The organism is Hydrocarboniphaga effusa AP103, assembly GCF_000271305.1.
Lineage (GTDB): Bacteria > Pseudomonadota > Gammaproteobacteria > Nevskiales > Nevskiaceae > Hydrocarboniphaga > Hydrocarboniphaga effusa.
On the sequence record NZ_AKGD01000002.1, the window covers coordinates 743,081 to 798,368 of the forward strand.

The 55,288-nt window shown below is 65.0% G+C and carries 57 protein-coding genes and 1 tRNA gene (1 of these 58 only partly in view); 34 read left to right on the forward strand and 24 right to left on the reverse strand.

The genetic code is table 11. The features are described from left to right. The first annotated feature begins 669 nt into the window (after nt 1-669). Complete coding sequence (locus WQQ_RS14625) at nt 670-903, forward strand: DUF2188 domain-containing protein (RefSeq protein ID WP_007185989.1); 234 nt, start codon at nt 670-672, stop codon at nt 901-903. Nucleotides 904-1,244: 341 nt separating this feature from the next. Here the strand turns inward: WQQ_RS14625 and WQQ_RS14630 are convergent. Both WQQ_RS14630 and WQQ_RS23795 read right to left on the reverse strand, forming a co-directional pair. Then, nucleotides 1,245-2,365, reverse strand: a protein-coding gene (locus tag WQQ_RS14630; protein ID WP_157534484.1) for an IS3 family transposase whose coding sequence is annotated in 2 segments (ribosomal slippage) — nt 1,245-2,107 and nt 2,107-2,365 — 1,122 coding nt in all. Because the reading frame shifts where the segments join, the coding sequence is not laid out codon by codon here. 44 nt (nt 2,366-2,409) lie between these two features. After that, nucleotides 2,410-2,655: a hypothetical protein gene (locus WQQ_RS23795; protein ID WP_192812980.1), complete on the reverse strand. Its 246-nt coding sequence runs from the start codon at nt 2,653-2,655 to the stop codon at nt 2,410-2,412. A gap of 519 nt (nt 2,656-3,174) precedes the next feature. On the opposite strand from WQQ_RS23795, the gene WQQ_RS23800 reads away from it, so the two are divergent. Next, nucleotides 3,175-3,333: a DUF3309 family protein gene (locus WQQ_RS23800; protein ID WP_007185990.1), complete on the forward strand. Its 159-nt coding sequence runs from the start codon at nt 3,175-3,177 to the stop codon at nt 3,331-3,333. A gap of 4 nt (nt 3,334-3,337) precedes the next feature. After that, nucleotides 3,338-3,568: a MoaD/ThiS family protein gene (locus WQQ_RS14640; RefSeq protein ID WP_040454184.1), complete on the forward strand. Its 231-nt coding sequence runs from the start codon at nt 3,338-3,340 to the stop codon at nt 3,566-3,568. A 24-nt stretch (nt 3,569-3,592) separates the two neighbouring features. Here the strand turns inward: WQQ_RS14640 and WQQ_RS14645 are convergent, their stop codons facing one another. From WQQ_RS14645 to ahpC, 4 genes are all read right to left on the reverse strand, one after another. Further along, a complete protein-coding gene (locus tag WQQ_RS14645) occupies nt 3,593-4,084 on the reverse strand; it encodes a hypothetical protein (RefSeq protein ID WP_157534700.1) in 492 nt (163 codons plus the stop codon). A gap of 651 nt (nt 4,085-4,735) precedes the next feature. After that, the gene (locus WQQ_RS14650) at nt 4,736-4,939 is read right to left on the reverse strand and encodes a DUF3565 domain-containing protein (protein ID WP_007185993.1); all 204 of its coding nucleotides are present in this window, start codon (nt 4,937-4,939) and stop codon (nt 4,736-4,738) included. A 103-nt stretch (nt 4,940-5,042) separates the two neighbouring features. Then, nucleotides 5,043-6,614 (reverse strand): alkyl hydroperoxide reductase subunit F, encoded by a 1,572-nt coding sequence (gene ahpF, locus WQQ_RS14655; protein WP_007185994.1) that lies wholly within the window; start codon nt 6,612-6,614, stop codon nt 5,043-5,045. Between the two features lie 203 nt (nt 6,615-6,817). Continuing rightward, the gene (gene ahpC, locus WQQ_RS14660; RefSeq protein ID WP_007185995.1) at nt 6,818-7,381 is read right to left on the reverse strand and encodes an alkyl hydroperoxide reductase subunit C; all 564 of its coding nucleotides are present in this window, start codon (nt 7,379-7,381) and stop codon (nt 6,818-6,820) included. A 265-nt stretch (nt 7,382-7,646) separates the two neighbouring features. On the opposite strand from ahpC, the gene nadA reads away from it, so the two are divergent. From nadA to WQQ_RS23135, 15 genes are all read left to right on the forward strand, one after another. Further along, nucleotides 7,647-8,744 carry a quinolinate synthase NadA gene (nadA, locus tag WQQ_RS14665; protein ID WP_007185996.1) on the forward strand — a complete coding sequence of 366 codons (1,098 nt, stop codon included), beginning with the start codon at nt 7,647-7,649 and terminating at the stop codon, nt 8,742-8,744. Nucleotides 8,745-8,899: 155 nt separating this feature from the next. Next, nucleotides 8,900-10,174, forward strand: a complete 1,275-nt coding sequence (gene glyA, locus WQQ_RS14670; RefSeq protein ID WP_007185997.1) for a serine hydroxymethyltransferase — start codon at nt 8,900-8,902, stop codon at nt 10,172-10,174. Between the two features lie 113 nt (nt 10,175-10,287). Then, nucleotides 10,288-10,815, forward strand: a complete 528-nt coding sequence (nrdR, locus tag WQQ_RS14675) for a transcriptional regulator NrdR (RefSeq protein ID WP_040454185.1) — start codon at nt 10,288-10,290, stop codon at nt 10,813-10,815. Nucleotides 10,816-10,869: 54 nt separating this feature from the next. Next, complete coding sequence (gene ribD / locus WQQ_RS14680) at nt 10,870-12,078, forward strand: bifunctional diaminohydroxyphosphoribosylaminopyrimidine deaminase/5-amino-6-(5-phosphoribosylamino)uracil reductase RibD (protein ID WP_007185999.1); 1,209 nt, start codon at nt 10,870-10,872, stop codon at nt 12,076-12,078. 4 nt (nt 12,079-12,082) lie between these two features. Further along, on the forward strand, nt 12,083-12,691 hold the full coding sequence (locus tag WQQ_RS14685; RefSeq protein WP_007186000.1) for a riboflavin synthase: 609 nt from the start codon (nt 12,083-12,085) through the stop codon (nt 12,689-12,691). Nucleotides 12,692-12,694: 3 nt separating this feature from the next. Then, entirely contained in the window at nt 12,695-13,855 is a 1,161-nt protein-coding gene (gene ribBA / locus WQQ_RS14690) for a bifunctional 3,4-dihydroxy-2-butanone-4-phosphate synthase/GTP cyclohydrolase II (protein ID WP_007186001.1), read from the forward strand. Beyond that, on the forward strand, nt 13,855-14,352 hold the full coding sequence (gene ribH / locus WQQ_RS14695; protein WP_007186002.1) for a 6,7-dimethyl-8-ribityllumazine synthase: 498 nt from the start codon (nt 13,855-13,857) through the stop codon (nt 14,350-14,352). The genes ribBA and ribH overlap by 1 nt, the downstream gene beginning before the upstream one ends. Continuing rightward, nucleotides 14,349-14,789, forward strand: coding sequence for a transcription antitermination factor NusB (gene nusB / locus WQQ_RS14700; RefSeq protein ID WP_007186003.1), 441 nt, complete (start codon nt 14,349-14,351; stop codon nt 14,787-14,789). Before ribH ends, nusB begins: the two co-directional genes overlap by 4 nt. Before the next feature lie 29 nt (nt 14,790-14,818). After that, nucleotides 14,819-14,903 (forward strand) — tRNA-Leu (locus WQQ_RS14705). Between the two features lie 97 nt (nt 14,904-15,000). Continuing rightward, nucleotides 15,001-15,945, forward strand: coding sequence for a thiamine-phosphate kinase (gene thiL, locus WQQ_RS14710; RefSeq protein WP_007186004.1), 945 nt, complete (start codon nt 15,001-15,003; stop codon nt 15,943-15,945). An 8-nt stretch (nt 15,946-15,953) separates the two neighbouring features. Further along, entirely contained in the window at nt 15,954-16,526 is a 573-nt protein-coding gene (locus WQQ_RS14715; protein WP_007186005.1) for a phosphatidylglycerophosphatase A family protein, read from the forward strand. A 179-nt stretch (nt 16,527-16,705) separates the two neighbouring features. Then, nucleotides 16,706-18,379, forward strand: a complete 1,674-nt coding sequence (locus WQQ_RS14720; protein WP_040454189.1) for an electron transfer flavoprotein-ubiquinone oxidoreductase — start codon at nt 16,706-16,708, stop codon at nt 18,377-18,379. A 131-nt stretch (nt 18,380-18,510) separates the two neighbouring features. Beyond that, nucleotides 18,511-19,257, forward strand: a complete 747-nt coding sequence (locus WQQ_RS14725) for an electron transfer flavoprotein subunit beta/FixA family protein (protein ID WP_040454190.1) — start codon at nt 18,511-18,513, stop codon at nt 19,255-19,257. A gap of 161 nt (nt 19,258-19,418) precedes the next feature. After that, on the forward strand, nt 19,419-20,354 hold the full coding sequence (locus tag WQQ_RS14730; protein WP_007186008.1) for an electron transfer flavoprotein subunit alpha/FixB family protein: 936 nt from the start codon (nt 19,419-19,421) through the stop codon (nt 20,352-20,354). A gap of 435 nt (nt 20,355-20,789) precedes the next feature. After that, the gene (locus WQQ_RS23135) at nt 20,790-21,164 is read left to right on the forward strand and encodes a C40 family peptidase (RefSeq protein WP_157534701.1); all 375 of its coding nucleotides are present in this window, start codon (nt 20,790-20,792) and stop codon (nt 21,162-21,164) included. Between the two features lie 15 nt (nt 21,165-21,179). On the opposite strand, the gene WQQ_RS14740 is transcribed toward WQQ_RS23135, so the two are convergent. The 7 genes from WQQ_RS14740 to atzF form a co-directional block, all read right to left on the reverse strand. Further along, nucleotides 21,180-21,848 (reverse strand): glutathione S-transferase family protein, encoded by a 669-nt coding sequence (locus WQQ_RS14740; protein ID WP_007186010.1) that lies wholly within the window; start codon nt 21,846-21,848, stop codon nt 21,180-21,182. Nucleotides 21,849-21,929: 81 nt separating this feature from the next. Further along, nucleotides 21,930-22,295, reverse strand: a complete 366-nt coding sequence (locus WQQ_RS14745) for a cupin domain-containing protein (protein ID WP_007186011.1) — start codon at nt 22,293-22,295, stop codon at nt 21,930-21,932. A 70-nt stretch (nt 22,296-22,365) separates the two neighbouring features. Continuing rightward, a complete protein-coding gene (biuH, locus tag WQQ_RS14750; protein WP_040454192.1) occupies nt 22,366-23,049 on the reverse strand; it encodes a biuret amidohydrolase in 684 nt (227 codons plus the stop codon). A gap of 46 nt (nt 23,050-23,095) precedes the next feature. Beyond that, nucleotides 23,096-23,911, reverse strand: coding sequence for an outer membrane protein OmpK (locus WQQ_RS14755; RefSeq protein ID WP_007186013.1), 816 nt, complete (start codon nt 23,909-23,911; stop codon nt 23,096-23,098). Nucleotides 23,912-24,018: 107 nt separating this feature from the next. Continuing rightward, entirely contained in the window at nt 24,019-25,611 is a 1,593-nt protein-coding gene (locus WQQ_RS14760; protein ID WP_007186014.1) for a hypothetical protein, read from the reverse strand. Between the two features lie 59 nt (nt 25,612-25,670). Next, entirely contained in the window at nt 25,671-26,360 is a 690-nt protein-coding gene (locus tag WQQ_RS14765) for a cysteine hydrolase family protein (protein WP_007186015.1), read from the reverse strand. A 123-nt stretch (nt 26,361-26,483) separates the two neighbouring features. Continuing rightward, nucleotides 26,484-28,274, reverse strand: a complete 1,791-nt coding sequence (gene atzF / locus WQQ_RS14770; RefSeq protein ID WP_007186016.1) for an allophanate hydrolase — start codon at nt 28,272-28,274, stop codon at nt 26,484-26,486. 130 nt (nt 28,275-28,404) lie between these two features. On the opposite strand from atzF, the gene WQQ_RS14775 reads away from it, so the two are divergent. The 3 genes from WQQ_RS14775 to WQQ_RS14785 all read left to right on the forward strand — a co-directional run bounded on the left by WQQ_RS14775 (nt 28,405) and on the right by WQQ_RS14785 (nt 32,118). Beyond that, complete coding sequence (locus WQQ_RS14775) at nt 28,405-29,118, forward strand: GntR family transcriptional regulator (protein WP_007186017.1); 714 nt, start codon at nt 28,405-28,407, stop codon at nt 29,116-29,118. A gap of 147 nt (nt 29,119-29,265) precedes the next feature. Continuing rightward, entirely contained in the window at nt 29,266-30,165 is a 900-nt protein-coding gene (locus WQQ_RS23140) for an energy transducer TonB (protein ID WP_007186018.1), read from the forward strand. Between the two features lie 21 nt (nt 30,166-30,186). Beyond that, nucleotides 30,187-32,118 (forward strand): B12-binding domain-containing radical SAM protein, encoded by a 1,932-nt coding sequence (locus tag WQQ_RS14785; RefSeq protein ID WP_007186019.1) that lies wholly within the window; start codon nt 30,187-30,189, stop codon nt 32,116-32,118. Between the two features lie 12 nt (nt 32,119-32,130). Here WQQ_RS14785 and WQQ_RS14790 read toward each other — a convergent pair whose 3' ends face one another. Next, nucleotides 32,131-33,759 carry an ABC-F family ATP-binding cassette domain-containing protein gene (locus tag WQQ_RS14790; RefSeq protein ID WP_007186021.1) on the reverse strand — a complete coding sequence of 543 codons (1,629 nt, stop codon included), beginning with the start codon at nt 33,757-33,759 and terminating at the stop codon, nt 32,131-32,133. Nucleotides 33,760-33,974: 215 nt separating this feature from the next. On the opposite strand from WQQ_RS14790, the gene WQQ_RS14795 reads away from it, so the two are divergent. Together WQQ_RS14795 and WQQ_RS14800 are read left to right on the forward strand one after the other, a co-directional pair. Next, nucleotides 33,975-34,613 (forward strand): hypothetical protein, encoded by a 639-nt coding sequence (locus tag WQQ_RS14795; RefSeq protein ID WP_007186022.1) that lies wholly within the window; start codon nt 33,975-33,977, stop codon nt 34,611-34,613. A 101-nt stretch (nt 34,614-34,714) separates the two neighbouring features. Then, nucleotides 34,715-35,584: a dienelactone hydrolase family protein gene (locus WQQ_RS14800; RefSeq protein ID WP_040454193.1), complete on the forward strand. Its 870-nt coding sequence runs from the start codon at nt 34,715-34,717 to the stop codon at nt 35,582-35,584. Between the two features lie 9 nt (nt 35,585-35,593). Here WQQ_RS14800 and WQQ_RS14805 read toward each other — a convergent pair whose 3' ends face one another. After that, the gene (locus WQQ_RS14805) at nt 35,594-36,370 is read right to left on the reverse strand and encodes an NAD(P)H-dependent oxidoreductase (RefSeq protein ID WP_007186024.1); all 777 of its coding nucleotides are present in this window, start codon (nt 36,368-36,370) and stop codon (nt 35,594-35,596) included. 102 nt (nt 36,371-36,472) lie between these two features. Between WQQ_RS14805 and WQQ_RS14810 the strand changes: the two genes are divergently transcribed. Both WQQ_RS14810 and WQQ_RS14815 read left to right on the forward strand, forming a co-directional pair. Next, nucleotides 36,473-37,366, forward strand: a complete 894-nt coding sequence (locus WQQ_RS14810; RefSeq protein WP_007186025.1) for a LysR family transcriptional regulator — start codon at nt 36,473-36,475, stop codon at nt 37,364-37,366. Between the two features lie 161 nt (nt 37,367-37,527). Next, nucleotides 37,528-37,818 (forward strand): hypothetical protein, encoded by a 291-nt coding sequence (locus WQQ_RS14815; protein WP_007186026.1) that lies wholly within the window; start codon nt 37,528-37,530, stop codon nt 37,816-37,818. Between the two features lie 73 nt (nt 37,819-37,891). Here WQQ_RS14815 and WQQ_RS14820 read toward each other — a convergent pair whose 3' ends face one another. Further along, complete coding sequence (locus WQQ_RS14820; RefSeq protein ID WP_040454579.1) at nt 37,892-38,707, reverse strand: methyltransferase; 816 nt, start codon at nt 38,705-38,707, stop codon at nt 37,892-37,894. Nucleotides 38,708-38,861: 154 nt separating this feature from the next. Continuing rightward, nucleotides 38,862-39,407 carry a hypothetical protein gene (locus tag WQQ_RS14825; protein ID WP_007186028.1) on the reverse strand — a complete coding sequence of 182 codons (546 nt, stop codon included), beginning with the start codon at nt 39,405-39,407 and terminating at the stop codon, nt 38,862-38,864. 297 nt (nt 39,408-39,704) lie between these two features. Here WQQ_RS14825 and glk point away from each other — a divergent pair, with 297 nt between their 5' ends. From glk to WQQ_RS14845, 4 genes are read left to right on the forward strand one after another with little or no spacing between them, the layout of a single operon-like run. Next, nucleotides 39,705-40,697, forward strand: coding sequence for a glucokinase (gene glk, locus WQQ_RS14830; RefSeq protein WP_007186029.1), 993 nt, complete (start codon nt 39,705-39,707; stop codon nt 40,695-40,697). Nucleotides 40,698-40,756: 59 nt separating this feature from the next. Then, the gene (locus tag WQQ_RS14835; protein ID WP_007186030.1) at nt 40,757-41,029 is read left to right on the forward strand and encodes a DUF2277 domain-containing protein; all 273 of its coding nucleotides are present in this window, start codon (nt 40,757-40,759) and stop codon (nt 41,027-41,029) included. A 35-nt stretch (nt 41,030-41,064) separates the two neighbouring features. Then, nucleotides 41,065-41,370, forward strand: coding sequence for an antibiotic biosynthesis monooxygenase family protein (locus tag WQQ_RS14840; RefSeq protein ID WP_007186031.1), 306 nt, complete (start codon nt 41,065-41,067; stop codon nt 41,368-41,370). Nucleotides 41,371-41,419: 49 nt separating this feature from the next. After that, entirely contained in the window at nt 41,420-41,818 is a 399-nt protein-coding gene (locus WQQ_RS14845; protein ID WP_202800669.1) for a glycine zipper family protein, read from the forward strand. Here the strand turns inward: WQQ_RS14845 and WQQ_RS14850 are convergent. From WQQ_RS14850 to WQQ_RS14870, 6 genes are all read right to left on the reverse strand, one after another. Further along, nucleotides 41,815-42,708, reverse strand: coding sequence for a LysR family transcriptional regulator (locus WQQ_RS14850; RefSeq protein ID WP_007186033.1), 894 nt, complete (start codon nt 42,706-42,708; stop codon nt 41,815-41,817). The genes WQQ_RS14845 and WQQ_RS14850 overlap by 4 nt on opposite strands. Nucleotides 42,709-42,743: 35 nt before the next feature. Continuing rightward, nucleotides 42,744-42,902: a hypothetical protein gene (locus WQQ_RS24385; RefSeq protein WP_007186034.1), complete on the reverse strand. Its 159-nt coding sequence runs from the start codon at nt 42,900-42,902 to the stop codon at nt 42,744-42,746. Further along, nucleotides 42,899-44,974 carry a 2Fe-2S iron-sulfur cluster-binding protein gene (locus WQQ_RS25110; protein WP_007186035.1) on the reverse strand — a complete coding sequence of 692 codons (2,076 nt, stop codon included), beginning with the start codon at nt 44,972-44,974 and terminating at the stop codon, nt 42,899-42,901. Before WQQ_RS25110 ends, WQQ_RS24385 begins: the two co-directional genes overlap by 4 nt. A gap of 31 nt (nt 44,975-45,005) precedes the next feature. Further along, nucleotides 45,006-45,623 carry a glutathione S-transferase family protein gene (locus WQQ_RS14860; protein ID WP_007186036.1) on the reverse strand — a complete coding sequence of 206 codons (618 nt, stop codon included), beginning with the start codon at nt 45,621-45,623 and terminating at the stop codon, nt 45,006-45,008. Nucleotides 45,624-45,806: 183 nt separating this feature from the next. Continuing rightward, nucleotides 45,807-46,991 (reverse strand): acetyl-CoA C-acyltransferase, encoded by a 1,185-nt coding sequence (locus tag WQQ_RS14865; RefSeq protein ID WP_007186037.1) that lies wholly within the window; start codon nt 46,989-46,991, stop codon nt 45,807-45,809. 155 nt (nt 46,992-47,146) lie between these two features. After that, nucleotides 47,147-49,669: a TonB-dependent receptor gene (locus WQQ_RS14870; RefSeq protein ID WP_157534702.1), complete on the reverse strand. Its 2,523-nt coding sequence runs from the start codon at nt 49,667-49,669 to the stop codon at nt 47,147-47,149. Between the two features lie 179 nt (nt 49,670-49,848). Here WQQ_RS14870 and WQQ_RS14875 point away from each other — a divergent pair, with 179 nt between their 5' ends. From WQQ_RS14875 to WQQ_RS14890, 4 genes are all read left to right on the forward strand, one after another. Continuing rightward, nucleotides 49,849-50,208, forward strand: coding sequence for a c-type cytochrome (locus WQQ_RS14875; RefSeq protein ID WP_007186039.1), 360 nt, complete (start codon nt 49,849-49,851; stop codon nt 50,206-50,208). Beyond that, complete coding sequence (locus WQQ_RS14880; RefSeq protein WP_007186040.1) at nt 50,205-51,611, forward strand: D-arabinono-1,4-lactone oxidase; 1,407 nt, start codon at nt 50,205-50,207, stop codon at nt 51,609-51,611. Before WQQ_RS14875 ends, WQQ_RS14880 begins: the two co-directional genes overlap by 4 nt. Beyond that, nucleotides 51,604-52,908 carry a DSD1 family PLP-dependent enzyme gene (locus WQQ_RS14885; RefSeq protein ID WP_040454198.1) on the forward strand — a complete coding sequence of 435 codons (1,305 nt, stop codon included), beginning with the start codon at nt 51,604-51,606 and terminating at the stop codon, nt 52,906-52,908. The genes WQQ_RS14880 and WQQ_RS14885 overlap by 8 nt, the downstream gene beginning before the upstream one ends. A gap of 211 nt (nt 52,909-53,119) precedes the next feature. Beyond that, on the forward strand, nt 53,120-53,407 hold the full coding sequence (locus WQQ_RS14890; protein ID WP_007186042.1) for an HU family DNA-binding protein: 288 nt from the start codon (nt 53,120-53,122) through the stop codon (nt 53,405-53,407). Between the two features lie 70 nt (nt 53,408-53,477). Here the strand turns inward: WQQ_RS14890 and WQQ_RS14895 are convergent, their stop codons facing one another. Next, entirely contained in the window at nt 53,478-53,861 is a 384-nt protein-coding gene (locus WQQ_RS14895) for a DUF4345 family protein (protein WP_007186043.1), read from the reverse strand. 136 nt (nt 53,862-53,997) lie between these two features. On the opposite strand from WQQ_RS14895, the gene WQQ_RS14900 reads away from it, so the two are divergent. After that, nucleotides 53,998-55,288, forward strand: the 5' portion of a protein-coding gene (locus WQQ_RS14900; RefSeq protein ID WP_007186044.1) for a Tex family protein. It continues 1,040 nt past the right edge of the window; only the first 1,291 of its 2,331 coding nucleotides appear in the window; its start codon is at nt 53,998-54,000; its stop codon lies off the right edge, out of view.

Here is a 55,288-nt window from a genome sequence, read left to right on the forward strand (position 1 = left end):
CGGGATGCGGTGTAGGTGGAAGTCCGGCCTAAACCGGCAAGGGCGCGAGCGATTTGAAGCTGAACCCAAGCGCTATCGGGGAGTGAATCAAAAGGAACGGCGTTCATAAAATACAAATCCATCCGGCCAACTGATCGGGCGGCCGCTCCCGGCCCTGAGCGACGATTCGCTAAGGCTGTAGGCGAGGGACTGCTTTAGGCAGTGGCCGATGCTTGTGGCGCGCGGGGGCACCGTATCGAGGGAGCAACTGCGGCGGCGTGGTCCGCAGAGGTGCCGAGGAAATAACCTACCTTCGGCTTAGGATTCGTCTGCGTCCGTAGCTGTACGTTTGTACGCTCCCGAACACTAGACTTAAATTACAAAGGCGTAACGGGCAGAGTCAAACGCGAAATACCCACCGAGTCCGTACGCCGGTATAAGACAGACAACAATCGTGTGGGGGCAACTTTGGGGGCAACTGATGAATCGACTTTCAGTTAAGGCCTTTAAAAATGCGCGTTTAGACGGAAAATTCGATAGCTGTACCACCACCATAGAATCAAGAAGTTGCGAAGCCCGGCCAAGTGCCGGGCTTTTTCGTAACAGCGTGGTAACAGCAACCCTTGCGCCATTTATCTCACTCCCCAGGTTCTCTTTGTCGCAGGCTTACTGCCTGTATGAGGAGGGGATATGGCAAGAGCGCAATATTTCGTCGTGCATCACCAGGGCCAATGGAAGATTTCATTCGATGGAAAGCATTACGGCCCCTACGACACGCAGAAGGCAGCGATCAAGGTCGCAGTAGAAACGGCTCATACCTCGGGGAAGAACGGCCACGACGCTCAGGTTTTGGTGCAGGGAACGGACAGTAAATTCCGCACTGAGTGGACATACGGCAATGACCCGTATCCGCCAAAGGGCTAATGACTTTTTCGCCTGGTAGAAACGGGCGAAACGCGCCTGCTTTGGGTGCAGGGTGTCGGTTCGAGCCCGTCTCGGGACAAGTAAGATCGCCGGCGGTATCAACCGACCGGAATGTCGTCGTCGACGTAGAGGAACCCGCCAAGCACGATATCGGCGTCTTCTGCGGAGGGACCATGAGCCGCGCTCCTTTACTGGCCGCGCGCGGCGCTGCACTACCGAGCCCGCCTGCAATCCGCTGTACATCGGGCCAGAGCGCGACGCGAGCTTGTGCTGCGACGGTGGAAACGGCAGCACTCACGCCCTGCTGCACGCGCTGGTTGATCCGAGACGTCCCCCCGCGTTCAGTAGCAGGCGGTTTTGGAATCCGAGGTTAATGTAACGGCCTTTGCGGCCAACTGCTTTGCATAGCTGGCGGGCGTCAGTCCGCCGAGCGCTTTCTTCGGTCGCTCCTCGTTGTACTCACGGACCCAGGCGTTGATCACCGCCTGCGCGTGCGCGAGGCTGACGAACCAGTGCTCGTTGAGGCATTCATCGCGCAGGCGTCCGTTGAAAGATTCGACGTAGGCGTTCTGATTGGGCTTGCCCGGTTCGATCTGTCGCAGCGTGACGCCGTTTCGATGTGCCCAGGTCAGCATGGCCTTGCCGATCAGTTCGCGGCCGTTGTCCGAGCGGATCACCGACGGCTTGCCGCGACGCGCGCAAACTTCGTCGAGCATCCGCGTGAGCTGGTGGCCGCCGATGCTGTGCTGAGCCATCACGGCAACCGCTTCGTGCGTCGCGTCGTCGACGATGACCAGACACTTGAGCGCGCGACCCGATGCGATCCGGTCGAAGATGAAATCGATCGACCAGATCTCGTTCGCCGCGCTGGGACGGATCAGCGGCTGACGGTTCGCTGGCGGTACCTTCTTTCGGCGACGCCGGCGCACATGCAGTTTCTCCAGTGCGTACAGCCGATCCACGCGCTTGTGGTTCACCTGCAGGCCATCCTGCCGCAGCTTCAGGTAGATCATCTCCGCGCCGTAACGCCGATATTTCTGCGCCAGCGCCACGATCTTCCGCCGAAGATCGACGTTGCGGTCCGGCGCTGGCACGTAGCGCAGCGAACTGGCACTCATGCCGATCGCCGTCAGCGCACGTCGCTCTGTCAGTCCCAGCGATTTCATCTCCCACACCGCCTCGCGTCGAGCCGGTGCGGTCATCACTTTTTTCGCAGAACCTCACGGATCACCTCCGTTTCCAGAAGGCTCTCCGCCAGCATCTTCTTCAGTCGCGCGTTCTCGACTTCCAGCGCCTTCAGCCGTTTGGCATCCGACACGTCCATGCCGCCGAACTTGCTCCGCCACAGGTAGTAGCTGGCGTCCGAGAACCCGTGCCGCCGGCACAGCTCCTTGATCGGCACGCCGGCATCCGCTTCCTTCAGAAATCCGATGATCTGCTCTTCGCTGAACCGCTTCTTCACGTCCAATCTCCTTGATGTCAGGGATTGGATTCCAAACCGGGCCGCTACTCAACTACGGGGGGACGTCGGATCTCATGGATGATCTGGCCATCGCTGAGCCGGCGTGTGTTCACAGCGACGCCGACATGATCGTTGAACGTGATCGCGACCCCGTCCGCGCCTGAGCCGGAGGCAGGAGGAGCTGTCGAGCTTGCTGGCTCAACGACGCCCGATTGCGATCCCATCATCAGTAGCGTCTTGTTCCCGTAGCGCAGCAACGCGGGATTTCCAGGCTCGGCGACTTCGTACATGCCGCCTGCAGAGACCGCGCCACCATCGGCGCCCGCTGAACTGCATGGATCTGATTTGCTGGACCTGCGCGAGTTGGAATGCCACGGCCGCCATCGCTGTGAATTCTCACGCAAAACTGAGCAGGTACAGGGCGCTCTGATCACGTAAAACTGAGCAGGCGCCAGACTCCTCTTCGAGACGATCGAAGGGGGATACCTGGAGTGCTATGCGTGGAGACGCTTGGCAAGATTCGGCGGTGGCATCGAATCGACAAACTCTCGATCACTGTAATTTCTTACAGGTTACGTCGGAGGTCTAGAGGGAAAGACTCGGAATGCCGTCGCGAGTCCCCAGGGACTCTTCGGCGGACATCCCTCCATTAGCCCCATCCTCCGGGGCTTTTTTTCTTCGACCGCGAGGCTCGGAATGCGGGCGATGGCCACTCGGGAGAAGGCACGCGGGCGGCGGCGGCTCAGCTGACACGCGAATCGTTCAGCCGACCGGGTGCACGCTGACGTCTCCACGGAAGGAGATTCGTCATGACGCTCGGAACCATTCTGCTGATCATCCTGATTCTGGCTCTACTCGGCGTGCTGCCAGTGTTTCCGCACAGCCGGGCCTGGGGGTATGGCCCCTCGGGCGGCCTGCTGGTTGTCGTCATCATCGTGGCGGTGCTGCTGTTCGGTGGGGTGGTCTAAGCCCATGAACATCAGGATTCAGTTCCTGGGCGCGATGGCCCGACTGGCGGGCGAAGACGAACGAACAATCGAGGTGCCGAATCCGGCTACGGTCGCCGACGCGGTTCAGAAACTGGCCGCCGATCCTGCAATTGCCGGAGCGCTTGCGAGCTGCACGTATTCCGTCGCCGGGAGCCCCGTGGGCGCGAGCTACTTGCTTCGGGAAGGTGGCGAACTCGTTTTGTCGCGCGACTGAGTCAGGTGCGCCGAACGTCCGACCTCAGGGGGTGAGGGTGCCGAGCAGCGCCTTGCCATCGTTTGTGTAATCGATGAACTCGTACGATGAAAGGTGCTCCTGCGGTTCCTCGAGCATGCTCTGGAAGCCGGTTCCGGCGGCGGCACCGTGGTGAGTCTTTGCGACTACGAAAGCAAGGTCCCGCTTTTGCGATCGTGCTCTGAACATTACGTTGGACTCTTTGCCGAAGGAGCGTGCTCCCTTGGCGGCGATGTCCATGAACTGCGCCTGGTCATAGCTGTCCACGACTATGGCCTGGGTGGCGCCGAAGGCATCGCGCAGGGACGGATCGAGGCATTGATCGATAAGCCCACTGGCCTGCGCCTGCGAGCATGCGACCACCGGTGCGTTCAGCAGCAGCTCGTAGCCTTCGTGCGACTGCGGGTTGAACGTGAACATGCTCGTCGTGGCCTTCGAATCCGCAGGTGTGGCGAGAATCACCGGAAAGCTGCGCCGGTCACGTAGCGCGCGGATCATTTCCTGGCTGGTGTAGCACTCGGGCGCCCCAGTACGCTGGCCGATGCCTTTGGCCGCCTCATATCGTCCGGGTTTGCAGCCGGCCCCGAAAGGATCCTGGGCCTGGACCAAGCAGGGCAATAGAGGAAGCAGGCATACAGCGATCGGTACAACTCGCATCCGAACCTCGTATCGATGATTCGCCGGAACCCCCCAGTTTCTAGGGAGCCGGGGTATAGGGCGACGACGGTGCGTCGCCAAGTGGGCGGAACGCAGAGGGCGCTGGAAGCGTGAGGCCAGAAACGCCAAGGCCCGACGACAGTTTGTCATCGGGCCCGTGTTCTCCCCCCGCACCTTGCTTCCGTCGTAGCGGAAGTTCTTTAAGGCGGGATTCAGCGGTTATGCCTATGCCCGCAATCAGCTGGGTGGATTGTGTCAGCTGCGGTGAACCAGGGCAAACGTAAAATTGTCTTTCGAATCCTGGTGTTGAAAAAACTAGGCCTTTTGGACTATTTACCTTTCAGTAAGTTTGTCTATACTGCACCGCAACATGAGTCGTTAGAGCTGCTTCCAGGCTCCGATTCATAACCAGTCTCCTCCAGAAGGGCCACGCGCCCTTCTCGCACTTTGGCCCCCTACTCGGGGGCTTCTTTTTGCCCGCTGTTTCTGCCGTCATGGCGCCTGCGCCGCTTGCTGCTCGCACAATACGCATTCGAGAGATTCGCCGAGCTTGGAAAGGCGACCGGCCTGCGTCGTCACCCACGGGCGGTTGATCCATGGCGGATCGTGGCGGACATGCTGGCCGTGGCCGCATTCGAGCAGTGCGACCCAATGCCGCTCTTCATCCTGCCGATAACCCACGATGCGTCGCTTCATGCCGTTCCGGGTTCGGGGCTGCGCCGTGCCATTGCGCGCACAAAAAAGCGGTCGCCGGGTGGACCGGCGACCGCGGGTAACGGCTTGCAGCCGATCAGGCCGGTCAAGCGGCCTTGGCGACCGGCACCGGCAGGCGGATCAGGTAGTCGAAGGCCGATAGCGCCGCCTTCGAGCCTTCGCCCATCGCGATCACAATCTGCTTGTACGGCACCGTGGTGACGTCGCCAGCCGCGAACACGCCCGGAATCGAGGTCTGGCCCTTGGCGTCGATCACGATCTCGCCGCGATTGCTGAGCTCCAGCGTGCCCTTGAGCCACTCGGTGTTCGGCACCAGGCCGATCTGCACGAAGATACCTTCGAGCTCGATGTGCTTGACCTCATTGCTGATGCGGTCCTTGTAAGTCAGGCCGTTGACCTTGGAACCGTCGCCGGTCACCTCGGTGCTCTGCGCGCTCACGATCACGCCGACGTTCGGCAGGCTGTGCAGCTTGCGCTGCAGCACCGCGTCGGCCCGCAGCTGGCTGTCGAACTCGATCAAGGTCACGTGCTCGACGAGGCCCGCGAGGTCGATCGCCGCTTCGACTCCGGAATTACCGCCGCCGATCACGGCCACGCGCTTGCCCTTGAACAGCGGGCCATCGCAATGCGGGCAGTACGCCACGCCCTTGTTGCGATATTCCTTCTCGCCCGGCACGTTCATCTCGCGCCAGCGGGCGCCGGTCGAGATGACCACCGACTTGGCCCTGAGCGCCGCGCCGCTTTCGAGCTTGATCTCGATCATGTCGTCGCCGCGCACGAGGCTCTTGGCGCGCTGCAGGTTCATCACGTCGACGCCGTAGCTGTCGACGTGCGCTTCGAGTTCGGCCGCGAGCTTCGGACCCTGGGTTTCCTTCACCGAGATGAAGTTTTCGATACCCATGGTGTCCTGCACCTGGCCACCGAAACGCTCGGCGACGACGCCGGTGCGAATGCCCTTGCGCGCCGCGTAGATCGCAGCCGAAGCACCGGCCGGGCCACCGCCGACGATCAGCACGTCGTAGGGCTCGCGCTCGTTGAGCTTGGCGGCTTCGCGTGCCGAAGCGCCGGTGTCGATCTTGGCCAGGATGTCTTCCACGCCCATGCGGCCGCTCGCGAAAGCCTGGCCGTTCAGCAGCGTGCACGGCACGGTCATGATGCCGCGCTTCTCCACTTCTTCCTGGAACACGCCGCCGTCGATCATTTCGACGTGGATGTTCGGATTCAGCAGAGCCATCACGTTGAGCGCCTGTACGACTTCCGGGCAGTTGTGGCAGGACAGCGAGATGAAGGTTTCGAAGCGGAATTCGCCCTCGACGTTCTTCACCTGCTCGATCAGCTCGGGGTCGAGCTTCGGCGCCACGCCGCCGACCTGCAGCAACGCGAGCACGAGCGAGGTGAACTCGTGCCCCATCGGGATGCCCGAGAAGCGGATGTCGATCGCGCCATCCGGGCGGCCCAGCGAGAACGACGGCTTGCGGTGCGCATCGTCCGTGCTCTCGCTGAGCCTGAATTTGGGGGAGAGGTCTTGCAGATCGTGCAGAAGCTCCAGCATCTCGCGCGATTTGTCGCCGCCATCGACGGAGGCAACGATCTCGACCGTTTCCGTGAGTTTTTCGAAGTGACCCTGCAGCTGGGTCTTCAGATTGGCGTCCAACATGGGAGACCTCTTTGTTCGGTTGATGCAGAAAGTTGAGTCTTGGGAATCTTTGAAAGTCCCTCTCCCGCTTGCGGGAGAGGGTGGTCCGCAGGACCGGGAGAGGGGAGGCTTGGAAAGTGCACGCACTTTGCTCAAAGCCCCTCTCTCCCCTCGCTGCGCGAGGGACTCTCTCCCGCGAGCGGGAGAGAGGAACCGCAGCCGGCTTAGATCTTGCCGACCAGATCGAGCGACGGAGCGATGGTCTTGGCGCCTTCCTTCCACTTGGCCGGGCAGACCTGGCCCGGGTTGGCGGCGGTGTACTGCGCGGCCTTGAGCTTGCGCAGTGTTTCCGTCACGTCGCGGGCGATTTCGTTGCTGTGGATTTCGAGCGTCTTGATCACGCCGTCCGGGTTGACGACGAAGGTGCCGCGCAGGGCCAGGCCTTCTTCTTCGATGTGCACGCCGAAGCCGCGCGTCAGCACGTGCGTCGGGTCGCCGACGAGCGGGAACTTGGCCTTGCCGACCGCCGGCGAGGTTTCGTGCCAGACCTTGTGCGAGAAGTGGGTGTCGGTGGTGACGATGTAGACCTCGGCGCCGAGCTTCTGGAATTCGGCGTAGTTCTCGGCGGCGTCTTCGACTTCGGTCGGGCAGTTAAACGTGAAAGCCGCCGGCATGAAGATGAAGACCGACCACTTGCCCTTGACGCTCTCGCTGCTCACTTCGACGAACTTGCCGTTGTGGAAAGCCTGGGCCTTGAAAGACGGGATTGGAGTGTTGATCAGCGACATGTTCGTAACGTCCTCTGTTGAGTGGTTTGGTGCATTGCGGGAGCAAGCCTAACGCCCGTCGATCATTGGCGAAAGTTGTAATTTTTTCGCTGATCGATTGAGTCGGGCTATCGTCTGGCGGCCACGCTTCATTCCCGTGGGGGCAAAAGGGCCGATCACAAGCACCCTTCATCGAACGGTCAAAAAAGAGCCCGTTCATCCGCCCCATAAGCTAAAATCGCGCCCCCTTCTCAAGACCGGGCACGCAAACCCGGGGAGTGCGGAGATGTCCGCTGCACTGAAAATCGACCAGTTCAGCCTGATGGACGACAGCGAATGCGATGCCCGCATCGCCGCCGCCAAGGCCATTCTCGGCAAGCGCCTCGCGATCCTGGGTCATCACTACCAGCGCAACGAGGTGTTCAAGCACGCCGATTTCACCGGCGATTCGCTCAAGCTCTCGCAGCTGGCGGCCGACTCGGACGCGGAGTTCATCGTCTTCTGCGGCGTCCACTTCATGGCCGAGGTCGCCGACATCCTGACCTTTGGCCAGCGCAACGTGATCCTGCCGGACCTTGCGGCGGGCTGTTCGATGGCCGACATGGCCAACCTCGTCAAGGTCAAGAAGTGCTGGGAGGAGATTTCCCAGCTGCTCGACCCGGACGAGCACGTCACGCCGGTCACGTACATCAATTCGGCGGCCGACCTGAAGGCCTTCTGCGGCAGCCACGGCGGCATCGTCTGCACCAGCTCCAATGCGCGTGCGGTGCTCGAATGGAGCTTTGCGCGCCGCGAGAAGATCCTGTTCTTCCCGGACCAGCACCTGGGACGCAATACCGGCCTCAAGATGGGCATTCCGCTCGAGCAGATGGTCACCTGGGATTTCATGAAGCCCCGCGGCGGCCTGACCGACGAGCAGATCAGGAACGCCAGGATGATCCTCTGGAAGGGCTTCTGCTCGGTCCACCAGATGTTTCAGCCGGCGCACATCGACAACTTCCGCAAGAACACGCCGAACGGGCTCGTCATCAGCCACCCCGAGAACGCCTACGAGGTTTGCCAGAAGAGCGATTTCGTCGGCAGCACCGAATACATCCTGCGCACGGTCCGGGCTTCCGAGCCCGGCACGCAATGGCTGGTCGGCACCGAGCTGAACCTCGTCAATCGCCTGGCCGACGAGATGAAGCCGCGCGGCGTGAACGTGCAGTTCATGAGCCCGACCGTCTGCATGTGCTCGACCATGTTCCGCACCGACCCGCAGCACCTGGCCTGGGTGCTCGACAACATCGTCTCCGGCAACGTCGTCAACCGCATCCGCGTGCGCGAAGACGTGGCCGATCCGGCGCGTAAGGCGCTGAATTTGATGCTGGAAGTTGTGGATTGATTTTGCTGTTCCCCTCTCCCACGCGAGTGGGAGAGGGTGGCGCGTAGCGCCGGGTGAGGGAGCGCCGTTTGCAAAAGGTCTTCCCTCACCCCCAACCCCTCTCCCGCTCACGCGGGAGAGGGGAGTACCACCTAGCCCCGAGATCGCTTGAACCCATGTGGACCAAAGCCCCCAGCCTCACCCAGTACGATCCTGAGCTCGCAGCCGTCATCGGTGCCGAGGCCCAGCGTCAGGAACACCACATCGAGCTGATCGCCTCGGAGAACTATGCCTCGCCGGCGGTGATGCAAGCCCAGGGTTCGCAGCTCACCAACAAGTACGCCGAAGGCTATCCGGGCAAGCGCTACTACGGCGGCTGCGAGCACGTCGACGTCGCCGAACAGCTCGCCATCGATCGCCTCAAGCAGGTCTTCGATTGCGACTACGCCAACGTGCAGCCGCACTCGGGCGCGCAGGCGAATGCCGCGATCTTCCTCGCGCTGGTGAACCCGGGCGACACCGTCATGGGCATGAACCTCGCCCAGGGTGGCCATCTCACGCACGGCAACCCGGCGAACTTCTCGGGCAAGCAGTACAAGATCGTGCCGTATGGCCTCGACACCGAGACCGGCCTGATCAACTACGACGAGATGGAGCGCATCGCGCTCGAAACCAAGCCGAAGATGCTGATCGGCGGTTTCTCGGCGTATTCGCGAGTGAAGGACTGGAAGCGCATGCGCGAGATCGCCGACAAGGTCGGCGCGTATTTCTGGGTCGACATGGCGCATGTCGCCGGCCTGGTCGCCGCGGGCGAATACCCGAGCCCGCTGCCGTACGCGCACGTCGTCACGTCCACCACGCACAAGACCCTGCGCGGCCCGCGCGGCGGCATCATCCTCACGAAGGGCCAGCCGGAAGACTTCAACAAGAAATTCCAGTCGGCCGTGTTCCCGGGAATCCAGGGTGGCCCGCTGATGCACGTGATCGCGGCCAAGGCCGTCGCGTTCAAGGAAGCGCTCGACCCTAGCTTCAAGACCTACCAGAAGCAGGTCGTCGCCAATGCGCGCGCGATGGCCGGCGTGCTGCTCGAACGCGGCTACAAGGTGGTGTCCGGCGGCACCGACAACCATCTGTTCCTGCTCGACCTGATCGCCAAGAACGTGACCGGCAAGGACGCCGAAGCGCTGTTGGGCCGCGCGCACATCACGGTCAACAAGAACTCGGTGCCGAACGATCCGAAATCCCCGTTCGTAACGAGTGGCCTGCGCCTGGGTTCGCCGGCATCGACGACGCGCGGATTCAAGGAGGCGGAGATGCAGCAGGTGGCGAACTGGATCGCCGATCTGGTCGACACGCTGTCGGTCGGTGGCGACATTGAAGCCGCAGCGGCCAAGGTGCGCGAGGAAGTGTCGGCGCTTTGTGCTCGGTTTCCGGTTTACGCAAAGCCGTGAGACGGGAAACGAGAGACGGGAGACGTAACGGCAGTTCAGCCGTGACGGGAGGGCGTGCGCCTTTTGCTTTCCGTCTCTCGTCTCTCGTCTCCCGTCTCCCGGCGTAAAAGCCCATGCAATGTCCCTTCTGCAAAGCCCCCGACACGCGAGTCATCGACTCGCGCCTTGCCGAGGACGGCTCGCAGGTGCGGCGGCGGCGCGAGTGCCCGGTCTGCTTCGGGCGCTTCACGACGTTCGAAAAGGCGCAGCTGGCGACGCCGAACGTCATCAAGCGCAGCGGCGACCCCGAGCCGTTCCGCGAGGACAAGCTGCGCCAGGGCATCGAGCACGCGATCTACAAGCGCCCGGTGTCACCCGAAATGGTCGATCACGCGGTCGAAAGCATCATGCGCAAGATGCGCGCGACCGGTGAGCGCGAAGTGCCTTCGCGGCAGGTCGGCGAATGGGTGATGGAAGAGCTGCGCGATCTCGACCACGTGGCTTACGTGCGTTTTGCCTCGATCTACCGCAGCTTCCAGGACGTCAACGCTTTCCGCGAAGAAATCGAAGCGCTGCAGAAGTTGCCCACGGCCGAGCAGCGCAAGCTGCAGCTGCCGCTGATCGACAGCACCGACAAGACGCCGCGCAAGCGCCAGAGCTGACGCCCGCGGCCGTCGCTCAGAAGTTTCAATTTGAACGCCCTCGATCCCGCTCACATGGCCCGCGCCCTGCAGCTTGCAGCGCTCGGCCGGCTGAGCACATTCCCGAATCCGCGCGTCGGCGCGGTGGTGGTTTCGCCTGATGGTGAGATCGCCGGCGAGGGTTGGCATCAACGTGCCGGCGAGGCGCATGCGGAAGTCTTCGCGCTGCGTGCAGCGGGCGAGCGCGCCCGCGGTGCCGATCTCTACGTCACGCTCGAACCCTGCTCGCATCATGGCCGCACGCCGCCGTGCGCCGATGCGGTGATCACCGCCGGAGTCCGGCGTGTGATCGTGGCGATGCGGGATCCGAATCCGCTGGTTTCGGGGCGTGGGCTCGATCGCCTGCGCGCGGCCGGCATCGTCGTCGAAACCGGCGTCATGCAGGCCGCGGCTTTGAACCTCAATCGCGGCTTCGTCTCGCGCATGGAGCGCGGCCGGCCATTCGTCACGCTCAAGCTCGGTGCGAGCCTCGACGGACGCACGGCGACGGCGAGCGGCGAATCGCAGTGGATCACCTCGTCCGAGGCGCGCGCGGACGTGCATCGCCTGCGCGCCGAAGCCGGCGCGGTGCTGACGAGTTCGGAAACCGTGCTTGCGGACGATCCGCAGCTGACGGTCCGTGAGTTCGCATCTGCTGTTCCCCTCTCCCGCTCGCGGGAGAGGGTGGCGCCGCAGGCGCCGGGAGAGGGGCAGCCCGAAAAGTTGGGCGCTCATTCTGACTCGACCCTCTCCCCCCGGCTGCGCCGGGACCCTCTCCCGCAGGCGGGAGAGGGGACAATCTTTTTGCGCCAGCCCGATCGCATCGTGCTCGATTCGTCGGCGCGTGTGCCGGCGAATGCGAAAGTCTGGAGTTCCGGCGCCCGTCGCTTCTGGGTGTCGACGCGCGATTCGGCGACGGCTCCCGAAGGCGTCGAGCTACTGACCGTTCCCGCGGATACCGATGGCCGCGTCGATCTGCCGGCCGCATTCGCCGCGCTCGGCACCGCCGCCGTCAACGAAGTGCTGGTCGAATGCGGCCCGCGTCTGGCGGGCGCGCTGTTGCAGGCGAAGCTCGTCGACGAACTGCTGGTCTACCTCGCGCCCTCGCTGCTCGGCAGCGAGGCCCGCGGGCTCGCCGCGTTGCCGGGCCTGGCAAGGCTCGATCAGCGCCTGCGCCTGCGCTACACCGACGTCCGGCAGATCGGACCCGATCTCAAGATCACCGCAGTACCCGAAGAGGGCTGAAACCATGTTCACCGGCATCGTCGAATCCGTGGGCCGCATCAGCGCGATCGAGCGCATCGGGGGCGATCGCCGCATGCGTTTCGAATCGTCCGACGGCTATCTGGCCGGCATCGGGCTCGGCGACAGCATCGCCTGCAACGGCGTCTGCCTGACCGCGGTGAAGTTGTACGAGCAGGGCTTCGACGCCGACCTGTCGGCCGAAACGCTCAACGCGACCACGGCCGGCGGCTGGACACAGGGGCAGGGCATCAACCTCGAGAAGGCGCTCACTGCGAACAAGCCGCTCGGCGGCCATATGGTCTCGGGGCACGTCGACGGCGTCGGCCACCTGGTCGAACGGCACGAGGACGCTCGCTCCTGGCGCATGACGCTCGAAGCGCCTGCGAGCATCGCACGCTACATCGCGCGCAAGGGCTCGATCACCATCAACGGGGTCAGCCTGACCGTGAACGAGGTCGAGGGCTGCCGCTTTGGAGTTAACATCATTCCGCAAACCCTGACCCACACCACGCTCGGCGCACTGGCCGCCGGCGACACGGTGAACCTCGAAGTGGATCTGGTTGCACGTTATCTGGAACGCCTGCTGTCCTTCCGTGCGGGCGAGGAGAAGTAAGTCATGAGCACCGCCGTTAAAAATCCCCCTGCGAACGAACCGATCCGCGAGCGCGGGCTGCATTCCATCGAAGAGATCATCGCCGACTTCAAGGCCGGCAAGATGGTCGTGCTGATGGATGACGAAGATCGCGAGAACGAGGGCGACATCGTCATGGCCGCCGAAAAAGTGCGGCCCGAGGACATCAACTTCATGGCCCGCTTCGCGCGCGGCCTGATCTGCCTGACGCTGTCGGACCAGCGCTGCAAGCAGCTGCGCCTGCCGCCGATGGTCACCGACAACGGGGCGCAGTTTTCCACCGCGTTCACGGTCTCGATCGAAGCCGCGCAGGGCGTGACCACGGGCATCTCGGCCTACGACCGCGCGCACACGATCCGCACCGCGGTCAAGCGCGACGCCAAGCCCGAAGACCTCGTGCAGCCCGGCCACATCTTTCCGCTGACCGCGCAGCCCGGCGGCGTGCTCGCGCGCGCGGGCCACACCGAAGCCGGTTGCGATCTCGCGCGTCTGGCCGGCCTGGAACCGGCCGCGGTGATCTGCGAGATCCTCAATGAGGACGGCAGCATGGCGCGCCGCCCGGACCTCGAAGTGTTCGCGCGCGAGCACGACCTCAAGATCGGCACGATCGCGGACCTGATCCGCTATCGCCTCGACAACGAGCACACCGTCGAGCGCGTCGCTGAAACCACGGTGAAGACCGAGTTCGGCGATTTTCGTCTCGTCACCTTCCAGGACACGGTCGACAACACCGTTCACCTGGCGATGGTGAAGGGCCACATCAAGCCGCAGACGCCGACGCTCGTTCGCGTGCACATCCGCAACACGCTGGCCGACGTGCTCGGCATCGAGCACGAGCATTTCGCCTGGCCGCTCAAGCGCGCGCTCAAGCGCATCGCCGACGAAGGGCAGGGCGTGCTGGTGCTGCTGCGCCGCCCCGAATCGCCGCGCGAACTCGTGCAGCAGATCGTCGGCCTGCACAAGAACGCGATCCCGGATATCGAGCACGGCCCGCACGATCCGCAGGTGCTGCGCACCTACGGCATCGGCGCGCAGATCCTGTCGGACGTCGGCGTGCGCAAGATGCGCGTGCTGTCGGCGCCCAAGCGCATGCAGGGCATCGCCGGCTTCGGCCTCGAAGTGGTCGAATACGTGGCCTGCGACTGATGAGCACTTCGCAAATTCCCGGCAAGACCGGCTACAGCGCCGAACGCCCGCAAGGGCTGGATGCCTCGAGCCTGCGCATCGGCATTCTGGCCACGCAGTGGAACCTCGACATCGTCGACGCGCTGGTCAAAGGCGCCTACGAATGCCTGCAGGATTGGGGCGTGGCGCCCGAACGCATTCGCGAATTCCGTGCGCCCGGCGCGTATGAATTGCCGCTCGCGGCCGAGCGCATCCTGGCCGGCGGCTACGATGGGGTGGTCGTGCTCGGTGCGGTCATTCGCGGCGATACGCCGCATTTCGATTTCGTCGCCGGCGAATGCTCGCGCGGCCTGATGGACGTGCAGCTCAAGCACGGCAAGCCGGTGGGTTTCGGCGTGCTGACGGTCAACACCTCGCAGCAGGCGCACGATCGCGCCGGGCCGGGCAAGACGAACAAAGGTTATGAAGCCGCGGCGGCGGTACTCGACATGATCCGCCTGATCAGGAGCGTGTCTTGACCGACCAGTTGCCTCAGAGCCGCCGCGGACTCGCGCGCCGGCTGACCGTGCAGGCCTTGTACCAGTGGCTCGTCAACGAGACGCAGCCCGACGCGCTGCTCAAGCAGTTCCGCGAACAGCCCGAAGGGCTGGGCCGCGCCGATGGCGACTACTTCACCGAGCTGCTCAAGGGCGTGGTCGACCAGGCGCCGGAACTGACGATGGCGATCGTGCCGCACATCGATCGCCCGCTGTCGCAGCTCGATCCGGTCGAGCACGCGGTGCTGCTGCTCGGCGCCTACGAGCTCACGCACAAGATCGAAGTGCCATGGAAGGTCGTGGTCAACGAGTCGGTCAACCTGGCCAAGGTGTTCGGCGCCGAAGAGGGCTACAAGTTCGTCAACGGCGTGCTCGACAAGCTCGCGCGCGACGCGCGCGGGCGGGAGATCGGGGCTTGAGATTTTTGCCCTCTCCCGCTTGCGGGAGAGCCGTCGTGGTGGAATTGGTAGACACGCTATCTTGAGGGGGTAGTGGCGAAAGCTGTGCGAGTTCGAGTCTCGCCGACGGCACCACGCGGTGGCTGAACTCAGCGCTCGTATCCGACCTCGCTCCCTCACCCCCGGCCCCTCTCCCGCACGCGGGAGAGGGGAGTAGAAGATCGCGATGCCCATGGACGAATTCACCCTCATCCGCCGCCACTTCGCCACGCTCTCGCCGCCGCGCGAGGACGTGTCGTTGGGCATCGGCGACGACGCCGCGCTGCTGGCCATTCCGCCCGGCGAAGAGCTCGTCGTCACCAGCGACATGCTGATCGCGGGCCGGCATTTTCCGGCCGAGACCGCGCCGGCCGACATCGGCTGGAAAGCGCTCGCGGTGAACCTGTCCGATCTCGCCGCGATGGGCGCGCAGGCGCGCTGGTTCACGCTCGCGCTGAGTCTTCCCGAGGTCGACGAACAATGGCTCGTCGAATTCACCCGCGGCCTGCGCGAGCTCGCGCAGGCAACTGGCGTCGCGCTGGTCGGCGGCGACACCACGCGTGGTCCGCTGACACTGACGATCACCGCGCTCGGCACGGTGCCGGCCGGACAGGCGCTGCGCCGCTCCGGCGCGCGGCCCGGCGATGCGATCTTCGTCAGCGGGACGCTCGGTGACGCGGCGCTCGCGCTGCGTCATTGGCAGGGCGGATCGGCTGCGCGCACCGCGCGCGAAAAGCAGCTGCGCCAGCGCCTCGACCGGCCGACGCCGCGGCTTGCGCTCGGGCTCGCCTTGCGCGGAATCGCGAGCGCGGCGATCGATCTGTCCGACGGCCTGGCCGGCGATCTTGGCCACATCCTCGCGGCCAGTGGCGTCGGCGCGAGCCTGGATGCGCAGGCGCTGCCGATGTCGGACGCCTTCGCCGACCTGGTTCCCGATGCGCTGCGCGACGAGTTGCAACTGACCGGCGGCGACGACTACGAGCTCTGCGTCTGCGTGCCGCCGCAACACATCGAAGCGGCCGGACGGCTCGCGCTGACCCGCATCGGACGCATCGAGGCTGAACCCGGCCTGCGCCTGGTCGACGCGGAGGGCCGATCGCAGGCGTTCACATCGACCGGCTATCGTCACTTTCCATGAAACGCTCAATGACCCCGAACAAGCCCGGCGCGGCCCAGCGCCAGCGCCTCAAGCAGCAGGCCATTCCGCGCCCGCCCGCCGCCTTGATCCTGAGCACGCCGGTCCACCTGATCGCCTTCGGCTTCGGTTCCGGGCTCGCGCGCCACGCGCCCGGAACCTGGGGCACGCTCGCCGCGGTGCCGATTTTCCTGCTCGCCTCGGCGCTGCCGTTCTACGCCTATGCGGCGCTCTGTCTTGCCCTGTTCGTGCTCGGCTGCTGGGCCTGCGGGGAGAGCGCGCGGCTGCTGCAGGTCGAGGATTACCCGGGCTTCGTGTTCGACGAGATCGTCGGCTTCCTGCTTGCCGCGGCCCCGCTGGTGGCCTGGTTCGGCTTCTGGGAACCGGGCGTCTGGGTCGGCCTGCCGATCGCCTTTGGGCTGTTCCGGGTCTTCGACATCGTCAAACCCTGGCCGATCGGCTGGTTCGACCGCCAGGTTCACGGCGGGCTCGGGGTGATGCTCGACGACGTGCTGGCCGGCCTGTTCGTGGCGCTGATCGGGACAGCCGCGCTGTGGCTGCTGCGCGGGGCTCCGCCGCTGTAGCCGAAGCAGTGAATGCGGATTTCGATAGGATACTGTTTTAAGCGCCCACGATCCGTGGCGCCGCAAGACCTTGGCCTGGGCCCGAAGGCGATGGGATAATGGACGACTTGCGGATTACGCCAGGCGTCCCGCGTATCGATCGGGGCGGTCCCAGATATCGAGTCCTTTTGGAGTAAGCAATGTCAGAGCCCGTTGAGCGGGACGTAATGGAGTACGACGTCGTCATCGTCGGCGGTGGCCCGTCGGGCCTGTCGGCGGCGATCCGTCTGAAGCAGCTGGCCGAGAAAAATGGCCAGGAAATCAACGTCTGCCTTGTCGAGAAGGGCTCCGAGGTCGGCGCTCACATCCTCTCGGGTGCGGTGTTCGAGCCGCGCGCGCTCGATGAGCTGCTCCCGAACTGGAAGGAGCTCGGCGCTCCGCTCAACGCGCCGGTCAAGCGCGACGAGCTGCATTTCTTCTACAGCCCGCAGAAGTCGTTCCGCTTCCTCGACTTCATGATCCCGACGCCCATGCACAACCATGGGAACTACGTCATCTCGCTCGGCAATCTCTGCCGCTGGCTCGCCACGCAGGCCGAAGGCCTGGGCGTCGAAATCTATCCGGGCTTCGCGGCCCAGGAAGTGATCATCGAAGACGGCGCGGTTCGTGGCGTGCAGATCGGCGATCTCGGCGTCGGCCACAACGGCGAGCCCAAGGAGGGCGTCTACACGCCCGGCATGGAGCTGCGCGCCAAGTACACCCTGTTCGCCGAAGGTTGCCGCGGTCATCTCGGTAAGCGCCTGATCGAGAAGTACCAGCTTGCCAGCGAAGCCGATCCGCAGCACTACGCCATTGGTCTAAAGGAGCTCTGGGAAATCGACCCCAGCAAGCATGAACTCGGCCTGGTCGTGCACGGCGCGGGCTGGCCGCTGCAGACGCTCGGCACCGACAGCACCGGCGGCTCGTTCCTGTATCACCTCGAGAACAACCAGGTGGTCGTCGGCCTGATCGTCGATCTGTCGTACACCAATCCGTACCTGTCGCCGTTCGACGAGTTCCAGCGCTTCAAGCACCACCCGGTCGCCGCCAAGTATCTCGAAGGCGGCAAGCGGCTTTCGTACGGTGCGCGCGCGATCGTCAAGGGCGGCCTCAACTCGCTGCCCAAGCTGGTGTTCCCGGGCGGCGCGCTGATCGGCGACGATGCCGGCAAGCTCAACTTCGCCAAGATCAAGGGCAGCCACACGGCGATGAAGTCGGGCATGCTCGCGGCCGAGGCGATCGCCGAGAAGCTCCAGGCGGGTTCGGAAGGCGCCGACCTGCTGACCAACTATCCGGAGAAGTTCAAGGCCAGCTGGCTCTACGAGGAGCTCTACAAGAGCCGCAGCTTCGGAGCCGCGATCCACAAGTTCGGTGCGCTGATCGGCGGCACCATCAACTGGATCGAGCAGAACATCTTCGGCGGCAAGGCGCCCTGGCACTTACGCGATCTCAAGAAGGACCACGAGACGCTCAAGCTCGCCAAGGATTCCGAGAAGATCATCTACCCGAAGCCGGACGGCAAGCTGTCGTTCGACAAGCTGTCGTCGGTATTCCTGTCGAGCACGAATCACGAGGAAGACCAGCCGGTTCACCTCAAGCTCAAGGATCCGTCGATCCCGATCGACCAGAACCTGCCCAAGTACGACGAGCCCGCGCAGCGCTATTGCCCGGCCGGCGTCTACGAAGTGGTGACCGCTCCGACGGGTGGCAAGCGCTTTCAGATCAATGCGCAGAACTGCGTGCACTGCAAGACTTGCGACATCAAGGACCCGGCCCAGAACATCGTCTGGGTGGCGCCCGAAGGGACTGGCGGACCCAATTACGCCAACATGTAGGTTTCCATAGCCGTAGATCAGTGGGTAATCCCCCGGCTTTGCCGGGAGGACTGACGCAATGAAGGTGAAAGGCGCTCGGAGGATGCATGAGCGCCTGACCCCAGAAACTTTGAAGCCGAGCGAGAGACAGAATGAAAGCATTGGTGAGCGTGAAGCGAGTGGTGGACTACAACGTCCGCGTGCAGGTGAAGTCGGATGGCAGCGGTGTGGTGACGGATGGCGTCAAGCACTCGATGAACCCGTTCGACGAAATCGCGATGGAAGAAGCGGTTCGTCTGCGTGAGAAGGGCAAGATCACCGAGATCGTCGCGGTGACGATCGGTGGCGCCAAGAACGAAGAAACGCTGCGTTCGGCGCTGGCGTTCGGCGCGGATCGCGCCATCCACATCAAGGAAGAAGGCGAAGTGCAGCCGCTGTCGGCCGCGCGCGCGTTCGCCGCAGTGCTCAAGAAGGAAGGCGCGGACGTGTTCCTGGCCGGCAAGCAGGCCATCGACGACGACGCCAACCAGACCGGCCAGATGGTCGCCGCGCTGCTCGACATCGCCCAGGCGACGTTCGCCAGCAAGGTCGAGCTCGAAGCGGGCAAGGCCGTGGTGACGCGCGAAGTCGACGCCGGCCTCGAGACGCTCGAAGTGGACCTGCCGGCCGTCATCACCACCGACCTGCGCCTCAACGAGCCGCGCTACCTGAAGCTGCCGGACATCATGAAGGCCAAGAAGAAGCCGATCGAAACGGTCAGCTTCGCCGACCTCGGCGTCGAGAAGGCCGCCGCGCTGAAGGCCACCAAGACCGCCGCTCCGCCCAAGCGCAGCAAGGGCATCGTGGTGAAGTCGGTCGACGAACTCGTCTCGGCACTCAAGGGCAAAGGCCTGCTGTAGAAACTTCGCCCAAGCTACTGCGCTCGGCATCTCGCACGAGGGCGGTGCTCGGAATCCTCACGTGCCATCAGCACGCTCCGGTTCCTCCGCTCCGTCCTCGCACGATCTGCCATCGCTCGCAACGCTTGAACGAAGTTTCCCAAACTGGATAGAGAGAAAGCATGAGCAAGATTCTGGTCATCGGCGAAATCGCCGACGGTAAGTTGAACTCGGGCGTCGCCAAGGTCGTGGCGGCCGCCAAGCAGATCGGTGGCGAAGTGGTCGTGGCGCTGTTCGGCGCCGACGTCGCCGGCCCGGCGGACGAAGCCGCCAAGCTCGACGGCGTCAGCAAGGTGCTCAAGGTCGAGCGCGCCGAGAACAAGGACATCCTCGCGGCGACCTACGCCCCGCAGATCGTCGAACTCGCGGCCGGCTACAGCCACGTGCTGTTCCCGGGCACCGCCTTCGGCAAGGACACCGCCCCGCGCGTGTCGGCCAAGCTCGGCGTGCAGCAGATCTCGGACGTCATGGTGGCGCACAGCGCCACCAGCTTCGATCGTCCGACCTACGCCGGCAACGCGATCGTCACGGTGGAAGCTCCGGCTGCCCCGGCGATCGTCGCCACCGTGCGTCTGGCCTCGTTCACGGCGGTCGCTGCCACCGGCAGCGCCGCAGTCGAAGCCGCCAGCACGAGCGCCGCGCTGCCGACGCACACGCGTTTCGTGAAGCTCGAAGCGCAGAAGTCCGAACGCCCCGACCTGCAGGCCGCCAACAAGGTGGTTTCGGGTGGACGCGCACTCGGCAGCAGCGACAACTTCAAGGTCATCTACGACTTCGCCGACAAGATCGGCGCGGCCGTCGGTGCGAGCCGTGCGGCTGTGGACTCGGGCTACGTGCCGAACGATCTGCAGGTCGGCCAGACCGGCAAGATCATCGCGCCGGAACTGTACTTCGCGATCGGTATCTCGGGCGCGATCCAGCATCTGGCCGGTATCAAGGACGCCCGCACGATCGTGGCGATCAACAAGGACGCCGAAGCGCCGATCTTCGAAGTGGCCGATTTCGGCCTCGTCGGCGATCTGTTCCAGGTCGTGCCGGAGTTGCAGAGCAAGGTCTAAGCAGCTTCTGAAGTCGCGAGCCGCACCGGGCTTTGCACCGGTGCGGCTTTTGCGTTTCTTGGCATGGATGCCGAAATAAGTTTGGACCCAGGAGGTCAGTCGCCGTTCATCGCTGCGATTTCTCCCTTGATCGGTCCGGAGCTTGCATCAAGCTCCATGCGTGTTTGACTGAGCCTTCTCAGGACTGTCTTCTCGCTCGCTCACCATGGGGCGCGAGGGCGTGATTGCTCAGCGCCAATCCAATAAAAAATGCTTTCGACACTGATCCGATCAATCCTACTGATCGGCTGTGCCTTGCTTTCGCTGGAATCGCAAGCGCAGTCGTTTGATGCGAAAGCGAGCCTCAAGCTCGCAGAATCGCTCGAATTCCGACCGATCGAAAATCCTTCTCGCGGTGAGCATGAGCCACCCGTCAGGTTGGAGGTCGCCGAAGACGTGGCCAACAGCGTGGCGATGCGCCTGGTGTTATCGACGGCCGACGCGCTCGTCGGCACGCCGTATCGCCTGGGCGGCGATTCCTACGATGACATCGACTGCTCCGCTTTAGTACAAAAGGCTTTCCGCGTCGCCGGGCTCGAATTGCCGCGTACCACGCGCGAACTCGCCAAGATCGGCGAGAAGGTCGATCGCGCGAGTCTTCGTCCGGGCGATCTGCTGTTCTATCGCTGGAACCGCAATCGTCTGCATGTGGCGATGTACGCGGGCAACAACGAGATCGTGCACGCCTCGCCGAACGCTCAGCAGGTGACGCGCACGCGACTCAACAGCGACTGGAATCGGCGACTCGTTTCGGTGCGCCGGCTGATCTGAGCCTCTATCGCGAGGTCAATCGCGCTCGGGCGCCCCGAGCGGAAAGTACTGCCGATACGGCCGTGCCTCATCGATCGCGCGTGCGAACGACGGCCGCGCGTTGAGGCGCTGGCGATAGGCGAGCACGTTCGCGAAGCGCGCGTCGATCTTGTGCACCCAGTCGACATAGAACAGAGACGGCGCGGCCGAACAATCGGCCAGCGTGAAGCGCTCGCCCGAAACCCACTCGCGCCCGGCCATGTGCGCATCGAGCCAGGCGTAGGATTGTTCGAGCATCGCACGCGCTTCTTCCACGCCTTGAGCATCGCGCCGATTCGGCTCGCGAATCGCATCGAACACGATTTTCTGCGACGGCGTGTGAATGTAATGATCGAAGAAGCGATCCAGAAAGCGCACGTCGAGCGCGGCCTCCGCATCGTCCGGAATGAAGCGCACCGGGGCCGGATACAGCGCGTCGAGCCGCTCGATGATGATGGTGGCCTCGGGCACCACCTTGTCGCCGTCGACGAGCACCGGAAAGCGCTTGATCGGCCAGAGCCGTCCGAGTTCGTCGGACGCGGCCTGATCGCCGATGGCGAGTTCCTTGAACACGAACGGCGTGTGGTTTTCGTAGAGCGCGATCAGCGCTTTCTGGCAGTAGGATGAAAACGGGTGCGCATAGAGTTTCAGCTGCGGCGAGGCCATCGGAGTCTCCTGCTCTCGGCTTGCCCGCATGATGCGTCGGCTGCGAGCCGATGCAAACCCGTGGTGGTCCAGGGCAGGCCGCTACGGCAGAAAGCACACGCGCCGCTCCCAGATCGCGAGCACTACGCAGCCGTCCTCGCTGTGCACGTGATGGTCGGTGCCTTCGCCGTGCACCATGAAGCTGCCGGCCTCGTGCCGTCCGCGCTCGTCGGTCTGGCTGCCCGACAGCACGAAGATATGCTCGTAGCCCTGGTGACGATGCGCAGGCGCCGTCGCGCCGGGCGCGTAGCGCAGCAGCATCGCGGCGGGGCCGCCATCGGCCGTTTCGTAGATCGGATAGCAATCGATGCCGGTGTGGAACGGCTTCCAGCCGTCCGCGGGCAGATTGGCGGATGCGTCGAACAGGCCGTTCAGTACGATCGGGGCCACTGGAACAGGTGAAGTCATCGCGCTCCGTGCTGATGCTGGGGAAGAATCAGCCTGGAACGATGCAACACCCGAGCCGCTATGGCCAGCCTCACGCGAGCGCGGCGAGCAGGGCCTCCGAATTCGACACCGCGCCGAACACGCCGCCCTGCATCTTGATCATCTGCTGCGCCGCCAGGTGATTGTTGTAGTCGGTGGCTCCACAGCAGTCCGCGAGCAGCACGCATTCGAAGCCGCGATCGTTGCCTTCGCGCATCGTCGTGTGCACGCAGACGTCGGTGGTGATGCCGGTCAGCACGATGTTGTCGATGCCCTTCACGCGCAGCATCAGTTCGAGATCGGTTGCGCAGAAGCTGCCCTTGCCGGGCTTGTCGATGATCGGCTCGCCGGGCAGCGGATAGAGCTCTTCGATGATGTCCCAGCCCGGTTCGCCGCGAACCAGGATGCGCCCGCAAGGTCCCGGGTCGCCGATGCCCGCGCCGATCTGCCGCGAGCGCCAGCGCTTGTTCGCGGGCAGGTCGGAGAGGTCGGGCCGATGGCCTTCGCGCGTGTGGATGACGTGAAAGCCGAGCTCGCGAAAGCGCGTCAGCACGCGCTTGATCGGCTCGATCGGGGCGCGCGTGAGCGAGAGGTCGTAGCCCATCTTGTCGACGTAGCCACCGACGCCGCAGAAATCGGTCTGCATGTCGATGATGACCAGCGCGGTGTTCTGCGGACGCAGGTCGCCGTTGTAGGGCCAGCGGTAGGGCTCGGCATCGATGGTGCGTTCGGTCATGCGCGCGTTCTCCTGACGTTGACGAAGCAGCAGCAACAAGCGCGCCTCATTGGATGATCCACTTGACCATCGCCTGGGCGACGTCTTCGTCCATGCCGTCGATGCCGTACTTGTTGCGCCAGATCTGGTACTCCACGCCGGCCTGGAAGTTACCGGGCTTGCCGAAGATCGAACCCACGTCGATCAGAAAGCGCGGCGCGGTGATGATGTTGTCCTGGTAGCTGCCGCCCGGCGTCTTCGGGTCTTCCCCCCAGGCGTAGTCGAAGAAGCCTTCGAACGAGAACGCGACGCTACCGATCTTGAACGGAGCGCCCCAGGCCAGCGTGATCTGCTGACCGGTCTTGAGTTCCGAATCCTGCGCATTGCGCAGATACCAGTTGAACTGGAAGAACTGGAAGCCCGGAATCTTGAGATCCGCCGCGAGGCCGTAGAGATACGTCTGCTCGACGCCGTTGCCCGGAATTTCTAGCGTCGTCGTAATCAGGAAATCGACGATCGGACCGAAGGCCAGTGGCGTGCCGAGAATCTTGCCGATCGAAAGCCTCGGAGACAGTTCTGCGTAGTAGGCGCCGGTGCCCTTGTCGGCGCTCGCAAAGCGGTCGCCTTCGCGATCGGGGTTGGTGATGTCGACGAAGAAGAAGTTGTCGCCATATTTCCAGACGTCGAAGTGTTCGATCGTGATGATGCTGGCCTTGTCGTCGTCGACGTAGCCGCTGAAGTCGTCGTTGAAATCGGCATAGGTGGTGCCGTAGAGATACTGCACGTTGGTGGTGCCGAAGATGGCGCTGCCGGCGTGGGCTGCGGGCGCTGCGAGTGCGAGCAGCGTCGCGGCGATGGAGAACGCAAAGCGTTTGGAAAACATGAAAGGAAGGCTCCAGGTGGAATTCGGGCAAGCCGCCACCGTCGCTCCCATCAGGGAGCGAGATAGCGTCAATGGAAGGAAGGTTTAAATCGTCAGCGCGTGCCGCATCACAAAGCGGCTTCGCCGCCCGGCACCGCGTCCTGCGGCCTGGGCTTGAACGCCATCGGCAGCGCATAGCGCGCGCAGCCGTAAAGCACGCCGGCCACGCCGAGATAGCTCAGGGCCACGAGCGGCGTCTTCATCACTCCGATCGCCTCGCTGTGCATGAAGCCGAAGAAGGTCAGCACTGCGCCCGCGATTGCGAAGCCCGCGGCCTTGGCGAAGGCGCGATCGATGATGCAGGCCGCGATCGCCGCGAGGATCAGGCTGCCAAGGATCGCGCCGCCACCGAGTAGTTCGAGCCCGTGATAGAGCACGCCCATTCCAGCGAGCTTGTCGATGCCGACCGTCGCCGCATTGGTGCCGGCCGCGCCGAGCGCGTTGTCGATCATCAGCTTGCCCCAGCCGGCGACCTGCGGAATCAGCGACAGGATCACCGCGGGCGCATGGCTCTTGGGTGTTTCCTGGAAGGCCTGCGCTCCGATCAGCATGCCGATGTAGAGCAGGATCGGCGAGATCGCGACGACCGGAATCAGTGCCATCATCAGCGCGAGAATGCCGAACCACGACAGCACGAGCACCATCACGCCGGTCGCGGCCGAATAACCGATGCGTCCGCCGATCGCCTTCCAGCCCGGATGGCCGATGTAGACCGCGTTGATGAATGGATTGCCGAGCAGGCAGCCGATCAGGCTCACGACGCCGTCGGCCGTCAGCACGCGCGTGGTCGGGTAGTGATCGCCGCCGGCTTCGGCCGATTCGACGTTGTCCATCGCCTCGACGAGATCGTAGATGCCGAACGGAATCGCGGTGACGAGGATCACGCCCAGGTATTCGAAGCCGCCGAACACGTGGCCGAACACCGGCAGCGGAAAGCTGAAGCCGAAGCTCGCGAAGGAATCGCCGAGCTTGGCGATGCTCATTCCGCCGAAGTTGTAGCCCAGCGCGAGCCCGCCCCAGGCGATCGCGGAGCCGACCGCGATCGCGACGAGCCCGGCCGGAATGCCCTTGAAGTAGCGCACGCCGCCGAACCAGCTCGCGAGCAGGATCGCGAAGCAGACGATGCCGATCACCGGGTCCATGTACATGTCGAGCGCAGGACGCAGCGAGATGAAGGCGATCGACACGCCCGCGAGCGCGCCGAGCAAGGCGGCGCGCGGCGTGATCTTCTTGATCCACGGGGCGACGAAGCCGCCGACCATGAGCACGAAGCTTTGCACGAAAACCCAGGTGAGGCCCGCTTCCCAGCCCTTGATCGGGTCACCGGCGCTCGCGGCGATCGGCATCATGATCACGAAGACGACGACGAACATGTGCGGCACGCTGATGCCCGAGGGCAAAGCGCAGACGTCGCTGCGGCCGGTCTTCTGCGCAAGCTTGTAGGCGAGCCAGGCGTAGTAGACGGTCGACAGGAACAGCATCAGGCCGGTCGCCGGCAGGATGCGTCCAAAGATGAGGTCGTCCGGCAGCTTGAGCACGTAGCGCATGAGCGCCGTGAGCGTGAGCAGGTTGACGAGAATGTTGGTGCCGAAGCCGAAGAAGGCGTTCCAGTCGCCCGGAACCCAGACCTTGGGCTTGAATGCCGCTGTTGCAGTGCTCATGTGCTGCCCCCTGTTGATTGCCGCAATTGCCGCCGTGTTTCGTGTGGTCTCGTCGCGCCTCAACTCAAAGCCGCGATCACGCTCGCCGAATCCGATACCCAGCCGAAAATGCCGCCCTGCGCGGCGATCATGCGCAGCGCGGTTTCGTGGAAGTCCGGGAAATACGAGGCCGCGCAATCGGCCGGGACCAGGCATTCGAAGCCGCGGTCGTTGGCTTCGCGCACGGTGGTGTGCACGCAGACCTCGGTCGTCACGCCGCAGACGATCAGCGTCTTGATGCCGCGGTTCTTGAGGATCAGCTCGAGATCGGTCTGGCAGAACGAGCCCTTGCCGGGCTTGTCGATCACCGGCTCGCCGGCGAGCGGATACAGCTCCGGAATGATGTCGTGCCCGGCTTCGCCGCGAATCAGGATGCGGCCCATCGGGCCGACGTCGCCGATTTTGGTCTCGCCGCGACCGCGTGCGAGCTTGCTCGGCGGGGCATCGGACAGATCGGGCCGATGGCCTTCGCGCGTATGCAGCACGAGCAGGCCGGCCTCGCGGAACGCGGAAAGCAGGGCGCCGATCGGCTCGATCGCCCGGCGCAGCAGCGAAACGTCGTTGCCGAGCATGGCCCCGAAGCCGCCCGGCTCGATGAAATCGCGCTGCATGTCGATGATCAGCAGCGCTGTGCTGGCCGGCTCGAAGGCCAGCTCGTAGGGCTGCGCCTGGATGACGCGGACCTTGGATTGAATGGGGGCCGTGCTCATGCTGCGACTCCGCGTGGCGCCGATACGCCTGGAGTCACTGAAAATGCAGTATCCATGCCTGAACTCATCGTTGCATGCAACAAAGAAAACAAGATTTCCCCAGCTGTCTGATTCACGACGGTTTTAAGTGCGGGCCTGCGTCGCGAGCCAGGCGCGCCAGCCGCCGTGGACGCTGATGTCCTCGGCTCCGGCGAGGGCGCCGTGCTCGCAAATGAAGCCGGTCTCGAGCGTGCCGTCGGCCAGCACCACCTTGCCGAGCCCTAGCGGCGCGCCGATCGCGGCGAGCAGCGAGCCCATTTCGGTGCTCAGCAGTTCCCAGACTTCGACTTCGATCGCCACGCCGTCGGCCGCGCGCACCATCGCGGGTCGCTGCGGCGGGCCGCCGGGCAGCGCGTAGAGCCGGTAGTTCGGCGCGCTGTGCGTGGCCCGCACGAGCCGGCCGCCACGCTCGACGAGCTGATGATTGAGCGCCAGACCTTGCAGGTGCGCCCCGCAAACGACCACGCGCATGCGATCGCCCGGCCGCGCGCTGCCGGCGATGGCTTTCGGCTGTTGGAACGCGGCTGCGAGCCCGAGCAGGTACTGATCGGTAAACGCGCGGCCGAGCAGGGTCACGCCCCAGGGCAGGCCGTTGCCGAGTTGGCCTGCGGGCACCGCGACGGCGGCGTAATCGAGCAGGTTGACGAAGTTGGTGTAGAGCCCGAGCTCGCTGTTGCGCAGCACCGGTTCGGCCTCGATCTGCGCCAGCGTCCAGGCCCGCGGAATGGTGGGGATCAGCATCAGGTCGAGCGCCTCGAGCGTTCGGTCGCAGAGGCGCTTGAATTCGGCGAGCTGCTGGTCCGAGCGCACGCGGTCGACCGCGCTGGCCAGCGCTCCCGGCGCGAGCACTTCCCGAATGACCGGCAGCACCTCGTCCGGATGAGCTGCAACGAAGTCACCGAAGCCGGCCTGGCGCTCGGCGGTGCCGGCCGGGGCGTAGAGCAGCGTGGCGGCGTCGAGAAACGGCTGGAAATCGACCTCGACCGCCGAGCCGCCGAGCGCTTCCAGGCGCTCGCGGGCCCGCTCGAACAAGGCCGGAGATTCCGTGCAGCCGAGCCATTGCAATTGCCCGGCGCGCGGAACGCCGAAGCGGAACGGCGCTGGAGCCCCGCCGATCGGACGGGCGTTCCAGGCCGGGTTGTGGCGGCTCCAGGCCTGCTCGGGATGATGCTGCGCGGCCAGTGCGAGCAGTTCCGCGGCCTCGGTTGCCTGCCGGGCGAAAATGCTCACGCAGTCGAGCGAGCGGCAACAGGGCACCAGGCCCTCGATTGACAGCAATCCCCGCGTCGGCTTGCAGCCGACCAGGCCGTTGAGCGCGGCCGGTACCCGGCCCGAACCGGCGGTGTCGGTGCCGAGTGAAAAGCTCGCCAGCCCGAGCGAAACCGCGAGCGCCGAGCCCGAGCTCGAGCCGCCGCTCGGATAATCGGCATGGAACGGATTCGGGCAGCCGCCGTAGGGCGAGCGCTGGCCGTTGAGGCCGGTGGCGAACTGGTCGAGATTGGTCTTGCCGGTCGGCACCGCCCCGAGTTCGATCAGGCGCTGCACCACGCTGGCGGAGCGTTCGGGCGCGTAGGCGTAGGTCGGGCAGGCGGCGGTGGTCGGCGCGCCCGCGAGGTCGATGTTGTCCTTGATCGCGAACGGAACGCCGTAGAGCGGCAGCGAGGCCGGGTCGCGTGCCTCGAGCGCGGCTAGGTAAGGTTCCAGCGCGGCTTCGTCGAGCAGGTGGATGTAGAGGTGATAGTGCCCGTTGAGCGTCCGGGCACGGGCCAGCAGTTCGTGCAGCAGCCGGCGCGGCGTCAGCGAGCCTTGGCGGTAGGCGCTGCGCAAAAAGGCCAGGGACAGGTCGACGGCCGGGGTGGCATCGGCGCTACGCATGAGCTCTCCTTTATCGGTGCATAACGTTGTATGCAACGTATATGCCCAAGCTTGGATGCAAGCGTCGGACGAGCGCCTACAATGAGGCCTCGCGAATGAGGCTTCGGATGACAGCTGCAAAGGGAAACCGATGAGTTCCACCACCCCGGCCCGGGCCGGCTCGGCGCAGGAAATCTACAGCCAGCTCAAGGCCCTGATCATGAGCTTCGAGCTGTATCCGGGCTCGCGGGTCACCGAAACCGAGCTGGCCGATCGCTTCAAGGTCAGCCGCACGCCGGTGCGCGAGGCCCTGCAGCGACTGCAACTCGAGGGATACCTGACGGTGCGGCCCAAGCAAGGCTGCTTCATCCGTGAGATCGATATCGAGGAAATCGACCAGCATTACCAGGTGCGCATCGCACTGGAAATGTGCGCCGTCGAGCTGGCCTGTACGCACATGCCGGATCGGGCGCTCAAGGAACTCGCGCGGCAGTGGGACCCGGCATATCAGCCGACCGACGAGCAGGACGTGCAGGCGATGGCCGAACGCGACGAGGGTTTCCACATCGCGCTCGCCGAGGGCAGCGGCAACTTCGTACTCGCCGATTACCTGCAGCGCGTGAACCACAGCATCCACATCATCCGCCGGCTCGATTTCACCAAGGACATGCGCGTCGACCTCACCTATATCGAGCACCACGCGGTTTGCCAGCACCTGCTCAAGCGCGATGCGATCGCGGCCCAGCAGGCGCTGACGCAGCACATCCGCCGCAGCCAGCAGGCCGCCAAGACCATCACGCTCGAGCAGCTCTCGCATGCGCGCGCCAAGGCGCGACAGCTGCAGCGGGATCGCTCGGTCGGTTAGTCCTCGGCTCGGCGGCTGCGTCCGGGCGCTGTCTCGGCCGACTTCGCGGCAAAGCCCTCGCCACCAGGCTGTCGGTGGCAAAATGCCGGGCGCTTTCACGCCCCGATCGCCCCTTTCGGCGTGCCTCCACGAGTCTCAGTCCAACCCATGTCCCATCGATTTGCCTCGTTCCGCCGTTTTGCTCCCGTCCTCTGCGGTCTCGCGCTCGGCGCAACGGCCTGGTCGCCGTTCGCGACCGCCATCGCGGAGGCTGCGGGGCCGCGTCCGGCGGCTCCGCTGAAGTCGGCCGCCAATCCGGAGTCCGAGCCGGCGCACGTGATTCCGGACACCTGCGCGCAGCCGGTGTATCCGCCCGAGGCGCAGGCCGCCGGCATCAAGGGCTCGGCCTTGCTGACGATCTCGGTCGCGATCGATGGGCGCGTCGAAAACGTGAGCGTCAAGCAAACCTCGGGCAACGCGCAGCTCGACGCCGCAGCGGTCGAGGCGATGAAGCAGTGCCGCTTCAGCCCGGCGACCAAGAACGGTGCGCCGGTGGCGAGCCAGAACGCGCTGCGCTACACCTTCCGCATCGATGAATCGACGCCCGAGCAGATCGCGGCGCGCAATCAGCTGCGCGCCATCATCGAGCTGCGCGGCATCGGCAAGCGCATCGATGCGGTGACGAGCCGCTGCGCCAAACTCGACGGCCTGGTTGCCGACAACGCCAAACAAGCCGCGCTGCAGTGGCACCAGCGCAACGACGAGATCGTGAAGCGCACCGTGCAGCTGCAGGCCAGCGTGCTCAAGAGTTTTCGCCAGGCCGACGATGCCAAGGCGGCCGATGAGAAGGAAGCCGCCTCGCGCACGGCGATCGAGGGGCTGATCGATCAGGGCGCGGCCACCGAGGCTGCCAGCATCGAAAGTGCGGGCGACGAAAGAGAAGAGCAGTGCCAGATTTTCAACAGCCGCACCGTCGGCGGCGAGTTCGATCTGCGTCGCCTGTATCCGGAGTTCGTGAGCCTGATCGAAGCCGCGCCTGCGCCGTCGGCGCCGGCCAAGAAGAAGTAGGGCCGGCGTCGGCGCACGCGCATGGCCACGCGCGCATCGTCCGCTTCGTCATCGAACCGCGCTGCGCTGCGCGTGCTGGCGATCATTCCGCCGATGACCCAGCTCAATACGCCGTATCCGTCGACGGCGTATCTGACCGGCTTTCTGCGCTCGCGCGGCATCGATGCGGTGCAGGAGGATCTGGCGCTGGCGCTCGTGCTGCAGCTGTTCTCGGCGCCGGGGCTCGACGCGATTCGCGAGCGCATCGACGAAGACACCGAGCCGACCGCCGCCATCGCGAACTTCTGCGAGCAGTTCGAGCGCTATCGGGCCACCATCGAGAGCGTGATCGGTTTTCTGCAGGGCCGAGATTCCACGCTCGCGCATCGCATCGCCAGCCGTCGCTTTCTGCCCGAAGGGCCGCGCTTTTCGGCGCTCGACGTCTACGTCGATGACGAAGGCGGCGATCCACTGGCCTGGGCCTTCGGCGCGCTCGGCATGCAGGACCGGGCGCGGCATCTCGCGACGCTGTATCTGAACGATCTCGCCGACGTGGTGCGCGACGCGATCGACCCGCGCTTCGAGTTCGTGCGCTATGCCGAATCGCTCGCGCAGAGCCAGTCGAGTTTCGATCCGCTCGCGGCCGCGCTCGCAGCCGAGCCGAACCTGATCGACGAGATCCTGCAGGCGCTCGCGCTCGATGCGATCGAGCGGCATCGGCCACGGCTCGTGCTGCTCTCGGTTCCGTTTCCGGGCGCGGTCTACGCGGCGTTTCGGATCGCGCAGACGATCAAGGCCCATCATCCGCACATCGTGATTTCGCTCGGTGGCGGCTACGTCAACACCGAATTGCGTGAGCTCGCCGAGCCGCGCGTGTTCGACTACGTCGACATCGTGAGCCTCGATGCGGGCGAGCGTCCGCTGCTCGCGCTGATCGAGCATCTGCATGGCGAGCGCGGGCGCGACCGGCTCGTTCGCAGCTTCGTTCGCGACGATGCGGGCGTGGTGCGCTACGTCAACGCGGCCGAGCCCGACGTGCCGTTCAACGAAGTCGGCACGCCGACCTGGGACGGCCTGCCGCTCGACGGCTATCTGTCACTGCTCGACATGCTCAACCCGATGCACCGGCTGTGGTCGGACGGCCGCTGGAACAAGCTTACGATCGCGCATGGCTGCTACTGGAAGCAGTGCAGTTTCTGCGACATCAGCCTCGATTACATCTCGCGCTACGAAGCCGCGTCGGCGAGCGTGCTGGTCGATCGCATCGAGGCCATCGTCGCCGAAACCGGCCAGACCGGCTTTCACTTCGTCGACGAGGCCGCGCCGCCGAAAGTGCTCAAGGCGCTCGCGAACGAGCTGATCCGGCGCGGCGTTTCGATTTCGTGGTGGGGCAACATCCGCTTCGAAAAATCGTTCTCCGTCGAGCTTTGCGAACTGCTTGCGCAAAGCGGCTGCATCGCGGTGTCGGGCGGGCTCGAAGTGGCGTCCGATCGCCTGCTCAAGCTCATGAAGAAGGGCGTTTCGGTGCAGCAGGTCGCGCGCGTGACACGCGCATTTTCGGAGGCCGGCATCCTCGTGCATGCCTACCTGATGTACGGCTTCCCGACGCAAACCGTGCAGGACACCGTCGATGCGCTCGAATACGTGCGCCAGCTGTTCGAAGCGGGTTGCCTGCAGTCCGGCTTCTTCCATCGCTTCGCCTGCACGGTGCATTCGCCGGTCGGCAAGAATCCGCAGGAATACGGTGTCACGCTCGTGCCACCGCCGCCCGGCGGCTTCGCGAAGAACGACATCGGCTTCATCGATCCGACCGGCGTCGATCACGACACGCTCGGCCTCGCGCTCAACAAGGCGCTCTACAACTACATGCACGGCATCGGGCTCGATGCGGACGTGCGCAGCTGGTTCGGCGTCAAGGTGCCCAGGACCACGGTCGGCGTCGACTTCATCGCTTCGGCACTCGAAGCCGGCTGAGCGCTAACCCGATCAGGTCCAGGCGCTCGTGCGCCAACCGGCCTCGCTCGCGTCGAGGCGATGCGTGAGCCCGATGCGATTCAAAAACGTTTCGTCGTGCGAAACCACGATCAGTGCGCCGCGATATTGCCGCAGCAGCGATTCCAGCGCCTGGATCGCGGCGAGATCGAGGTGGTTGTCGGGCTCGTCGAGCAGCAGCAGTTTCGCCGGGTCGTCCGTGTAAAGAGCGTGGGCCAGCGCGGCCTTGAGGCGTTCGCCGCCACTCAGCGACCGCACCGGAATCCGAATGCCTTGCTCGTCGAGGCCGAGCAGGGCGAGGCGGCTGCGCAAGTCCGCTTCGTCCGACGTGGCGTTGAGCGCGAGCATCTGTTCGAGCAGGCTGCGTCCGGAGTCGAGCAGCGACAGGCTTTGATCGAGATAAGCGGCCTTCACCGAGATGACGCGGCGTGCGCCGGAGGGTGGCGAGTCAGTCGCGAGCAGCTTGAGCAGCGTCGATTTTCCGCTGCCGTTGGGGCCGGTCAATGCGAGCCTTTGCCCCTTTTTGAGCGTGAATTCGATGTGCCGGTATCGCGCCGCGACATGCGGGAGTTCGGCCGCGAACTCGACGATCGTGTCCGGAAGATGTCGATCGACCTCGGGCAGCAGCAGCGTTACTTCTGCATCGTCCTCGAGGCGCTGTGCGGCTTGCGCCACGCGCTGCGAAGCCGCCCGCCGCGATTCCTCGATGCGGGCCTGGGCTCGCGCCGCGCTGCTCTCGCTGCGACTTTTCTGCAGGCCGAGCAGGATCGGGGCCTGATTCGCCGTGGCCGCCTGTCTGGCGCCGCGAGACTGGCGCCGGTCCAGGCGCTCGCGCTGTTGCACGAGTTCGCGTTCCTCGCGACGCTTCTCGGCCTTGAGATGATCGAGCTGCTGCCGTGCCTGCTCGCGCTCCTGTGCCTTGGCTTGCGCATAGAACGTGTAGCCGCCGCCATAGCGCTGGAGCCCGAGATTCGACAGCTCGACGATGCAATCCATCGATTCGAGCAGGGCGCGATCATGGCTGATCGCGATGATTCCGCCGCTCCATCGGCGCAGGCGGTCGATCAGGGCCTTGCGATGCTCGCGATCGAGATGGTTGCTCGGCTCGTCGAGGATCAGCAGGTCGGCTGCAGAAAGGAAGGCTCCGCAAAGCGCAACCCGCATGGCTTCGCCGCCGCTGAGCCGGCTCGCGAGCGTGTCGGCGCCCAGATGTTCGAGCCCGCTGGCCGCGAGCTCCTGTTGCAGCTGCTGATGGATGTTCCAGCGATCACCGACGATGTCGAAATCCGGCTGCGCCGTGCTGCCGCGTTCGATGCGACGCAGGGCGTCGAAGAGCGGCCGCAGGCCGGCCAGATCGACGACGGTCTGCTGGCTGTCGATGCTGATCTGTTGCGCGACGTGGCGCACCTTGCCGATGCGCAGGCAGCGTCCGCTGCTGGGCTCGAGCGTGCCGGCGAGCATGCGCCCGAGCACGCTCTTGCCGACACCGTTGCGCCCGACCAGGCCGGTATGCCGGGCGTCGAATCGCTCGTCGAGATCGGAAAAAAGAAGGCTGCCGTCGGGCAGTTGATGGGTGACGCCGTGCAGCGTCAACGAAACGTGATTCGTCGAAGGCTTCGCCATGCGAGCTCCAGTTCATGCCTGCGGCTTCCGCTGCGGATTGCAGGGAAGGCGACCGTGAAACACACGGTGGGCATTACTGGCGCATCGGACGAAACCCTCGTTACTGGTGGCGAGCCCGCATTGTAGACCGGCCGCATGCGGCTCACTAGCCGGCCGAACGCGCTTGAAGATAGTGAGCACTATCTATGCGAGCGACCGCAGGGCGCCGGGGGTGCATGACAGAAACGGCAGCGCGACATGAGCGAGCAGCGATCCGCATCGATAGCGCCCTTGCTGAAGCTGACGGCGCAGACCCGACTGGCCTGCGGTATTCCCAAGACGTTTCTGGGCGATCGTTCAGTGTTCGATGCGATCGGCCTGAGCCAGCGGCGACCGAGGCTCAGCTGTTCCGCTACTACGGCTCGAAGTCGAACCTGTTTGGCGAAACCATCTTCAAGCCGCTCGACGAGCGCTTTCTTCGTTTCATCGACGCGCACAAGCCGATCACGCTTTCGGATGCAGAGATGAGCGAGCAGAAGGCCGTGTACACGAGCGAACTGCAGAGGTTCATCCGCACCAACTCGAAGATGTTCACATCGCTCGTCGCGGCCGAGATCTACGACGCGGGCACCGAGCACGGTGCAGAGCAGATGCGCGGGCGCCTGAAGGACAAGTCCGCGATTGCGCCCGAATTGATGGTGCGGCCGGTGTTCCTGTCCGTTCTTTCGGCGGTGATGTTCCGCGACTGGATATTCCCGAAGAGCCTCGCGAACCCGGCGCGCATTCGCCCCGGCCCGAGCGCTGGCGAACGATGCCGCACGGCATCGGCGCGGGCCGACATGCACCGGGAGCTCGACCACTATCTGCAGGCATAGCCTTAGCACCAGAACCGGTAGTGCCAATTCGGGCGAATGACGCTACCGTTCGCGGGCGCCCGAACACGCCGGGCATTCCGAACACGATGAGGATTGAATCGATGTGCGAAAACGACGATCTCGAATATTTTGCGCGGCGCAAGCAGGGGCTCACGCGTCGCAGCTTCGGCCTGACGGCGCTCGGTGCGGGCCTGTCCGTTGCGCTGCCCGGTATCGCGGCTGGGGTCGAGACCAAGGGCCGCGAGGTCGAGATCAAGACACCGGATGGCACCGCCGACGCGTACTTCGTGCATCCGGCCAAGGGCAAGCATCCGGCGGTGCTGATCTGGCCCGATATCTTCGGCCTGCGCCCCGCGTTCAAGGAGATGGCCACGCGGCTCGCGGAGTCGGGCTACGCGGTGCTCGTGGTCAACCCGTTCTACCGCACCAAGCGTGCACCGACCGCGGCCGAGCATGCCGACTTCAACGACCCGGCCACGCGCGAAGCGCTGCTGGCCCTGCGCGCGAGCCTGAGCCCGCAGACCGCGAAGACCGATGCCCAGGCTTTCGTCGCGTTTCTCGATCAGCAGAGCGCGGTCGACACCCGGCGCAAGATCGGCACCACCGGCTACTGCATGGGCGGCCCGCTCGTGGTGCAGACCGCGGCCGCGGTTCCGGAGCGCATCGGAGCGGGTGCCACCTTCCACGGCGGCGGCCTGGCGACCGACAAGCCCGACAGCCCGCACCTGCTGATTCCGGGCATCAAGGCGCAGTTCCTGATCGCGATCGCCGAGAACGACGACGCCAAGGAGCCCGAGGCGAAGAACACGCTGCGCGAGGCTTTCGCTAAGGCCAAGCTGCCCGCGGAGATCGAGGTCTATGCGGGCACCAAGCACGGCTGGTGCCCGACCGACGCGGCGGTCTACGACCACGATCAGGCCGAGAAGGCCTGGGCGCGCCAGCTCGCGCTGTTCAAGCGCGCACTCGCGTAGCGCGCGTGATCATTCGACGTGCGCTCCGAAGCCGCTGCGGCCCGGAGCCACGTCGTCGCGCAGCGTGAGCGCCGGAATCTCGTAGTCGCCGAAATTCTGGCGGCGGAATGCGATCGGCGGCGTGCTCGCCAAGCTGTCGAGCCGTTCGCCGAGTGCCTCGCAAATGGCAGTGAAGCGCACCGCGTCCGTGCGGCCCGCGCGATGAACCAGATACGGCGGCAGCACGCTGAAGCCCGGGTAATGCAGCACGCCGTGATGGATCGGAAACAATAGATCGTCGATCGGCCCGTTGATGCCGCGCGACGCGTAGTGCGATTCCCAGCCGCCGGTGGTGACGATCAGCATCGCCCGTTTGCCGCTCATACGGCCTTCGCCGTAGCGATCGCCCCAGTGCCGGTCCGAATGCTCGCCGACGCCGTAGGCGAACCCGCAGGCGTACACGCGATCGATCCAGCCCTTGAGGATCGCCGGCATCGTGAACCACCAGAGCGGGAACTGCAGGATCAGCATATCGGCCCAGCGCAGCTTATCCTGCTCGGCCGCGATGTCGGCGCTCTGCGTGCCGCTTTCATAAGCCTGCTTCGAGGCCATTGAAACGTCGAAGCGTTGGCCCGCTTCGAAGGCGAGGCTGTCCTGCGTGCCGATCAGCGGATTCCAGCGCATGGCGTAAAGATCGGACACCTGCACGCGGTGTCCGGCTGCCTGCAATCGGCGCACGGCGAAATCGCGCAGGGCGCCGTTGAGCGAACGTGGCTCCGGATGGGCATAGACGATCAGTACATTCATGGCGGCTCTCTTCAAAGGAAATGATGGGTCCCAGGCTAGGCGTGTCGCCGGTATAGTGGAAATGAATATCGTGAATATCCGCTATTGCCAGGGGCGATTCCCGTGAACAACTTGCGCCGTCTCGACCTGAATCTGCTGCTGACGCTCGATGCGCTGCTGATCGAGCACAACGTGACGCGCGCGGCGCGGCGCCTGAACCTCACACAGTCTTCCGTGAGCGTGCAGCTCGCCAAGCTGCGCCGGGTGTTCGACGATCCGCTGTTGTTGCCGGGGCCGCGTGGCATGTGGCCGACGGCGCACGCCGATGCCCTGCGCGAGCCCTTGCGCGAAGCCTTGCAGGCGCTCGAAGCCGTGGTCGCACCGGCCGCAAACTTCGACCCCGCAAAAGCGCGTCATGCCTTGCGCCTTGCTGCATCGGACTACACCGCCTCGACACTACTGCTGCCGCTGTTTCCGGCCCTGCGCGCTGCGGCTCCGCTGGCGAGTCTGGCCGTGCTTGGCCTCGATCCGGCCCGCATCGCACGCCAGGCCGAGCAGCGCGAAATCGATCTCGCGTTTCACACGCGTCACGACGCGCCGGCCAGCCTTCGCCAGCGCGTGTTGTACAAGGAGCGCTACGTGCTGGCCGGCCGTGTCGGTCATCCGCGTCTGCGGCGCAAGCCGACGCTGGCGCAATTCTGCAAGCTCGACCATGCGCTGGTCTCACCGGACGGCGGCGGTTTTCGCGGAGTGACCGATCAGGCGCTGGCCGCTCTAGGCCTGCAGCGCAACGTGGTCGCATCGGTGCCGCATTTCCTGCTGTTGTGCGCCATGCTCGCGACCACCGATCTCGTTGCCATGCTGCCGGAACGCCTCGCTCGCACGGCGCCCGGGTTGCGCGTGGTGGAGCCCCCGATCGAAGTGCCGGGTTTCGAAATCGCCATGCTTTGGCACGAGCGATCGCATCGGGACCCGGCTCACGTCTGGCTGCGTGAATTCATCGCGGCTTCTGTTTGAAGCAGCTCACAGGCAATGGGCTTGGGCAGCGATTAGACAAGGCCGAAGGGCGACGGAATGCGCGCCGGATCGTGGAGTCCAAAGTTCGCATGGGCAGACTCTCCCTTCCTCCCATGCACTCATCCAGTTGGAACATTGTTCGGAAAACCAGGAGGACTCTCATGGCCGACCAGAAGAACGTGCGATCGAATCAGCCCGACAACCCGGCGCCACCGAATCGATCGTCGCAACAGACACGGCAGAACCCTCAGCCGCAGGCTCAACAGCAGGCGCATTCGCTCCATCGTCAGCAGCAGCGTGCGATGCCGGGAGAAGTTCGCCAGACCCGGCAGGGCGTCGAAGACGCGCAGCGTTCACTGGCCGATCGCGAGCGGGAAGAGGCCGATGGCGGAGCGCCCGATGATCTGCTTCCGGGGCGCCAGCCCGCCGGCTGGACATCGCGCAATGTCTAGCGTTTGCGACCGGCATTGAATCGTTGGATTCCGAGTGGAGGCTCGCGAGGCTACGGCTGCAGTCGATGAGGCGTCAGCAGCGCCTTACGACCAGCACGGTGAAGTGCGCGGCAGTGCGCAGCCCCGGAGACGCTTCCAGTCGTGCTCGCCTTTCAGGGCGGGCCTTCCAGACGTAAGGGGTCATCGCCAGCAGGTCTCGCAAGGCCTGCTGGCCTAGATCGAGTTCGTTGCGGATGTTCAGGTGCCGATCGAGTGTGAAGCCGTCTCCGAGTTCGCCGAGGAATTTTTCGGGCTCGTGCGCTTGCACGGTTTCGAACAGACCGGCGCGCAGGCTCCAGAGATGGTCCGGGGCCGGCGTGACGATGACGAGATGCCCGCCATGCTCGATGACACGGCGAAGCTCGCTTACATGCAGTTGCGTGAACAGATTGGTGACGAGATCGAGCGACCGATCAGCGAACGGCAGTGAAGCCCCGCTGCCGACTATCCAGCGAATGCCACGATACCGCCTGGCTGCGAGCTGGATCGCGGGCTTGGCGATGTCGAGACCGGCGACTTCGACTTCGACTTCGCTTTCGGAAGCGCCGAGCGCACTCGTGTAGTAGCCCTCGCCACAGCCGAGGTCGAGAATGCGACGCGCACCGAGTTCGTCCGCGAGCGAGTGGAGGGCCTTGCGCAGCGGAGCGTAGTGTCCTGCCTCGAGAAACGCGCGACGCGCCCGCAGGCTTTCGGCGCTGTCTCCGGGTGATGGACTGTTCTTCTGCTGCGGGAGCAGCAGGTTCACGTAGCCTTCGCGCGCCACATCGAAACTGTGGCGATTGGTACAGGACCAGACTTGGGCGTGCTGCTCGAGTGGGGAGCGGCAGACGGGGCAGGTGATAAGCAGCATCGAACGGGTCGGCGCGGGCGAGGCGCGATTGTGCCGCAAGCCTGCACCGGCTTACATCGGATTCGATGGCATGCGATTCGATGCAGAGATGGCAGCGCCCATGAAAAACGGCGAGATCCCTGCGGACCTCGCCGTCGGAAACCACCGGCCTCGCTCAGAAGTTGTAGCGGGCGCCGAGTTCGAGACGATCATCGTCGCCGGTCTGCAGGCCGGCCACGAGATCGACCCGTGGAGCGATCGTGAACAGACCGGTCACGCGGAACGAGGTGAGCGAATCATCGAGAACATCGAGGTAGCGCACTTCCGGAATCAGCTGGATGGGCAGATTGGGAACCTGCCAGCGGAGTCCGGCGCGCAGGCCGAAGCCGGTGTCATCGTCGATGTCATAGTCGATGCGCTCGAAGGTTCCACCGGCGAAGAAATCGAGATCCTTCTGCAGGGGCGCATGATAGATCGCGCCGATCGAGAGTTGAGAGAGGTCATCCCAATCGTTGTATTCCGCGATCAGCGCGACCTGCGGCGCGATGTCGAAAGAGCCACCGAGCCGGAATCCGCTTTCGTCGTCACCGTAATCGAGATCGATACTGGTATAGCCGCCTTCGATGTAGGTGTAGTTGAAGGCCGAAGCGGCGGGTGCTGCAAGCAAAGCCGCAACGGTGGAGACCGCCGCAAGTGCATTGCGGATGGGGGTACGGACCATGTTCACTCCTTGGATCGTTGTTATGTCGACATCGGCGCCGCTTGTGTGAGCGGTCGGTCGGCAGCTTGCTCAGGGCCGCCTTAATTCATTCTGAATTTTCTATTGCGTCCAAGCACTTGCATGTTGGTCGCCATGTTGCTAGCGGGTGTATTGCGTCGGCGCAAATCCCGTTTGCGCGTTTCTTCGTGAGCCTTGCGAGCCAGTGGCGCGAATTCAGCCGCAGGCTCAGCCGGTCCTGTTTATCGTTCGCTCCACGGCTATCATCGCTTCACAACGCGACACGCACGGGAGATCGGCATGCAGCTGGCGGCATCCAATTCAATTGAGGATTCCATTCTGGTGGCCGACATCGGCGGCACCAATGCACGATTCGCGTTCACTCATGCCGGCCAGGAGCGCACGCCGTTGCTCGCGCAGCATCGTGTCGCAACTGCGGATTTCGCCACGCTCAGCGGTGCACTGCTCGATTACCTATCGCGCCACCCCGAGCAACGGCCGACTCGCGCGGTTCTGGCGGTAGCCTCGGCCGTCACCGGCGATGCGATCAAGATCACCAACAATCCCTGGGCGTTCTCGATCAGCCAGCTCGGTCGAGAGATCGGCATGCCAGTGGAGGTGATCAACGATTTCACCGCGATGGCGAGCGTGCTTCCGGCCTTGCAGATCGACGATCTTCAAGCGGTCGGCGAAGCCCGGCCTTCCAATCGCGCCCTGGCCACGAGCCGCTGCTACGCCGTCGTCGGGCCCGGCACCGGCCTCGGTGTCGGCGGCGTGATCGTGCAGAACGGTCGTGCGGTGGTGATTCAATCCGAAGGTGGCCATGTGGGCTTCGCTCCGGGCAACGCGTATGAGCTCGAGCTGCTCAAGGTGTTGCTGACGCGCTATCCACGGGTATCGGCCGAGCGCCTGATCTCGGGCAGTGGGCTCGGCAATCTGCTGCAGGCCGTGGCGTCGGTCGAAGGTCTGGCGACGCTCGAGCTCACGCCAGCGCAGATCACCGAGACCGCGGCGGCCGATCCGGATGGACTTTGCGCTCGCACGCTGCGCGTATTCTCGGAGTTGCTCGGCAGTTTCGCGGGCGACGTGGCGCTCGCACTCGGGGCCTGGGATGGCGTGTTTCTTCCCGGTGGAGTCACGCAGAAACTGCTCCCCTGGATCAGGGACGGGGGCTTTCGCCGGCGCTTCGAAGACAAGGGCCGGCATTCGGCGATTCTGCAGCGCATCCCGACGCAGATCATCACGCATCCGCAGGCCGGGCTGCTCGGCGCCGCGGTGCACGCCATCGGCTGAGGCGGCGAGGCGGCAGCCCGGTGCTATGCTCGCCGGGCACTTCTGCGAGGCCCGCCGTCATGTGCCGCAACATCAAGACGCTGTTCAACTTCGAGCCGCCCGCGACCGACGACGAAATCCACGCTTCTGCGCTGCAGTTCGTGCGCAAGCTCAGCGGTTTCAACAAGCCATCAAAGATCAACGAGGCGGCGTTCGAGCAAGCTGTCGAGCAAATCACCGAAGCGGCACGCACGCTGATCGAGTCGCTCGTCACGCTCGCGCCTCCGCGTGACCGCGAGGCCGTGAGCGCCAAGGCGATGGCCGATTCGGCACGCCGCTTCGGCCGCGCCTGAGCCGCTCCGCACCTCGTTACGAGACGACCGCGTCCATGTACGTCGTGATCTTCCGGGCTCGCGTGCGCGAGTTCGACGACGCATATTCCAGAGCCGCCGCGCAGCTGCGCGAGCTCGCGCTGAGCCAGTTCGGCTGCATCGAGTTCCATGCGCTCACCGAAGGAGCTGACGAGATCGCGCTGTCGTACTGGCCCGACGAGGCGAGCATCCGGGCCTGGAAGGCGCACGCCGATCATCTGCTCGCCCAGCGCCTCGGCCGCGAGCGCTGGTACGAGTCGTATCAGGTGCAGATCGCCCGGATCACGCGCGACTACCGACACGGCGACCGTGCAGCCCCGTGATGCGCGGACGCGCTACCATCGCGCACGTCATGGCAACGAGGAGATTCGGATGAACGGGCAAAGGATGCCGGGTGTGCGCACCGTCTACGGTGTGCTGCTGACCACCGCGGTGTTGACGATCGGCGCTACGCTCGCGGGCTGTGCGGGTAACGGACCGATCATCGACCGCACCGGTGTCGACGAGAAGCGCTACGCGAGCGACCTGTCCGAATGCAGGACCTACGCGAGCGAAGTCTCGACCGGCAAGGCCGCGGGCAAGAGCGCCATCGCGGGGGCGGTCGTGGGCGCCGCCATCGGTGCGATCACCGGCAACAGCACTTCGGTTGCGCGCGGCGCCGGTGTCGGCGGTGTCGCGGGCGGTGCCAGCGGTGCGGTATCGGGCGAGCAATCCAAGGATCAGGTCGTCAAGAACTGCCTGCGCGGCCGCGGGTACAAGGTTCTCAACTAGCAGTTCAACAGCGGGTTCTCACGCAGCCTCGCGACGGCGAGATCGACGAAGGCTCTCACCTTCGCTGGCGCCTGTCTTCCGGCTGGGTAGAGCACGTGGATCGGAAACGGTGGCTCTTCGTGTCGGTCGAGCACGATCCGCAGACGGCCTTCGAGCAGGGCCGGGCCGATCTGGTAATGCAGAACGCGCGTGATGCCCCAGCCTGCGACCGCGGCTGCGATGCCCGCTTCGTTGGAGTTGCTGAGCAGCGTGGGCTCGATGTTCACGCGCTGGTCGTCGCGAAAGCGCCACTCCGACGAGGCCCAGGCGCTGGTCGAGGCCGCGACGCGATGATGCTTGAGGTCCGTCGGCGTTGCCGGCACGCCGTGGCGCTCGAAGTAGCCCGGCGATCCGCAGACGACCCGCCGCACGGAGCCGACCCTCACCGCGCTGAAGCCCGAATCCGGCAGATGGCCGATGCGCACCGCCACATCGACGCCTTCTTCGACGATGTTGACCGTGCGATCGACGAAGAGGGTTCTCGCAGACAGCATCGGATGCAGGTCGAGGCATTCGAGCACGATCGGCAGCACGTAAAGCTGCCCGAACAGCATCGGCGCTGTCACCGTCAGGGTTCCCGAGGGCCTGGCGTAGGAGCCGGCCGCCGCGGCCTCGGCTTCGACGATGTCGGCGAGGATGCGCCGGCAGTCTTCGAAGTAGCGGTCGCCAGCTTCGGTGAGCTTGACCGCGCGTGTCGTGCGGACGAACAGCTTGGCCCCGATGAGTCCTTCTAGCGCCGCAACGGAGCGCGTGATGGCCGGAGCGCTCATGTGCAGCAGCCGCGCGGTCTCCGCGAAGCTTTTCGTCTCCGCGACTTTCACGAAAATGCGCATGGCGTGCCAGCGGTCCATCGATATCCCTTTGCGGCGGTGGGTTTCCAGCGTCGTCACCAGAACAATCGAGCGAGAGTCTCGGCCTGCAGTTCCGGATCATGGATCAGCAGATCCCGATAGGTGTCGTCTTGCTGCCCGCGGTGATCCTCGGGCCGCATCAGGCGACCGCGCAGCCATGGCCAGCACCCGACGGCCGACGGCGCGAGCATCATAGTGCGAGCTCGATGCGGTTCTCGACATCGGCTGGTGTCTGCGCCGGCACCGCGCAGCAGATCAGTACCTCGCCGTCGGGCACGCTCGCGCTTGGCGGCTGGGGATACGTCACGCTGCCGGCCAGCAGTTGGGTTCGACAGCTTCCGCAGCTGCCCGCGCGGCAACTGAATGCGGGGCTCAGGCCGCGCGATTCCGCCAGTTCGAGCAGCGTTCCGGATTGCGGTGTCCAGCGGGCTTCCTTGAGCGAACCGGTGAACACCACCGGCACATTCTTCGTCGAGGCGGGTGCGGAAGGAGGCGGTGTCGCCGCGAGCTGCGAGGTCCTGATCAGCGACGAAGGCCCGAAGGCTTCGGCGTGAATCCGCTGGTCCACGATCTGGTAGCCGCGCAGGCCGTCGTAGAGCGACTGCGTGAATTGTGGCGGTCCGCAGAGATAGAAATCGTAGTCGTCGAACGGCAGGAAACGGCTCAGCAGGGCCATGTCGATGCGGCCCGCCGCGTCGTAGTCGACGCCTGGCTCGGCGCCATCGGGATCGCTGAGCACCCGCACGATGCGAACCGCGCCGGCTGATGCATTCGCGAGCTCCGAAAGCTCCTGCCCGAAGGCCCGGTCCGCCTTCGACCGCGTGGAGTAAAACAGGATGCTCGGTCGTATGCCGCGCGTCCGCAGGCCTTCGTAGACCACATGCCGGAGCATCGCGAGCAGCGGCGTGATGCCGACGCCTGCGGCCAGCAGCACCGCCGGTCGTTTCTCGCGCGCATCGATGGTGAAGCTTCCGCCCGGCGCCCGCGCTTCGATGATGTCGCCCACGCGGACGACGTCGTGCAAATGATTCGACGCAAGACCCTCGCGCTTCACGCTGATGCGGTAGCTCGCATCCGAAGGCGCGACCGACAGCGTGTAGGTTCGGATCTGGGGCTTGTCGAGGCCCGGAATCGACAGCCGGATCGGCAGATGCTGGCCCGCCTGATGCGCAGCGAGACCGGCTCCATCGTTCGGCTGCAGGTGAAACGAGCGAATCGAGGCGCTCTCGTCGACGATCTTCGTCACCTTGAATGGCCGCCATTGCGTCGCGAGCTCGGCCGCGCGCAGGCGATCCGCGGCCTGCGTCCAATCGCCGGTCATCAGCGAGTTTGGAGACCAGCCGTCTTGACGGAAAGCCCAGCGCAGCGCGAGTGCCGCGGGCCTGCGCACGATGCGGCTCGCGCGAAACGTCCAGAGCCGCTCGGCACCCTGGAACGAGGCGATCTCCGGCGAGTCGAGCAGCACTTCGGCTTTGCCGGTCATCTGCAGCAGATCGCCGCTTTCGAAGTCGACGAAGACCAGACCGGCCTTGCCGTTCGACAGAATGTTGCCGAGCGTGTTGAAGAACAGGTTGCCGGCGAAATCGGGAATGGTCAGCGTGCCGTCGTCGGCGACGCGAACGAAGCCCGCCTTGCCGCCGCGGTGCGAGACATCCACCTGCCGACGATCCTCGCGCTCGGCGTAAGAGGCGACGAAGAACGTATCGGCCGCTTCGATCATGCGGCGGGCCTCCGCATCGAGCTGCGCGCTTTCGTGAACCTTTGCAGCGGACACCTCGCCCGGCTCGCGCACGAAGCGATAGTCGCGATGCTGGATGTATTGCGGGCAGTTGCCGTAACTCTGATCGACCTCGAAGTGCAGCGCTTCGTCGTCGACCGCGCGCAGAAGGCCGTTGACCCGATTGCGCCGGCGCGTGTGCAGCTCGATGCCGAGCAGGCCGATCGCAGCGCCGGCCTTCCAGCCGTCGCTCGCCGGGTCGCCGGCATCGCGTCGCAGCTGGATATCGAGCGTGGTCGGCGTCGGCGACGAGATGAAGCCCGGCGTGCCGGTGATCAAGGTTGCCCAGGCGTCGTCGCGGCGATCGACGCTGCCGACGACGACGAACGGAATCTGAGCGTAGAACGCGCGATGCTGGTCGGGCATGAAGTCGCGAATCACGCGCTGCCCGATGGCGTCCATGCGCTCGGCGACGCCGGCCCGGCTCTGGAGCGTTTTTTCACCGGCGTGCCAGGTTTCCAGCTTCTTTCGTGCCGGCGTCGCGTTCATGGCTTTGCCCCGCGCGTGGGCTTGGGACGGCTCAGACCGCGGCCGAGAGCCCGGCGCGGCTCTGTCTGAACGGCACAAAGCCCGGCAGTGCTTCGATCCTGCGCAGCAAGGCGTTCACGCGCGGATACGCGGAGAGATCGACGTTGCCTTCCGGGGCGCGGGCGACGTAGCTGTAGATCGCCACGTCGGCGATGGTCGGCCGGGTCCCGACGAGCCACTCGCGATCGGCGAGATGTGACTCGATCCTGCCGAGGATGACGTGCGCGCGGGCGATCACTTCATCGGTATTGAAGCTGGCGCCGAACACGGTCACGAGCCGGGCGGCGGCGGGACCGTAAGCGATCTCGCCCGCCGCGACCGACAGCCAGCGCTGCACCGCAGCGGCTTCGGCCGGCGCATCGGGTAACCAGTCGTTGCGGCGGTGCTTCTTGGCGAGGTAGACGAGGATGGCGCCCGAATCGGGGACTACGACGCCGTCGTCGTCGAGCACCGGCACCTGTCCGAACGGATTCAGCGCCAGGAATGCAGGCTGCTTGTGAGCGCCCGCCATGAGATCGACTTCCACCAGCTCGTGCTGCAGGCCGAGCAGGGAAACGAACAGCTGAGCGCGATGCGCATTGCCGGACAACGGATGGGTGTAAAGCTTCATGACGAGGCCTCCAGCGGCGTGTTCGGGGGATCGGGACCGTTCCCTTTCCGCCCGAACAGCTTGGCCCGCGGCGCGTACTGCGGGAATCACCGTTGTCGGCACTGGATCATTGCGTGGAACGCAACAAACGAACGGCCTGTGGCGAGTCGATCGCCACAGGCCGTTGAGGGGGCTCGCGACGACTCAGATCAGTTCGATCGCGAGCGCGGTGGCTTCACCGCCGCCGATGCAGAGCGTCGCCAGGCCGCGCTTGAGCTTGCGGTTCCTGAGCGCGTGCAGCAGCGTCACCAGCACGCGCGCACCGCTGGCGCCGATCGGATGGCCGAGCGCGCAGGCGCCGCCGTTGACGTTGACCTTCTCGTGCGGAATGCCGAGCTCGGCCATCGCCGCCATCGGCACCACCGCGAAGGCTTCGTTGATCTCGTAGAGATCGACGTCGGCCGCGGTCCAGCCGATGCGCGAGAACAGCTTCTGCATCGCCCCGACCGGGGCGGTGGTGAACCAGCCCGGTTCCTGCGCGTGCATGCTGTGGCCGAGCACGCGGGCGATCGGCTTCAGGCCGAGCTCGGCGGCCTTGCTCGCGCGCATCAGCACGAGCGCGGCGGCGCCGTCGTTGATCGACGAGCTCGAAGCCGCGGTGATGGTTCCGTCCTTCTTGAACGCGGGCTTGAGCGTGGGGATCTTGTCGAGCTTGATCTTGCCGGGGCCTTCGTCGACCGACACCACGGTTTCGCCGCTGCGATCGCGCACGGTCACCGGCACGATCTCGTCGGCGAAAGCGCCGTTGGCGATCGCGGCCTGCGCGCGCTGCACCGAGGCGGTCGCGAAGGCGTCCTGATCCTGGCGGCTGAACTTGTACTTGGCGGCGCAATCTTCGCCGAAGGTGCCCATCGAGCGGCCGGCCTCGTAGGCATCCTCGAGACCGTCGAGCATCATGCTGTCGAAGATCGGCGAGTGGCCCATGCGATAGCCGCCGCGGCCCTTGCTGAGCAAAAACGGGGCGCCGGTCATGCTCTCCATGCCACCGGCGACGACGATGTCGGCGCTGCCCGCGACGATCGCATCGTGGGCGATCATGACCGCCTTGAGGCCCGAGCCGCAGACCTTGCCGATGGTTGTGCAGGGCGTGCCGAGCGACAGGCCGGCCTTGAGCGCGGCCTGGCGTGCCGGCGCCTGGCCGACGCCGGCCGTGAGCACGCAGCCCATCAGCACTTCGGAAACCGAATCACCGGCGAGCCCGGCCTTGGCGAGCGCCCCGCGGATCGCCGTGGCGCCGAGCTCGGGCACCGGAACGTCCTTGAACGCGCCCTGGAAGGCGCCCATGGGCGTTCGGACGGCGGAGACGATGACGACGGGATCGCTGGACATGGCGGGCTCCAAATTGAGGTGCCGCACCATACCGCAGCAGTCGATTCCGCACAGTGGCGGTAGCCGCCATTATTCGCGCTGCGATGGCGGTTTTTGTCGTCAGGCCAGACGGTGGTGTCGCCCGGAAAGTTGGCTGGGCGCGGCTGCCGCGATGCTCAGAAACGGAGGCTCAGCGCAGCGAACAGCTGCCGCCCGGCGGCCTGCTGCGCGAAGTAGGTGCCCGGGAAGAAGCTCGCGTCGGCGACCTGGTTCAGCACGCGCTTGTCGGCCAGGTTGGTTCCACCGACGGCCAGCGACCAGGTCTGCTCGGCGTTCGAGACGATCAGGCGCGCGTTGTAGAGCGTGTAGGCCGGCACGTGCGTGTTCGGATCGAGATCGACGTCGGTGTACTGGTCGCCCTGGTAGATCACGTCGCCCGCGAGCTGGCCGCCGAGGCCGAAGAACAGCGGGAAATCCAGCGTCGGTGTCAGGGTCGCGGTTTGGCGCGGAGCGAAGGCGATGCGACGGCCGCCAAGGTCTTGCGTGGCCCCGAGCTGCAGCGCCCCGGTCTGCGGATTGCGGACCGGAGCGGGCGCCTCCGGATAGCGGTCGTAGCTCGCGTCGAGCAGGCCGAACGAACCCATGATGCGCAGCGGGGTGAACGGCGTGATCCACATGAAGTCGGCTTCGAGGCCCTTGGAAGTGGCCACCGCCGCGTTGCTGACGTTGGTGATCACGCCCTGCAGCGCGAGCACCTGCAGATCCTCGAAGCGCGTGTGGTAGAGCGTCGCGTTGAAGCGCAGCGTGCGATCGAAGAACGTGGTCTTGGCGCCGAGCTCGTAGGTCTGCGCCTTCTCGGGCTTGAACTCGAGATCCTCGCCCGTGTACGAGAGCGCGTTGAAGCCGCCGCTCTTGTAGCCGCGCGTGTACGAAGTGAACAGGTTGATGCCGTTGTCGCCGAAATACTGCAGCACGATCTTCGGCGAGACATCGGTCTCCGAACGCTTGAGCGGGCGCCGCTGGTCGGCCGACGGATAATCGTTCGCCCCGAGCAGCGCGGCCATGATGCACGCGGTGTCGGCGCGCCGCGGGCAATGCTGCGTGCCGGAGGCATCGACGGTCTTGCTTTCGCGATTGATGCGAATGCCCGGCGTGATCGCCCAGTGATCGGTCAGATACCAGGTCATCTGGCCGAACGCGGCATACGAGCTCACGTCCTGCTCGTAATCGAACTGGTAGTAGTCGGGGCCGAGCAGCGGTCCAATGATGCTGCCAAGAATCGGCAGGCCCGGCAGCTGCAGGCCCGGGACCGATCCCGGTGCGATGCCCGCGAGCTGGAAGAAATCCTGGGTGAGCAGATACGAGGCGATGTCCTTGCCGGCCTGGATGCTCGCATCGAGCACGTAGTTGGAGTCGTACCAGAATACGCCGCCGACGAACTCGACTTTCTGCCCGAGCCCGAACAGGCTGTCCGCGTCGGCCGAGAAGCGCAGCTCGGCCGAGAACTGCTTGTGGTCCTCGTGGTTGTCGAGGCTCGCGATGTCGGCCGGCGAGACATCGAGCTCGTTGAGCTGGTCGATGTAGAAGCGCGAGCCCGCGAGCATCAGCACGCTCTGCGCATTGCGCAGGCCGCCGAGTTCGCCGATGTCCCACTGCGTGCGCACGCCGAGCGTTTCGGAGCCTTTCTCGATGAAGCCCGGCGTGTTGAACTCGGTCTGGAAATCCTTGGGGTTGTCTTCGATGTTCGGATCGAAGCCGCTCAGATAGGTACGCGTGTCCGCATCGAGCTTGTAGAGCTGGTAGGGCCAGAACGGAGCCTTGGTTTCCGAGCCCTGGATGAGCACGTCGGTGGTGACCGAATCGCTCAGCAGGAAGCGCAGCTTGCCGCGCGCGGCTTTCTGCTCGAGCTTTTCTTCGTCGCGATCGAGGAAGCTGTTGTAGAGCTGGCCGTCTTCGCTGCGATAAAGCCCGGAGACGCGCATGCCGAACCAGTCGTTGAGCATGCCGCCCGCACCGGCTTCGACCCGGTGCGAGTTGTTCGAGCCGTATTGATAGCGGCCATCGGACGTGAACACGTCGCTCGGGTTCTTGGTGGTTACGTTGAACACGCCGGCAATGGTGTTCTTGCCGAACAGCGTTCCTTGCGGCCCGCGCAGCACTTCCACGCGCTCGACGTCGAACATCGATTCGGTGAAATAGCCCGGGCGGCCGTAATAGATTTCGTCCTGCACGAAGCCCACCGAACTCTCGAAGCTCGGGTTGAACGCATTGGTGCCGAAGCCGCGGATGAACAGCTGCGGAGAGCCGAGATCGTCGGCATCGACGCGCACGTTCGGAATGTACAGCGAAGCGTCGGCCAGGTCGGCCGCGCCGGTTTCCTTGATGAAGTCGCCGCCGAGCGCGGTGACCGAAACCGGCACGTCCTGCAGCGATTGCTGGCGCTTCTGCGCGGTGACGACGATCTCGGCGATCTGCGCGGGCTCGTCGCTGGACGCCATCGGGGCCTGCGCTTCGGTAGCGGAAGGATCGACCGGAATCGTCGCCAGCGGAGGCTCGGCGGGCGCTTCCTGGGCGGTGACATCGTGCGCCGACATCAGCCCTGCGAGCAGGGCCAAGCGCATCGCACTCCTGCGCGTGATCGCCGCCAGCGGGCGTTCGCCCGCGAGCTTCACCTTTGCCTCAGCGGTTCGCTTGGCCATCGTCACTCCCATGACTTGCCCCACTCCGAGTCCTGCGTTTTTCCTAGTTGCCAGTGGACATCCGGCAATATGTAATCCACCCGACCAATGCGTCGAAGAATATGCGAAAACCGTGCTGCGACCGTCAGTCGAAACGGGTTTTCGTGTGGGAATACCAACTCAATCCGATGAGCGTCCAGATGCCTCGCACGCTTTGCCTGCTGATGTTTTGCGTCATGCTCGCCGCTTGCGGCAAGAACCAGGATTCGCCTCCCGCAGCGCCCGCGAGCGCCGCGGCGAACCTGCGTCCCGCCGATGCGGCGCTCGCGAGCGTCTACGACCAGAGCTGCAAGGCCTGCCACGCGACGCCGGCCAGCGGGGCGCCGCAGACGGGCGATCGCGCGGCCTGGGCTCCGCGAATCGCGCAGGGCATGGGCACGTTGCTCGAACATACGGTGATTGGCTACAAGGGCATGCCGCCGCTCGGCTCCTGCGGTGATTGCAGCGAAGACGAATTCGCCGCGCTGATCCGCTTCATGTCCGCGGAGCCCGGCCTGTGAAGCGCCGTGATTTTCTGAGCGCCTCGCTCGCCGCCGCGGCGCTTCCGCTCGCGGGCTGCGACGATCACGGCGCGGCCAACATGCCCAAGCCGCCGGCCGCGACCGTCGGCCCCGATGGCAAGCGGCTGCTGCCCTGGCAGAACTGGTCGGGCTACCAGCACTGCCTGCCTGCCGAGCGCCTGACGCCGAAGAACGAAGACGAACTCGCCGCGCTGCTGCGTTCGGCCAGGACCCCGCTGCGTCCGGTCGGAGCGGGGCATTCGTTCACGCCGCTGGTTCCGACCGAGGGCGGCATCGTGTCGCTGCGCCATTTCGATGGCCTGATCGCGCACGACGCGACTACGCTGACCGCCACCGTCGGTGCGGGCACCAAGCTCGGCCAGCTCGCCGAACTGTTGCAGGGCATCGGCCAGGCGCTGCCGAACATGCCCGACATCGACGAGCAATCGATCGCCGGCGCCACCGCAACGGCCACGCACGGCACCGGCGAGACGCTCGGCGCCCTGCACAGCCAGATCATCGGCCTGCGCCTGGTGACGCCGCGCGGCGAGGTGCTCGATTGCAGCCGCCAGAACAATCCCGAGATCTTCGATGCGGCGCGCGTTTCGCTCGGCAGCCTCGGCGTCATCACGCAGCTCAGCTTGCAGAACGTGGCGACGCACAATCTCAAGCGCCGCGTCTGGTTCGAACCGATCGAGCAGCTCATCGAGCGCTTCGACGAATACGCTGCCCGGCATCAGAGCTTCGAGATGTACTACCTGCCGTTCTCGGACCAGGCGATGGCGATCTCGATCGATCCGACCGACGAGCCGCTGCGTCCGCGTGGCGCCGAGCAGGACAACGATGCGGTCATGGGCATCAAGAAGCTGCGCGACTACCTGAGCTGGTTCCCGGCCGCGCGTCGCAAGCTCATGAACCTGGCGACCGAGGACTACGAGCCCGAAGAAGCGGTCGATGTCTGGAACCGCATCTTCCCGTCGAACCGCGCGGTGCGCTTCAACGAGATGGAATATCACCTGCCGCGCGAGCAGCTCATGCCCACGCTGCGCAAGGTGCGCGAGCGCGTCGAGAGCCAGCATCACGAAGAGTTCTTTCCGATCGAGATCCGCACCGTCAAGGGCGACGATGCCTGGCTCAGTCCGTTCTACGGCCACGCGGTGTCGGGTTCGATCGCGGTGCATCGTTACTACGTCGAAGATCCGCTGCCTTATTTCGCCGACATCGAGCCGCTGTACCAGCCGCTCGCCGGGCGGCCGCACTGGGGCAAGATGAACACGCTCAAGGCGGCCGATTTCGCGAGCCGCTATCCGAAGTGGAAAGATTTCCTCGACGTGCGCGCCTCGCTCGATCCCGATGGGCGCATGCTCAACCCTTATCTGAAACAGGTATTCGGAATTGGCTAAGTTCAGTTCGCGCCGGCGTTTGCTTCTGGGCGCCGCGGTCGCCGCTCCGGTCGCGGCCGCGGTGGCGCTACGTCCGAGCGAAAAGGGCGGGGCGCACGATGCCTACTTCATGCAGCTGCAGCAGGCGCTGCGCAAGGCCGGCTTGTTCCGGCCGACGCTGGTGATCGATCGCGAAAAGCTCGATCACAACATCGCCTGCCTGCGCTCGCACCTGCCGGCGAACAAGGGCTATCGCATCGTCGAGAAATCGCTGCCGAGCCTCGAGTTGCTGCGCTACGTGCGCAAGGCCACGGGCACCGATCGGCTCATGAGCTTTCACCAGCCGTTCCTGAACCTGATCGGGCGCGAGATGCCCGATGCGCAGGTGCTCGTCGGCAAGCCGATGCCGGTCGGGGCCGCGCAGCGTTTTTACGAGCGGCACGATCCATCCAGTGGTTTTGTGCCCGAGCGCCAGCTGCAATGGCTGCTCGATACGCCCGAGCGCATGGCGCAGTACCGCGAGCTCGCGCGTGCGCGCCATCGCGATCATGGCGAGCGCATGCTGGTCAATCTCGAGCTCGACATCGGCCTGCATCGCGGTGGACTGCACGGCCCGCAGGCGGTCGTCGAAATGCTGCGCGAGCTGCAAAAAGAGCCGTCGATGAAGTTCTCGGGTTTCATGGGCTACGAAGCGCATGCTTCGAAAATGCCGGATTTTCTCGGCGGCCCGCGGGAGGCGCTCGCCGAGGCGCTCGGCCTGTATGCGGATTGCGTGGCCGCTGCGCGTGAGGAACTCGGGGCCGCTTTCGACGACAGGACGCTGACGCTCAACGCCGGCGGCAGCAGCACCTATGAGCTCTACGACGAGTCCGCCCCGTGCAACGAAATCTCGATGGGCTCGGGCCTGGTCAAGCCGACCGACTTCGATCGCCCGACCCTGGCCGATCACGTGCCGGCCTGCTTCATCGGCACGCCGGTGCTCAAGGCGCTCGATCGCTCGGAGATCGCGGGCCTCGAATCGCTGACCGGCGCGTTCGCGGCCTGGGACCCGAACACGTCGCGCGCGTTCTATCTCTACGGCGGCTACTGGTACGCGGACATCGTTTCGCCGCCGGGCCTGCAGCACAACGCGATCTGGGGCCATTCGACCAACCAGGAGCTCGTCAACGGCTCACGCAAGGTGGAGCTCGCGGTCGACGATTTCGTCTTCCTGCGTCCGCACCAGAGCGAGTCGGTGTTCCTGCAGTTCGGCGACATCGCGGTCTATCACCAGGGCGACATCGTCGCGAGCTGGCCGGTGTTCGATTCCGCGGCTTGAGCTGCGCGCGGCGCGAAGTCCGCACGGTGTTTTCATGATGGCGCGTAGCGCGGCGATATGCGGATCGGCGATCGACGTCGTTCGCTTGTGCGCAAAGCGTGCGCTGCGCGCAAATCACAGTAGAATGCCGCGCACCCGCTAGCCGTCGCGCTTCCATTCAGCACGCGGGAGTCGAGAACAGTTGGACGCGACTGAATTTAAGGAGATGAAAATGGCAGCAGCTGATGTGGTTTCGACGACGGCCCTGATCGAGCAGATCTCGGCGAAGTCCGGCCTTTCCAAGGCGCAGGTGAAGTCGGTTCTCGGTCTGTTCGTCGAGAGCACCGCCAAGCACCTCAAGAAGGGCACCAAGGTTCGCGTGAGCGGCCTCGGTACCTTCGCCAAGTCGTCGCGCGGCGCGCGCAAGGGCCGCAACCCGTCGACCGGCGAGGCCATCAAGATCAAGGCCTCGAAGTCGGTGCGTTTCAAGCCGTCGACCACGCTCAAGGGCTCGCTCTAAAGCAAGCCCCGCGGTCAAGAAAAAGCCCCGAGATATCGGGGCTTTTTCGTTATGCGGAGGGCTGTTCCGGTCAGTTCGCGGCAGACGGCGTAGCCTTGAGGCAGGCCAGCGTCGCGGCCAGGAAGGCGCCTTCGAAAACCAGCGCGTAGACGATGTAGGACGAGGCTTCGCCGGCCATCGCGGCGCCGATCACGCGGCCGGAGAAAGTGCCGCCGAGCAGAAAGCTCATCGCGATGAGCACGCCGCGGCGCCAGGCGGCGCACAGCGCGCCGCCGATGATCAAGGCTCCGAACGCGATCTGCATGCCGCCGTAGATCGCGCGCAGCTCGGTGTCTCCGGTCGCGCCGGTGGAGACGATGCTGGCCATCGCGAGCGCCTGTGGTCGCACGAATACCCAGACGCCGAACGCGGCCCAGGACAGGCCGGCGAACCCCATGAAAGCGCGTGTCAGCATGCTGGCTTCTCCTCTTCGAATTTCGGGGTGAGCCGCATCATGGCATGCCGCATCCGGAGCGGGAATGCAATGTTGGCAAGCGCGGCGGTGCGACGTATCGTCTGGGCCCTTTTTCGCCGCAAGTCGACCACCTCGCATGGCTGCTTTTTCCGATTCCGTCGTCCGCCGCATCTACCAGACCATTGCCAGCGACATCGCGGCGCAGACCCGCCAGGTCGAAGCCGCCGTCGCGCTGCTCGACGAAGGCGCGACCGTGCCGTTCATCGCGCGCTATCGCAAGGAAGTCACCGGCGGGCTCGACGATACCCAGCTGCGCAACCTCGAAGAACGCCTCGGCTATCTGCGCGAACTCGAAGAGCGCCGCGCCGCGGTGATCGAATCGATCGGCGGGCAGGGCAAGCTCACCGACGATCTCGAAGCCAAGCTGCAGGCCGCGACGACCAAGGCCGAGGTCGAGGATTTGTACCTGCCGTACAAGCCCAAGCGCCGCACGCGCGCCGAGATCGCACGCGAAAACGGACTCGGCCCGCTCGCCGAACAGCTGCTCGAAGACCGCAGCCTGGTTCCGCAGACCGTCGCCGCGAATTTCGTCAACGACAAGGTCGCCGACGTGAAGGCTGCGCTCGACGGTGCGCGCGACATTCTGATGGAGCGCTTCGCCGAGAATGCCGAGTTGCTCGGCCGCCTGCGCCAGTATCTGCGCACGCAGGCGGTGCTGCGTTCGCGCGTGATCGACGGCAAGCAGGAGGCCGGTGCGAAGTTCTCCGATTACTTCGATCATGCCGAGGCCTGGAGCAAAGTCGCGAGCCACCGAGCGCTCGCGATGATGCGCGGTCGCAACGAAGACATCCTGATGCTCGAACTCGAGGTCGATGCGGACAGCACCGCTGCGATCAAGCCGATCGAGCAGATGATCGCCGATGCCGAAAACGTCAAGCCGGCGCGCGGCGCCTGCGATGCCTGGCTCATGGAAGTGGCGCGCTGGACTTGGCGCGTGAAACTGTCGGTGAGCCTGTCGGTCGACCTCATGATGGAGCTGCGCACGCGGTCGGAAGAGGAGGCGATCGACGTGTTCGCACGCAATCTCAAGGATCTGCTGCTCGCGGCGCCTGCGGGCTCGCGCGCGACGATCGGCCTCGATCCGGGCATCCGCACCGGCGTGAAGGTGGCCGTGGTCGACGGCACCGGCAAGCTGCTCGAAACCGCGACGGTTTATCCGTTCCAGCCGCGCAACGACGTGCGCGGCGCGCAGGCCGAGATCGCGCGACTGATCAAGCAGCACGACGCGCAGCTCATCGCGATCGGCAACGGCACTGCGAGCCGCGAGACCGAGAAACTCGTCACCGATCTGCTCGCGCTGCTGCCCGAGCCGCGTCCGCGCAAGGTCATCGTCAGCGAGGCCGGCGCTTCGGTGTATTCGGCGTCGG

Bases quoted from the DNA above. Each gene is read 5' to 3' on its own strand.
- WQQ_RS14875 (WP_007186039.1), top strand. From the start codon at position 49,849: ATGCCTCGCACGCTTTGCCTGCTGATGTTTTGCGTCATGCTCGCCGCT.
- WQQ_RS14825 (WP_007186028.1), bottom strand. From the start codon at position 39,407: ATGGTCCGTACCCCCATCCGCAATGCACTTGCGGCGGTCTCCACCGTT.
- WQQ_RS14795 (WP_007186022.1), top strand. From the start codon at position 33,975: ATGACAGAAACGGCAGCGCGACATGAGCGAGCAGCGATCCGCATCGAT.
- glk (WP_007186029.1), top strand. From the start codon at position 39,705: ATGCAGCTGGCGGCATCCAATTCAATTGAGGATTCCATTCTGGTGGCC.
- WQQ_RS14640 (WP_040454184.1), top strand. From the start codon at position 3,338: ATGAACATCAGGATTCAGTTCCTGGGCGCGATGGCCCGACTGGCGGGC.
- WQQ_RS14760 (WP_007186014.1), bottom strand. From the start codon at position 25,611: ATGAGCACTGCAACAGCGGCATTCAAGCCCAAGGTCTGGGTTCCGGGC.
- WQQ_RS14765 (WP_007186015.1), bottom strand. From the start codon at position 26,360: ATGAGCACGGCCCCCATTCAATCCAAGGTCCGCGTCATCCAGGCGCAG.
- WQQ_RS14840 (WP_007186031.1), top strand. From the start codon at position 41,065: ATGTACGTCGTGATCTTCCGGGCTCGCGTGCGCGAGTTCGACGACGCA.
- WQQ_RS14725 (WP_040454190.1), top strand. From the start codon at position 18,511: ATGAAAGCATTGGTGAGCGTGAAGCGAGTGGTGGACTACAACGTCCGC.
- ribH (WP_007186002.1), top strand. From the start codon at position 13,855: ATGAGCACTTCGCAAATTCCCGGCAAGACCGGCTACAGCGCCGAACGC.
- WQQ_RS14740 (WP_007186010.1), bottom strand. From the start codon at position 21,848: ATGGCCTCGCCGCAGCTGAAACTCTATGCGCACCCGTTTTCATCCTAC.
- WQQ_RS14730 (WP_007186008.1), top strand. From the start codon at position 19,419: ATGAGCAAGATTCTGGTCATCGGCGAAATCGCCGACGGTAAGTTGAAC.
- WQQ_RS25110 (WP_007186035.1), bottom strand. From the start codon at position 44,974: ATGAACGCGACGCCGGCACGAAAGAAGCTGGAAACCTGGCACGCCGGT.
- WQQ_RS14890 (WP_007186042.1), top strand. From the start codon at position 53,120: ATGGCAGCAGCTGATGTGGTTTCGACGACGGCCCTGATCGAGCAGATC.
- ahpC (WP_007185995.1), bottom strand. From the start codon at position 7,381: ATGTCGCTGATCAACACTCCAATCCCGTCTTTCAAGGCCCAGGCTTTC.
- thiL (WP_007186004.1), top strand. From the start codon at position 15,001: ATGGACGAATTCACCCTCATCCGCCGCCACTTCGCCACGCTCTCGCCG.
- WQQ_RS14685 (WP_007186000.1), top strand. From the start codon at position 12,083: ATGTTCACCGGCATCGTCGAATCCGTGGGCCGCATCAGCGCGATCGAG.
- WQQ_RS23800 (WP_007185990.1), top strand. From the start codon at position 3,175: ATGACGCTCGGAACCATTCTGCTGATCATCCTGATTCTGGCTCTACTC.
- WQQ_RS14845 (WP_202800669.1), top strand. From the start codon at position 41,420: ATGAACGGGCAAAGGATGCCGGGTGTGCGCACCGTCTACGGTGTGCTG.
- WQQ_RS24385 (WP_007186034.1), bottom strand. From the start codon at position 42,902: ATGATGCTCGCGCCGTCGGCCGTCGGGTGCTGGCCATGGCTGCGCGGT.
- atzF (WP_007186016.1), bottom strand. From the start codon at position 28,274: ATGCGTAGCGCCGATGCCACCCCGGCCGTCGACCTGTCCCTGGCCTTT.
- WQQ_RS14790 (WP_007186021.1), bottom strand. From the start codon at position 33,759: ATGGCGAAGCCTTCGACGAATCACGTTTCGTTGACGCTGCACGGCGTC.
- WQQ_RS14850 (WP_007186033.1), bottom strand. From the start codon at position 42,708: ATGGACCGCTGGCACGCCATGCGCATTTTCGTGAAAGTCGCGGAGACG.
- ahpF (WP_007185994.1), bottom strand. From the start codon at position 6,614: ATGTTGGACGCCAATCTGAAGACCCAGCTGCAGGGTCACTTCGAAAAA.
- WQQ_RS23140 (WP_007186018.1), top strand. From the start codon at position 29,266: ATGTCCCATCGATTTGCCTCGTTCCGCCGTTTTGCTCCCGTCCTCTGC.
- WQQ_RS14815 (WP_007186026.1), top strand. From the start codon at position 37,528: ATGGCCGACCAGAAGAACGTGCGATCGAATCAGCCCGACAACCCGGCG.
- WQQ_RS14865 (WP_007186037.1), bottom strand. From the start codon at position 46,991: ATGTCCAGCGATCCCGTCGTCATCGTCTCCGCCGTCCGAACGCCCATG.
- nrdR (WP_040454185.1), top strand. From the start codon at position 10,288: ATGCAATGTCCCTTCTGCAAAGCCCCCGACACGCGAGTCATCGACTCG.
- WQQ_RS14835 (WP_007186030.1), top strand. From the start codon at position 40,757: ATGTGCCGCAACATCAAGACGCTGTTCAACTTCGAGCCGCCCGCGACC.
- WQQ_RS23795 (WP_192812980.1), bottom strand. From the start codon at position 2,655: ATGTACGAAGTCGCCGAGCCTGGAAATCCCGCGTTGCTGCGCTACGGG.
- WQQ_RS14645 (WP_157534700.1), bottom strand. From the start codon at position 4,084: ATGATCCGCGCGCTACGTGACCGGCGCAGCTTTCCGGTGATTCTCGCC.
- WQQ_RS14805 (WP_007186024.1), bottom strand. From the start codon at position 36,370: ATGAATGTACTGATCGTCTATGCCCATCCGGAGCCACGTTCGCTCAAC.
- nadA (WP_007185996.1), top strand. From the start codon at position 7,647: ATGTCCGCTGCACTGAAAATCGACCAGTTCAGCCTGATGGACGACAGC.
- WQQ_RS14800 (WP_040454193.1), top strand. From the start codon at position 34,715: ATGTGCGAAAACGACGATCTCGAATATTTTGCGCGGCGCAAGCAGGGG.
- WQQ_RS14895 (WP_007186043.1), bottom strand. From the start codon at position 53,861: ATGCTGACACGCGCTTTCATGGGGTTCGCCGGCCTGTCCTGGGCCGCG.
- WQQ_RS14860 (WP_007186036.1), bottom strand. From the start codon at position 45,623: ATGAAGCTTTACACCCATCCGTTGTCCGGCAATGCGCATCGCGCTCAG.
- ribBA (WP_007186001.1), top strand. From the start codon at position 12,695: ATGAGCACCGCCGTTAAAAATCCCCCTGCGAACGAACCGATCCGCGAG.
- WQQ_RS14715 (WP_007186005.1), top strand. From the start codon at position 15,954: ATGACCCCGAACAAGCCCGGCGCGGCCCAGCGCCAGCGCCTCAAGCAG.
- WQQ_RS14775 (WP_007186017.1), top strand. From the start codon at position 28,405: ATGAGTTCCACCACCCCGGCCCGGGCCGGCTCGGCGCAGGAAATCTAC.
- WQQ_RS14720 (WP_040454189.1), top strand. From the start codon at position 16,706: ATGTCAGAGCCCGTTGAGCGGGACGTAATGGAGTACGACGTCGTCATC.
- WQQ_RS14625 (WP_007185989.1), top strand. From the start codon at position 670: ATGGCAAGAGCGCAATATTTCGTCGTGCATCACCAGGGCCAATGGAAG.
- WQQ_RS14820 (WP_040454579.1), bottom strand. From the start codon at position 38,707: ATGCTGCTTATCACCTGCCCCGTCTGCCGCTCCCCACTCGAGCAGCAC.
- WQQ_RS14650 (WP_007185993.1), bottom strand. From the start codon at position 4,939: ATGAAGCGACGCATCGTGGGTTATCGGCAGGATGAAGAGCGGCATTGG.
- ribD (WP_007185999.1), top strand. From the start codon at position 10,870: ATGGCCCGCGCCCTGCAGCTTGCAGCGCTCGGCCGGCTGAGCACATTC.
- WQQ_RS14870 (WP_157534702.1), bottom strand. From the start codon at position 49,669: ATGGCCAAGCGAACCGCTGAGGCAAAGGTGAAGCTCGCGGGCGAACGC.
- glyA (WP_007185997.1), top strand. From the start codon at position 8,900: ATGTGGACCAAAGCCCCCAGCCTCACCCAGTACGATCCTGAGCTCGCA.
- biuH (WP_040454192.1), bottom strand. From the start codon at position 23,049: ATGACCGAACGCACCATCGATGCCGAGCCCTACCGCTGGCCCTACAAC.
- WQQ_RS14755 (WP_007186013.1), bottom strand. From the start codon at position 23,911: ATGTTTTCCAAACGCTTTGCGTTCTCCATCGCCGCGACGCTGCTCGCA.
- WQQ_RS14745 (WP_007186011.1), bottom strand. From the start codon at position 22,295: ATGACTTCACCTGTTCCAGTGGCCCCGATCGTACTGAACGGCCTGTTC.
- WQQ_RS14785 (WP_007186019.1), top strand. From the start codon at position 30,187: ATGGCCACGCGCGCATCGTCCGCTTCGTCATCGAACCGCGCTGCGCTG.